45 protein-coding genes and 1 pseudogene (2 of these 46 only partly in view) are annotated in these 57671 nt (G+C 39.6%); 9 read left to right on the top strand and 37 right to left on the bottom strand.

Going from position 1 to position 57671, the window contains the following annotated elements; genetic code table 11:
- From EFY79_RS02850 to EFY79_RS02840, 3 genes are all read right to left on the bottom strand, one after another.
- Nucleotides 1-854 carry the 5' portion of a nucleoside recognition domain-containing protein gene (locus EFY79_RS02850; RefSeq protein WP_123119144.1) on the bottom strand. 556 nt of this gene lie to the left of the window's left edge, so the window shows 854 of its 1410 coding nt (coding positions 1-854); the start codon lies at nucleotides 852-854; its stop codon lies off the left edge, out of view.
- A 138-nt stretch (nucleotides 855-992) separates the two neighbouring features.
- Entirely contained in the window at nucleotides 993-1340 is a 348-nt protein-coding gene (locus tag EFY79_RS02845; protein ID WP_123119143.1) for a HepT-like ribonuclease domain-containing protein, read from the bottom strand.
- A complete protein-coding gene (locus EFY79_RS02840; RefSeq protein WP_123119142.1) occupies nucleotides 1321-1623 on the bottom strand; it encodes a nucleotidyltransferase family protein in 303 nt (100 codons plus the stop codon). Before EFY79_RS02840 ends, EFY79_RS02845 begins: the two co-directional genes overlap by 20 nt.
- A gap of 154 nt (nucleotides 1624-1777) precedes the next feature.
- Between EFY79_RS02840 and EFY79_RS02835 the strand changes: the two genes are divergently transcribed.
- Nucleotides 1778-4306 (top strand): YfhO family protein, encoded by a 2529-nt coding sequence (locus tag EFY79_RS02835; protein WP_123119141.1) that lies wholly within the window; start codon nucleotides 1778-1780, stop codon nucleotides 4304-4306.
- Nucleotides 4307-4368: 62 nt separating this feature from the next.
- Here EFY79_RS02835 and EFY79_RS02830 read toward each other — a convergent pair whose 3' ends face one another.
- The 6 genes from EFY79_RS02830 to EFY79_RS02805 are packed head-to-tail and all read right to left on the bottom strand — an operon-like array spanning nucleotide 4369 to nucleotide 9550.
- Nucleotides 4369-5370: a glycosyltransferase family 2 protein gene (locus EFY79_RS02830; protein WP_123119140.1), complete on the bottom strand. Its 1002-nt coding sequence runs from the start codon at nucleotides 5368-5370 to the stop codon at nucleotides 4369-4371.
- Entirely contained in the window at nucleotides 5367-6272 is a 906-nt protein-coding gene (locus EFY79_RS02825) for a glycosyltransferase family 2 protein (protein ID WP_123119139.1), read from the bottom strand. Before EFY79_RS02825 ends, EFY79_RS02830 begins: the two co-directional genes overlap by 4 nt.
- 17 nt (nucleotides 6273-6289) lie before the next feature.
- Entirely contained in the window at nucleotides 6290-7219 is a 930-nt protein-coding gene (locus EFY79_RS02820; protein WP_148041837.1) for a hypothetical protein, read from the bottom strand.
- On the bottom strand, nucleotides 7191-8012 hold the full coding sequence (locus tag EFY79_RS02815) for a class I SAM-dependent methyltransferase (protein WP_123119137.1): 822 nt from the start codon (nucleotides 8010-8012) through the stop codon (nucleotides 7191-7193). The genes EFY79_RS02820 and EFY79_RS02815 overlap by 29 nt, the downstream gene beginning before the upstream one ends.
- Before the next feature lie 3 nt (nucleotides 8013-8015).
- Nucleotides 8016-8792 carry a TylF/MycF/NovP-related O-methyltransferase gene (locus EFY79_RS02810; RefSeq protein ID WP_123119136.1) on the bottom strand — a complete coding sequence of 259 codons (777 nt, stop codon included), beginning with the start codon at nucleotides 8790-8792 and terminating at the stop codon, nucleotides 8016-8018.
- 17 nt (nucleotides 8793-8809) lie between these two features.
- The gene (locus EFY79_RS02805; protein WP_123119135.1) at nucleotides 8810-9550 is read right to left on the bottom strand and encodes a menaquinone biosynthetic enzyme MqnA/MqnD family protein; all 741 of its coding nucleotides are present in this window, start codon (nucleotides 9548-9550) and stop codon (nucleotides 8810-8812) included.
- Between the two features lie 182 nt (nucleotides 9551-9732).
- Between EFY79_RS02805 and purB the strand changes: the two genes are divergently transcribed.
- Nucleotides 9733-11073, top strand: a complete 1341-nt coding sequence (gene purB, locus EFY79_RS02800; RefSeq protein WP_123119134.1) for an adenylosuccinate lyase — start codon at nucleotides 9733-9735, stop codon at nucleotides 11071-11073.
- Between the two features lie 65 nt (nucleotides 11074-11138).
- On the opposite strand, the gene EFY79_RS02795 is transcribed toward purB, so the two are convergent.
- From EFY79_RS02795 to EFY79_RS02760, 8 genes are all read right to left on the bottom strand, one after another.
- The gene (locus tag EFY79_RS02795) at nucleotides 11139-12674 is read right to left on the bottom strand and encodes a TolB family protein (RefSeq protein WP_123119133.1); all 1536 of its coding nucleotides are present in this window, start codon (nucleotides 12672-12674) and stop codon (nucleotides 11139-11141) included.
- Nucleotides 12675-12691: 17 nt separating this feature from the next.
- A complete protein-coding gene (locus EFY79_RS02790; RefSeq protein ID WP_123119132.1) occupies nucleotides 12692-13474 on the bottom strand; it encodes an NIPSNAP family protein in 783 nt (260 codons plus the stop codon).
- Nucleotides 13475-13575: 101 nt separating this feature from the next.
- Nucleotides 13576-14091 (bottom strand): hemerythrin domain-containing protein, encoded by a 516-nt coding sequence (locus EFY79_RS02785; protein WP_123119131.1) that lies wholly within the window; start codon nucleotides 14089-14091, stop codon nucleotides 13576-13578.
- A 10-nt stretch (nucleotides 14092-14101) separates the two neighbouring features.
- Nucleotides 14102-14983, bottom strand: a complete 882-nt coding sequence (locus EFY79_RS02780; RefSeq protein WP_123119130.1) for a sugar phosphate isomerase/epimerase family protein — start codon at nucleotides 14981-14983, stop codon at nucleotides 14102-14104.
- A gap of 446 nt (nucleotides 14984-15429) precedes the next feature.
- Nucleotides 15430-15846 carry an arsenate reductase ArsC gene (locus tag EFY79_RS02775; protein ID WP_123119129.1) on the bottom strand — a complete coding sequence of 139 codons (417 nt, stop codon included), beginning with the start codon at nucleotides 15844-15846 and terminating at the stop codon, nucleotides 15430-15432.
- 107 nt (nucleotides 15847-15953) lie between these two features.
- A complete protein-coding gene (locus EFY79_RS02770) occupies nucleotides 15954-16790 on the bottom strand; it encodes an arsenite methyltransferase (protein ID WP_123119128.1) in 837 nt (278 codons plus the stop codon).
- Between the two features lie 16 nt (nucleotides 16791-16806).
- Nucleotides 16807-17136: an ArsR/SmtB family transcription factor gene (locus tag EFY79_RS02765; RefSeq protein WP_123119127.1), complete on the bottom strand. Its 330-nt coding sequence runs from the start codon at nucleotides 17134-17136 to the stop codon at nucleotides 16807-16809.
- Nucleotides 17137-17507: 371 nt separating this feature from the next.
- A complete protein-coding gene (locus EFY79_RS02760) occupies nucleotides 17508-18035 on the bottom strand; it encodes a GNAT family N-acetyltransferase (RefSeq protein WP_123119126.1) in 528 nt (175 codons plus the stop codon).
- A 589-nt stretch (nucleotides 18036-18624) separates the two neighbouring features.
- Between EFY79_RS02760 and EFY79_RS02755 the strand changes: the two genes are divergently transcribed.
- Both EFY79_RS02755 and EFY79_RS02750 read left to right on the top strand, forming a co-directional pair.
- Nucleotides 18625-19227 (top strand): NAD(P)H-dependent oxidoreductase, encoded by a 603-nt coding sequence (locus EFY79_RS02755; RefSeq protein ID WP_123119125.1) that lies wholly within the window; start codon nucleotides 18625-18627, stop codon nucleotides 19225-19227.
- Between the two features lie 3 nt (nucleotides 19228-19230).
- On the top strand, nucleotides 19231-21087 hold the full coding sequence (locus tag EFY79_RS02750) for a monovalent cation:proton antiporter-2 (CPA2) family protein (RefSeq protein WP_123119124.1): 1857 nt from the start codon (nucleotides 19231-19233) through the stop codon (nucleotides 21085-21087).
- A gap of 85 nt (nucleotides 21088-21172) precedes the next feature.
- Here EFY79_RS02750 and EFY79_RS02745 read toward each other — a convergent pair whose 3' ends face one another.
- Entirely contained in the window at nucleotides 21173-21541 is a 369-nt protein-coding gene (locus EFY79_RS02745; protein WP_158605130.1) for an alpha/beta fold hydrolase, read from the bottom strand.
- A 154-nt stretch (nucleotides 21542-21695) separates the two neighbouring features.
- On the opposite strand from EFY79_RS02745, the gene EFY79_RS02740 reads away from it, so the two are divergent.
- Entirely contained in the window at nucleotides 21696-22052 is a 357-nt protein-coding gene (locus tag EFY79_RS02740; RefSeq protein ID WP_123119122.1) for a bleomycin resistance protein, read from the top strand.
- A gap of 177 nt (nucleotides 22053-22229) precedes the next feature.
- Here the strand turns inward: EFY79_RS02740 and EFY79_RS02735 are convergent, their stop codons facing one another.
- The 5 genes from EFY79_RS02735 to EFY79_RS02715 all read right to left on the bottom strand — a co-directional run bounded on the left by EFY79_RS02735 (nucleotide 22230) and on the right by EFY79_RS02715 (nucleotide 27818).
- Complete coding sequence (locus tag EFY79_RS02735) at nucleotides 22230-22586, bottom strand: response regulator (RefSeq protein WP_123119121.1); 357 nt, start codon at nucleotides 22584-22586, stop codon at nucleotides 22230-22232.
- Between the two features lie 35 nt (nucleotides 22587-22621).
- Nucleotides 22622-23971 carry an ATP-binding protein gene (locus tag EFY79_RS02730; protein ID WP_158605129.1) on the bottom strand — a complete coding sequence of 450 codons (1350 nt, stop codon included), beginning with the start codon at nucleotides 23969-23971 and terminating at the stop codon, nucleotides 22622-22624.
- Between the two features lie 59 nt (nucleotides 23972-24030).
- The gene (locus tag EFY79_RS02725; protein WP_123119119.1) at nucleotides 24031-24549 is read right to left on the bottom strand and encodes a YfiR family protein; all 519 of its coding nucleotides are present in this window, start codon (nucleotides 24547-24549) and stop codon (nucleotides 24031-24033) included.
- A gap of 67 nt (nucleotides 24550-24616) precedes the next feature.
- Entirely contained in the window at nucleotides 24617-26734 is a 2118-nt protein-coding gene (locus tag EFY79_RS02720) for a TonB-dependent receptor plug domain-containing protein (RefSeq protein ID WP_123119118.1), read from the bottom strand.
- A gap of 196 nt (nucleotides 26735-26930) precedes the next feature.
- Nucleotides 26931-27818 (bottom strand): dienelactone hydrolase family protein, encoded by an 888-nt coding sequence (locus tag EFY79_RS02715; protein ID WP_123119117.1) that lies wholly within the window; start codon nucleotides 27816-27818, stop codon nucleotides 26931-26933.
- A gap of 283 nt (nucleotides 27819-28101) precedes the next feature.
- On the opposite strand from EFY79_RS02715, the gene EFY79_RS02710 reads away from it, so the two are divergent.
- Nucleotides 28102-29001: a DUF542 domain-containing protein gene (locus EFY79_RS02710; protein ID WP_123119116.1), complete on the top strand. Its 900-nt coding sequence runs from the start codon at nucleotides 28102-28104 to the stop codon at nucleotides 28999-29001.
- A 164-nt stretch (nucleotides 29002-29165) separates the two neighbouring features.
- Here the strand turns inward: EFY79_RS02710 and EFY79_RS02705 are convergent, their stop codons facing one another.
- The 12 genes and pseudogenes from EFY79_RS02705 to EFY79_RS02655 form a co-directional block, all read right to left on the bottom strand.
- Entirely contained in the window at nucleotides 29166-30560 is a 1395-nt protein-coding gene (locus EFY79_RS02705) for an FAD-binding oxidoreductase (RefSeq protein ID WP_123119115.1), read from the bottom strand.
- 31 nt (nucleotides 30561-30591) lie between these two features.
- Nucleotides 30592-30825: pseudogene (locus EFY79_RS21535) on the bottom strand (group I truncated hemoglobin); the annotation flags it as partial.
- A gap of 18 nt (nucleotides 30826-30843) precedes the next feature.
- A complete protein-coding gene (locus tag EFY79_RS21855) occupies nucleotides 30844-30966 on the bottom strand; it encodes a globin family protein (protein ID WP_262683456.1) in 123 nt (40 codons plus the stop codon).
- A 200-nt stretch (nucleotides 30967-31166) separates the two neighbouring features.
- The gene (locus EFY79_RS02695; RefSeq protein ID WP_123119236.1) at nucleotides 31167-32276 is read right to left on the bottom strand and encodes a nickel-binding protein; all 1110 of its coding nucleotides are present in this window, start codon (nucleotides 32274-32276) and stop codon (nucleotides 31167-31169) included.
- Nucleotides 32277-32541: 265 nt separating this feature from the next.
- Nucleotides 32542-33978, bottom strand: coding sequence for an L-arabinose isomerase family protein (locus EFY79_RS02690; protein WP_123119114.1), 1437 nt, complete (start codon nucleotides 33976-33978; stop codon nucleotides 32542-32544).
- 46 nt (nucleotides 33979-34024) lie between these two features.
- On the bottom strand, nucleotides 34025-37087 hold the full coding sequence (locus EFY79_RS02685) for a glycosyl hydrolase (RefSeq protein WP_123119113.1): 3063 nt from the start codon (nucleotides 37085-37087) through the stop codon (nucleotides 34025-34027).
- Nucleotides 37088-37153: 66 nt separating this feature from the next.
- A complete protein-coding gene (locus EFY79_RS02680; RefSeq protein WP_123119112.1) occupies nucleotides 37154-40015 on the bottom strand; it encodes a family 78 glycoside hydrolase catalytic domain in 2862 nt (953 codons plus the stop codon).
- Nucleotides 40016-40045: 30 nt separating this feature from the next.
- Nucleotides 40046-43201 (bottom strand): glycosyl hydrolase, encoded by a 3156-nt coding sequence (locus tag EFY79_RS02675; protein WP_123119111.1) that lies wholly within the window; start codon nucleotides 43199-43201, stop codon nucleotides 40046-40048.
- A 100-nt stretch (nucleotides 43202-43301) separates the two neighbouring features.
- Nucleotides 43302-44360: a glycoside hydrolase family protein gene (locus EFY79_RS02670; protein WP_148041836.1), complete on the bottom strand. Its 1059-nt coding sequence runs from the start codon at nucleotides 44358-44360 to the stop codon at nucleotides 43302-43304.
- A 183-nt stretch (nucleotides 44361-44543) separates the two neighbouring features.
- Nucleotides 44544-46028 (bottom strand): glycosyl hydrolase family 39, encoded by a 1485-nt coding sequence (locus EFY79_RS02665; protein ID WP_123119109.1) that lies wholly within the window; start codon nucleotides 46026-46028, stop codon nucleotides 44544-44546.
- Between the two features lie 112 nt (nucleotides 46029-46140).
- Nucleotides 46141-47649: a RagB/SusD family nutrient uptake outer membrane protein gene (locus EFY79_RS02660; protein WP_123119108.1), complete on the bottom strand. Its 1509-nt coding sequence runs from the start codon at nucleotides 47647-47649 to the stop codon at nucleotides 46141-46143.
- An 11-nt stretch (nucleotides 47650-47660) separates the two neighbouring features.
- Nucleotides 47661-50735, bottom strand: a complete 3075-nt coding sequence (locus EFY79_RS02655) for a SusC/RagA family TonB-linked outer membrane protein (RefSeq protein ID WP_123119107.1) — start codon at nucleotides 50733-50735, stop codon at nucleotides 47661-47663.
- Between the two features lie 516 nt (nucleotides 50736-51251).
- Between EFY79_RS02655 and EFY79_RS02650 the strand changes: the two genes are divergently transcribed.
- From EFY79_RS02650 to EFY79_RS02640, 3 genes are all read left to right on the top strand, one after another.
- Entirely contained in the window at nucleotides 51252-52133 is an 882-nt protein-coding gene (locus tag EFY79_RS02650; RefSeq protein ID WP_123119106.1) for an AraC family transcriptional regulator, read from the top strand.
- A gap of 259 nt (nucleotides 52134-52392) precedes the next feature.
- Complete coding sequence (locus EFY79_RS02645) at nucleotides 52393-53292, top strand: DUF1259 domain-containing protein (protein ID WP_123119105.1); 900 nt, start codon at nucleotides 52393-52395, stop codon at nucleotides 53290-53292.
- Complete coding sequence (locus tag EFY79_RS02640; RefSeq protein ID WP_123119104.1) at nucleotides 53292-54293, top strand: YncE family protein; 1002 nt, start codon at nucleotides 53292-53294, stop codon at nucleotides 54291-54293. Before EFY79_RS02645 ends, EFY79_RS02640 begins: the two co-directional genes overlap by 1 nt.
- 297 nt (nucleotides 54294-54590) lie before the next feature.
- Here the strand turns inward: EFY79_RS02640 and EFY79_RS02635 are convergent, their stop codons facing one another.
- The gene (locus EFY79_RS02635; RefSeq protein ID WP_123119103.1) at nucleotides 54591-56537 is read right to left on the bottom strand and encodes an adenylate/guanylate cyclase domain-containing protein; all 1947 of its coding nucleotides are present in this window, start codon (nucleotides 56535-56537) and stop codon (nucleotides 54591-54593) included.
- A 120-nt stretch (nucleotides 56538-56657) separates the two neighbouring features.
- Nucleotides 56658-57671, bottom strand: the final stretch of a protein-coding gene (locus EFY79_RS02630; RefSeq protein WP_123119102.1) for an MBG domain-containing protein. The gene runs 4440 nt beyond the window's last position; the window shows 1014 of its 5454 coding nt (coding positions 4441-5454); its start codon lies off the right edge, out of view; its stop codon occupies nucleotides 56658-56660.

Raw genomic sequence — 57671 nt, 5'->3', positions numbered from 1 at the left:
GTATAGTCAAGCGTTTTTAGATAAATCACCATAATCGAAATCACCGCAGAAATCCCCAGCACCCACAGCAGAATCACAGGCTGAAAAACATTTATCTTTTGCTTAAAAGAAACGATAAGCATGGCCGTGATAGTAGCCACAAATGTGGTAATCATGCACGGAATAAAAATTGAAGTGGGATCTGAAGCATTCAATGATGCCCTGATGGCAATAATGCTTACAGGAATCAGCGTAAGCCCTGCAGCATGCAAACACAAAAACATTATCTGCGAATTGGAAGCCGTATCTTTTTTCGGATTCAATTCCTGAAGGCTTTCCATCGCTTTCAAGCCGAATGGTGTTGCGGCATTATCAAGGCCTAAAAGATTAGCAGAAAAATTCATTACCATGTGCCCCATGGCTGGGTGGTTTCTTGGTATTTCGGGAAACAATTTTGAAAAAAAGGGCCCTACAATTTTTGATAAAAGCCGGATGCCGCCTGCCCTTTCGGCAATGCTCATAAAACCCATAAACAGCGCCATGATACCGACAAGATTCAGCGAGATATCGACCGCAGTTTTTGCAGTGGATATGATTCCATCGGCATTTTGCTGTTTGAATTTAATATAATCACCATTGGCATTTTTGCTGTATTTGGTAGTGCCGTCTGTATAAGCTTTGCCGTTTTGTAACGTGCTTAATATTACCGGCGCTAATAGAGTAGTATCAATTTTCTGCGTGTTGGATGTATCGCCTGATTTGCCCACCACCATCTGGCTGTAAATATTAGCATCTCCTTCTATAAAAATGCATTGAAAAGTAGCTGCGAGAAAAGCAACGATAATAAAAGCCGCCCATATTCTGCTTAAGGCCATAAGTGTTGTAAAAAAACTAAGATAAGGGTTTTGTGGTATTAAGACTTTAGATTTTTGTTTCTATAAGAAGAAAATAAAAAAGGAGGTTTTTTTCTTTGTTTGCTGCCATAATGCCTTTTAAGAAAAACTTTATAAAAATTATAATAACATTTCTAAAGCTCTTTTAAATTTTGCTTTCAATACAGGAAAATCATTTTTGGCAATATCCCATACAATGTGAAGATTGACGCCAAAATATTCATGAATGGAAATATTCCTGAATCCATTTATCTGTGCCCACTCTATTTCTGAGTGTTGTAGTTTCAATTCGCTTGATAAATGATTACAAGCTTCACCTACAATTTCAATTTGTTTTATTGTAGCAAAACGTTTTTCGGAATTAGACAAAAAATCTTCAAAACTTACCGCATTAAGATAGGTCTCCGTTTCAGAAATTGCATCAAGGATATGTTGTATTCTAATTCTATCATTTAGTTGGCCTTTCATATATCAGTATCTTATCCTTATCAATCAAAGGTTTTACATATTTTGAAATTCCATCGCTGGTTACAAGATCCACTTTCGCGTTCAGTAATTGTTCAAGTTCTGCCTGATAGCCAAAAAATTTCATCCCAATCGGTTTTTCATAATCCAATTCTAACAAGATATCAATATCACTATCGCTTTTTGCCTCATTTCTTGCATAAGAGCCAAAAAGATAGGCTTTTTTAACAGGCTTATCTGAAAAGAATTGGTGCAATATATTTTTATATGCCAGTTTTAAACTCATACTTCAAAGTTAACGGTATTCAGTTACAATCGTTAAGTCAGAAACAGTAGAATGAATAACTTACCTGTTATCAGAAATTACATTTGTTTGGTTTGGGCACCATCCACCATTCACCTAAAATCATTTACTTTGCTTCCTAAAGAAAAATTTTTTCATGAAGAATCCACGCTTGCAGAAGTTAATTCCACACATTATAGCGGTTGTAATTTTTTTGATAGTTGCGGTTGTTTATTGTAAGCCTGCTCTGCAGGGAAAAGTGCCCCAGCAATCTGACACGCAGCAATGGCACGCGATGGCGCAGCAGTCTTTTGATTTTAAAGAAAAGCATGGCTATTTTCCTTTATGGACGAACAGCATGTTCAGTGGCATGCCTGCCTACCAGATTGCCTTCGACCCGCGAACAAAAATAACCGTAAGCTACCTGTCAGATGTATTAACGTTAGGAATGCCCATTCCGGTTAGCTTTTTCTTCCTGGCCTGCATTTGTTTTTATTTTTTCTGCATTGTTGCCGGGGCAAATCCGTGGGTAAGTATACTTGGTGCTCTTGCCTATGCCTACTCCACTTTTGACCCCATTATTATTGCCGTAGGACACAATACACAAATGATTTCTATCGCGTATGCACCTGCAGTATTAGGAGGACTGCTTTTGATTTTCAAGAAAAAATATTTAGCCGGTTTTGCCATAACGGCGCTCATTTCTTCGCTGATGATTGCGCATAATCATGTGCAGATTGTGTATTACACATTAATCATCGCATTTATTATGACGGTTGCTTTTTTGGTAAGAAGTTACCAGGAAAAGCAATTGTTACACGCAGTGAAAGCCTCAGCGTTGGGCCTTTTAGCAGGAATAACCGGCCTTGCCTGTTGCGCAGTTTCTATGTTGCCAACTTATCAATATGCTAAAGAAAGTATGCGGGGAGGCAAATCGCAATTAACTCAGGATGTACAAGGCAATAAAACAAAGGGCGGCCTGGATAAGGATTATGCATTCCGCTACAGTCTGGGGCTTAATGAAACTTTCACTTTTATTGTGCCCGGATTGTATGGAGGCAGCAACGGTGGAAATGAATATAACACTGATTCAAAATTTGTCGCGCTCTTTTCCCAACTGGGCGTAGGTGAAGAGCAGGCGCTGCAGATGGAAAATCATTACTCTTATTGGGGAGAGCAGCCCGTTACTTCCGGGCCTGTGTATTTGGGGGCGATAGTATGCCTGCTGTTTATTTTCGGCGTTGTTTATCTTAAAAGCTGGTATAAGTGGTGGTTGATAATCGCGAGCGCAGTCGGGATACTGCTTGCCTGGGGCACAAATTTTCAAAGTTTCAATTATTTTCTTTTTGATTATCTGCCTTTTTACAGCAAGTTTCGCGCTCCTACCATGGCTTTGGTGATACCACAATTATGTTTCCCGCTGATGGGAGTTTTAGCACTTTCAAAATTTATATCAGCAGATGTTGACGTGCCGGAAGCATGGAAAAAATTAAAAACCACCACAATAATTACCGGAATCATCCTGGCGATTCTTGCGATTTTTTATATGACCGCTTCTTTTTCAGGTCCCAATGATAAAGCCATCAGGGAAAACTTTAAGCAAAGCATGTTGCAGGTGCCTCCGGGCCAGCAAGCGCCACCGCAACTGGAACAGCAGACAGAGCAAACAAGCCGAAACATTATAAACGCTTTGCAATCGGACAGAAAAAATCTGATGGGAAAAGACCTTATGCGATCATTTATATTAATCGGGCTCGCCGTTCTTTTGATGGGATTGTATCTGAAAAAGAAACTATCATCCAAAATTCTCGTCGGCGCGTTGATAATATTGACTGCGTATGATTTATTGGGTGTGGCATTGAGATATTTAAACTCTAATAATTATGTTGAGCCAGAAGATTTCGAATCTGCATTCGTTCCTTCTCCCGCGGTGGCGCAAATTCTCAAAGACCCTGACCATGCGAATTTCCGGGTTTTTGATGAAACGGTCGATCCATTCAACGACGCCACAGCAGCGTATCATCTCAATTTAGTAGGCGGATACAACCCTGCCAAATTAGGCTTGTATAATGATATTATTACAAACCAATTGAGCAAAGGCAATATGCGTGTTTTCAACATGCTTAACACAAAATATTTTATAGTAAACGACCCGCAAACAGGAAAGCCTGTAGCGCAATTAAACCCGGGCGCTTTTGGAAACTGCTGGCTGGTAAAAGGAATAAAATACGTTGACAATGCCGACCAGGAAATGGCCGCACTCGACAATACCGATCTTAGGGACACTGCTGTTGTTGAAAATAAATATAAAAGCCTTATCACCGCGCCCCCACAATATGATTCTGTGGCGTATATAAAGCTGGTGGAGAACCGTAATGACACGATAAACTACAGGTTCTCGTCTGCATTTCCTTCCTTTGCAGTTTTCAGTGAAGTCTATTATGCAGAAGGCTGGGATGTGTATATTGATGGCGTAAAATCTAATTATGTAAAAACGGATTACATTTTACGCGGAATGCCGATACCGGCAGGCAATCATGAAATTCAATTCAGGTTTGAGCCAAAGACATTCACCATCGGAAGAACCATCAGCATCATCGCCAATATTTTGGTGGCGCTGCTTATCATAGGCACTATCGTTTTTTACATCAGAAAAAAGAAAGAACCTGATCCGCATTTGTTATAATGTAAGCGGTAAGGTTATTCAGCAGAGGAGTATATTTCTGTGAAACGATTGTAACATTACATCTATAAAACTTTATAAAAATGTGGTCTTCCTTTGATAATAGTCGGAGCTAGCTTTATTAAGCTAAATACATTTCCTGCATATTTGTTTGCTTGCTGGAAGGAATTTGTTTTAATAAAGAAAATTTTGCAAAACAGGACTCCAATGAAAAAGACGGGAATTTCGAAAATGTAAAATGAAAGGATGATCAGAAACCACAACACGCCAAATTCTTTTCTGATTCTTACGAGGTTAGAAAGCATTATCTGAAAACCTCTTTGGTCAAATAAATTCGTGTATCCCTTACCGGTAGAATTAAAAGTTTCGTTAGCCGTTTCTCCCTGCAGGTGAATCACGTTGATGCCTCCGTAGATGCATAACTTTCCAACCTGTTTTAGTCTGCTACACCACTCAGCTTCTTCTGCATACAAAAAAAAATCTTCATCTAATAACCCTGCCTTTTGAATAGCATTTTTCTTTACCATTAAGAAAGCGCCGTTAATCCAATCAACTTCCACAACGCCTGAAGCATCCGGAACGTTTGGCTTTTTTACACCAGCCAGCGCGGCAAAAAATTTTAATATAGATCCTAAAAAGGGCAATGGCAATAAATAATTCAGTCCGCCTTTCATTGCATAATTTCCCGAAATCTGCGGTGTTCTGTCAGGATTCAGCAATTGAACGCCGCAGGCAACATAGGGTGAATCTGTAAATTGGATTATGCACTTTTCGATAGCATTATTTTCAATGATTGTATCGTTGTTTAACAGTAAAACAATATTTCCCTGCGATTTTTTAATTCCTTCATTGTTGGCTCTTGCAAAGCCGGAATTGTAATTCATTTCTATCCAGATTACTTCAGGAAAGAATGAGAGAATTTTTTCTTTGCTGTCATCATTAGAATTATTATCAATAACGATTATCTCAAAATTGATTACAGAGTTTTGTGCATAAATTGATTGTACGCAATCACAGATTAATTGAGCGCTTTTATAATTGACAATTATGATAGAAAGTTGAATCAATGCGTAAGTTTATGGTTGCCTGATAAATAATTAATAAACATAAACAGCTTGGAAAACAGGCCCTTTTTTAGTAACGATTCGGGCAATTTACTTTGAGTGTTTACCATTGATAAAATAACACCTGGTAAAGGATAGTGATATCCAGCATTAATAACATCGCGTTCGCTTCTTAGCTGTGAATTTCGAATAAAGCGCCACCACTCATCGTAGCTTTTTAAATTAAATAATCTGTCGCTTTCGTTTTCTAAAAAGGATAATTTCCTGGGAAGAAGCGAGTTTCTGAAAAACGGGAGATCATAACTGGAACTCAGTCCGCCCTGCCCAAAGCGCGCAATTACTTCAGGCCTATATTTTATCCTTATTTCCTTCTTCTCAAAACAACGAAGATTAAAATCCCAGTCGGCATGCGTTTTAAAATTCACGTTATAATTACCAAGCTGCTGAAAAATGTTTTTTCTGTAAAAGATAGCCTGGTGCGAAATATTTTTTATTAATAATTTTCTATAATCAAATTCACCATCGTAAACTTTTTTAAACCCATCTCTTTTTACGTTGCCATACAAAAAATCAATACCCTCAAAATTGCCACCACCAAACAATGACGCTAATACTTCACGGTTATAAAATTCATCATCCGCCCCGAGAAAATAAATCCACTCTCCGGTAGCCCTTTCTATACCTTTATTCATTGCATCATAAACGCCTTTGTCCGGCTCGCTTTTCCAAAGTATAGAAGGATTATCAAATTGTTTTATTATCGAAACAGTACCATCGGTGGAGCCGCCATCGACAATTACCAACTCCTTGTTATCGTAGTTTTGATTCAGGAAACTTCCGACAGATTTTTCAATAACTTTTGCGCCATTGTACACCGCAATAATTACAGATATTTTTGGATACATGGTTTCTGTTTAAAATTTCAGGTTCGGGTTAGGTAGCGCCTGATTTTTCCCCAGCGTCTTTTTCCGGATTTCAAAATAAGTTGCGCTATTGACAATTTTTTTTCAACAGTATCCGCACCGGCCTTTGTACGATGGTGACTTAATAACTGGTAATAATGAGAATTCCGATACGGCCTGGAAGAATAAAAGTTTACCTGTTTTTGATAAACCTGGTTTACACAATTAAATTCACCGGGTATTCTTAGTTCCGGCAATTTATAATGATTACCATATTGAGTGGGCACACGAAACAATTCAATGTCGTGCTTAATCGCTAATAATGACAGAACGGATTGATCCCACCGATGCTCCTTAAAACCAAAAAAATTTTTTTTGCCACAGACATTAGGATTGCCCGATATCACTCTTTCATCGCGACAATAATTCAACCATTCGTTCAAAAAAGATTCGGCTTGCGGCGACTTTCTGAATAAAGAAAATGAGGCATCACTTTGCAGTCCGTCCCAATATTTTTTTTCGTCGCAGTGCATGATTACAAAACAATCTCTTTTAGTCCAGAACTTATTTTTAAGATTCTCATTAGCAAACAGCAAAACGGGATTATTTTTCCTGCATATAGAAATTAGCGGATCCAGGCTGTCAATTATTTCTATTCCACAGTCTGCATAAATAACGATATCTCCCTCCGAAATTTTTTTCATGGCTTGAAGAATAATGAAAGGCTTCCATAGCCAATATCCGATTCCTTTGGCCGCCTGTAAAATCTTTTTATTTTCTTCATAAAAAGCAAAGGCTTTCAAGTCTTCAAAATCCAAAGAATTAATTTCTTTAATCCCATGCTTTAATGCAGAATAATTTAGCCTGAAGCGGCTTTGTTCGTATAGTTTGTTTGACAAATTGGTGAGTACCACTCTCATGCTATAGGGGAAAGTTTGAGATGATTCCAACAGAATGAGGTTTTTCATTTTGCCCCACCCAACCATTAATGCTTAACAAATAAACATCCTTTATCTTGAAATTGTTATTGTATTTTTTAATGATTTTAAAAAAAGAATTTCTCATTTTTCCTACAAGGTCATCCCATACAATTACAAATTTTTCGTCTAACAAATTATATTTTACAAGCATTTCAAATTCAAAAAGAATCGCTTTATGTGAATGCAACGCATCTGAAAAAACAAGATTGAATCTATTTCCTTCAAGCCTGGCCCAACTATTTTCATCCCAAACATCCGCGCATAAATAGTTTACTCTGTTCTGCTCAAATTCAAAACCAGTGAGCGACGAATTTGTTTTTTTTATTGAGTCCGCCGGTGTAGGCCATTCAGTTTTTTCTTTCAAAACAAAGCGATTGGCCAGCACAGGATTAATTTCCTCAATATCAAATGCTGTAAATTGGGATTCATTCAAAGCATTCAGCAATTGAAAAAAATTTTTCCCTACAGACACGCCAATCTCGAGATAATTGATTTTTTTAAAATATTCTTTGGCGATATAAACCATCACATCGGTATAAGTCATCGAATCGCCAATTGGCTTGTTAATTTCCTTTCTTATAAAATCTGGAACGCCATATTGAAAAAAAGAATTTTGAAACGCCTCATCATCAATCCAATCATCAATTGCTGACAGTGAATTCCTGTTTTGCTTCATAATTTTTTCCATTTCCGGTTTCCGGAATGAAAATTCAGATTTTACATTAATCTCTGGACTAAAAAGTTTATTGAACCATGGTGACATAAACTAAAATTTTATAGAGAGTCTTCCTGTATAATCAATCCGGTTTAAAAAAATAGTTAGCTTTCTTTTTTCAATAAATTCATCCACCGCTTTTTTTGATCCTGTCCAATGTCCGTAATCATCAATAATTAAAACGCCGCCGGGAACCAACAGATCATAAAGAATTTCCAGTTCATGTTTTGTGGATTCATAAAAATCAGTATCCAGGCGAAGCAAAGCAATTTTACCAACCGATGGTTCCGGCAAAGTATCTTCTACTTTTCCTTTAAAATAAAATATTTTATCAGCAGGATAATTTGTCTTATTCAAATTTGCTTTCACTTCATCCAAAGAGGAATAGCACCAAACGTTGTCCCCTTCTAATTTGTTTTCTTTTTGTAAAAGTTCAGATGCGGTTGAATTATTTATTGCACTTACATCCTTCTCATTGGGTTCTGACATTCCTTCAAATGTATCAAAGAGAAATAATTTTCTCCTGGTATCATTTAATTGGAGAAGCCTTCTGGCGATCAACATCATGCTTCCTCCTTTCCAAACGCCACATTCTACAATATCACCTTCGATTTTGTTTTGAACCAAATAATCAATAGCTCTTAATAAAACCACCTGCCGTTCATGACTGGTCATTGTAAAACCTTTAACTGCGGAAACATTTTCAATTTCAGATGCGGTGAAGTCAGAAGGGAAATTCTCCTTTATATTTCCACGGCCTGTTATCACCGAATTTTTGATATCCGGATCAATCAGATTTTTCTTTAAAAGTTTGTTTACTAATGACATTTTAAAATTTGTTTTTTCTATTTCGCAATCTTTTTCAAAAACAATTCCAATCCTTTCTTTTTATTTTCGTCCAGTTCAAAGTTAATGCACTCCGTGTAATACGTATGCAGATCGAACGGTTTGAACGGATTTTTCTCAACTACTTTTTCTAAATTGCTTAACCCCAATTTATTTGCTTCGTTAAATTCTTTTATGAAATCTGCATCCAGTTTTTTATTGCTTACCCACGCCGCAAACACAAATGGTAAATCAGTAAAATTTTTCCATTCCTCACCAAGATCAAAAATAAAAGGTGATTTCGCTCTTTGTATTAAGGCGCGGTCTCCAATTATAAGACCAGCAGTTGTTCCTGATATTTCTGATTGATATCCATTTTCAGTATTTTGGAAAGCCACATTGATTTTCCAATACTCTTTTATTAGAAGTTTCAACAACGCTACTGAAGTGCGGCTTTGATAGTCCAACAAAATTGTTTTGATATCATACAAAGAAACTTCACTGAAAAGGCATACGCTCGCCACTGCACCATCACTCCCAATGCAATAATCAGAGATAGTATGATATTCTTTCATTTCCGGAATTACTGCTACCGGCACTAAACCTACATCTATTTCGTCGTTTAACAACATCGCCGCGATCTTCGAAGGATAACCTATCAACAAATCGACTTCATTTTTCATCAACCCGTTTTCAAATCCATATACCAGAGGTTTCGTATTCAAATAACTTACCGCTCCAACCCTTACTTTTTTCTGCACTGTTTACTTTAATTTTGCCGCAAATTTAATTCAAAAGCTGAAAGCAGAAATGCCAGGGCTAAAAGCATAAAACAAAAGAGAGATGTCCTTTTATTTGCAGCAAACAAACAAATAATTCAGTATTTTCTTTTATCCATGCCTTTAGCCTTAAGCCTTTAGCTATAAGCCTTAAGCCTCCTTCTATGCAACTTCAACCTCTCACTGCCATTTCCCCGATTGACGGACGTTATCGCAATCAGCTTCAACATCTTGATGAATATTTTTCAGAATTTGCTTTGATAAAATATCGCGTAAAGGTGGAAGTGGAATATTTTCTTTTTCTTTCTCAAAAAAGATTCTTTAAAGTATCTCCGAAAGTAAAAAAACAATTACTGGAGGTTGAAAAAAACTTCTCAATTGCTGATGCAGAGAAAATAAAAGCAACTGAAAAAATTACGAATCATGATGTAAAAGCAGTTGAATATTTTCTGAAAGAAAAGCTACAATCCTTTGGTGGTGAAGATTTGCTGGAATGGATTCATTTTGGATTAACGTCGCAAGATATAAACAATACCGCTGTTCCCATGATGTGGAAAGACGCGATTGAACATGAATATTTGCCGGCGGTTATTAATCTTCAACATACACTTCAGGATTTGGCTAATGATTGGAAAGATGTGCCCATGCTGGCCAAAACGCACGGCCAGCCTGCTTCTCCCACGATACTCGGAAAAGAAATAATGGTTTTTGTAGAAAGAATTGAAAACCAGGTTCAGCAGTTTAGCTACATTCCATTCACCGGAAAATTCGGCGGCGCAACAGGAAATTTCAACGCGCATCATGTGGCCTTTCCGAAAACAAACTGGATTAATTTTGCCAATCAGTTTCTGGAACAAAACTTGGGATTGCAAAGACAACAATACACTACACAAATTGAACATTATGATTTACTGGCTGCACATTTTGATGCGATAAAAAGAATCAATACCATATTAATTGATCTATGTCGCGATGTGTGGACTTACATCAGCATGGATTATTTTAAACAAAAAACCAAAGCCGGTGAAATTGGAAGTAGTGCTATGCCCCATAAAGTAAACCCGATTGATTTTGAAAATGCAGAAGGCAATCTTGGCATCGCAAACGCTTTGCTGGAGCATCTTTCAGCTAAATTACCTGTTTCCCGGTTACAAAGAGATCTTACAGATTCTACCGTTATCAGAAATATCGGAGTTCCAATTGCTCATACTTTTCTCTCAATTCTTTCTCTTCAAAAAGGAATCAGCAAATTAATTTTAAATGAAGAAAAATTGCATGCCGATCTTGATAATAATTGGGCAGTAGTTGCCGAAGCAATCCAAACAATTTTAAGAAGAGAAAACTATCCGAAACCTTATGAAGCATTGAAAGAACTGACAAGAGGAAAAAATTCTATCGATAAAAAAGCGATACATGATTTTATTGATACGCTGAAAATCTCTGCTGCACTTAAGAAAGAATTAAAGGCAATTACTCCTTTTAATTATACCGGAAAATCATTTTAGATCTTTCAGTGTTCTATTAGCATATTAGCATATTAGCACATCAGCAAATTAGCACATTAACCCATTTATTCCGACATATCCGTATTGCTGACAAATGCAATCTTTTTACTGTCTGGCGACCACGACGGCGTATTGATGGTTCCCTGGCCGCCATACAAATACGCAATTACTTTTAATGGGCCGCCCGATGCCGGCATCATTCTTAAGTACACATGTTTATAAAATGGATGATCGTCTGGCTTTACCTCATCTTTTAAAAAAGTGATACAAACAATCCATTTACCATCAGGCGAAATATGTGCGAACCAATTATTATAATCATCATTTGTCAACTGTTCCTGATCGCTTCCATCCGGCTTCATGCGCCACAATTGCATTAGTCCGCTTCTTACCGAATTAAAATAAATATATTTCCCATCCGGGCTGTATTCAGGCCCGTCATCAAGTCCCTTTACATTCGTGAGCTGGATTTCTTTACCTCCTTTAGAAGGAATTTTATAAATATCAAATCCTGCAGGCGTTGGATCGCTATTTCGTTTAGCCGTGTACGTTAGCCACTTGCCGTCAGGCGACCATCCGTGCAAATAGGAGAATCCCAAAAGCGGGGTAATCAACTTTGGTTCCCCACCAGTCATAGGCACCGTATACACGGTTGAACCTATTTTTCCATCCGGGCTGCGCGCACTGATGCCAAGCATTTTTCCATCAAAAGAAATAACATGATCATTGTTGATATCTTTTACTTTTCCGGTTGGAAACAAGGCTGGCCGGCGCGACTTAAGATCAAAAAGATAAAGTGATCCGTTTGAATTATAAAGAAGGCTTTTACCATCCGTTGTCCAGTTAGGCGCCTGCAAGGAAGCATTTTCTGAATAAACAATTTTTCTTTTGCCTGTAATTACATCCATCGTTTCAATATGGCTGCCTAAATATTTCTTATAGGGAACCAAATCTTTTCCTGCCGGAATTACAATCCTTACATTTTCAAAATCAGCTTTTTCAACAGCATTTTTATTATGGGCACACACAAACAAACCCACATACACATCGCCATCAAAATTGACATCAGAAAGTTCTTTGGATACAAAGGTGTCTCCAAAGTGAGCAACGGACATGATAAATTGGTTTCCCTTTCGTTCCAGTTGAACTACATCAGGGCCGCTAATATCAAACTTGTTTTCTTCTACATTTGTATGTGCTGCTTTCCTATATTGAAGCGAAGTTAGCCCATCACCGTGAATCGTAGCCGCTACCATTGCCGAACTGGTGTCAAGCCCTTGCCTAACCATCCAGCCAAACTTCCGATGCGCTTCTCCACTTTTTCCCTGGAATTTTCCGCGGGCACGTAAAATAAAATCGCCTCTCATTTTTTTCCATACAAAATGAAATTCGTCATTGGTAAACCAGATATTGGCTCCGGATCCGGTAATAGCGTATTCATCATTAGCTGAATTATAAATGGCATTACCGGAATGAAGCACTTTGCCCACATCAGTTTGCCCTTCAAAGATTCCCGTTTTCTGAGAAAAGCTATTTACTGATAACATCATACAACTACTGATAATTGAAAGTTTTATGACACTGGAAGTTTTGAACCGCATGAATGCTACTTTATTTTTTAATAATCAGAATAATCTGTGGAATGCATAAGAATACTGTCAATGTGAGAAACAGAAACCTTATTTTCGTATTTGGGATCAGCCGATATTTCCTTCCACTTCGGATCACTTCCAAAAACTTTCCATTGCGCATTCCTGTCGTCTACACTCTTAAATATGGGCATATACATCAGGTTGGGCATGCGACCTCCGGAAATTACTTCGCCATAAAAAACCGGATTAAAACCAAGACGCATAAATATTTCCATTTCATCATTATTAAACATGGCTCTTTTGGTGTCGGCCAAATGAACAGTCGGGCTTTCATAGCTTCTCAGCTCAAATACTCTGTCAGCGTCCTTATGCTTCGGCAGATCCATTGCCGGCTGGCCATCAAACGCATTCATCAAAATTGATTCCATCCTTTGAAAAGGAGGTGCAGCCGCATCTGCATGCAAAAAACTTTCTCCATCTTTCTTAAAAAAAAGATCTGAATGCAAGCGCTCATCGATTTTCATCCACTGGTCCACCGAAGCAAAAGGGATTAAAACATAAATCTTTTTGTCCACGGCGGTATCATTGTCCAGCGGCTTAAAAACGCCAATATTTTTTATTCCGAACCGGTGTAAGGCAGGAATAAAGGCGTGTTGGAGAAAACTATCGGTAATGCTTACCTGTTTTTCATCTTTTAAATGATAAATTCTAAATTGAAAAATCATCTTATTTATTGCTTTACTATAAGAATTATTGGAAAGAAACATAAAAGAAAAAATAATTGCGGTTAATCTGAAAATTTTATTCATAATTGATAAATTAAAAATTGTTTTGTTAGTAAAATGTAGAAAGACTTATCCATCGCGGGTTTTAACAGTCTCTCCAAGTTAAATTAATGAGCGTTCCTGATTTAAACAGAGCTTGCAACAATGGAATCAAAATCAAAACCAGCGCGCAAAAGAGTTCGCTTGGCAACATCCACTGCATACCCTGCTGTATTGTATGGATGAACAGGCACTTCGGTCGCCTCTTCCAATTGCTGCAAAAGTCCGGCTGTTTCGCCTTCCGTTAGTTTTTCGCAAACATCGTACATCCCACCGGCTTCCTCTTCCAATAAATCATGCTTTTCCAATACATAATACAAAACCTTAATTACATCCGGCGTTGGCGGCACCACCATCAGTGCGGTTAAAGCGCCATGATCCAGCCGGAGCTTCGCTGCCAAAGGCAACGCAACATTGCCATTTGCCTTTTGCGCAGCAGGAAAAAGAATTTTTTCTTCCATTTTAATGTGCTTCAAAAGGCCTGTTCTAAACCGGTGATAGTACTCTTCTTTCACAGACTTCATATCTGCCGTAGCGTTATCTAAAAGTTCGTCAATACGACGATGGTCATTCGCAAAAAACTGATAAAGTGGTTTATTCATACCCTGTTCTCTATATCAAATTCTTCTTTATGTAATCAATGCTTTCTTTGATGCTCACAAATGGATCGCCGGGAGTTTTATCCTGTTCTACATAAAAATATTTCATACCTGCTTCGTTTTTATGCTTGAAAATTTCTTTAAAATTGATTACGCCATTTCCCACTTCTGTAAAATCTTTTGCAGGAGTTTTATCCATATCTTTTACGTGCCATAGAGGGAATCTTCCCGGATGTTTTTTGAAAAGCGCAATGGGATCCTGGCCGGCTTTGGTGACCCAATAAATATCCATTTCCATTTTTACGAGATCAGGATCTGTTGACAATAAAACATCATAAGGATATTTGCCATCCTGCTTTTCAAATTCAAAATTATGATTGTGGTAACACAATTGAATGCCGGATTTTTTACATCTTTCCCCTGCGGTATTAAGATAGTCAGCCACCTTCTTATAATGATCCAAATCGCCTCGTTCTGAATCCATCAAATAGGCGCACACCATATATTTCAATCCTACTTCAGCCGCATCATCCACGGCCTTGTCCCAATCGTTGAGAATGGTTCCTTGCATTGAATTCCCGTTAAATTTTGCTTCACCCAGCATGTAATGACTGCTATACATTACCTGGCCATTTTGTTTTAAAACATCTTTAAATTCTTTCGGCGACATGCCATAAAACTTTTCAGTTCCCGTGTAGGTAGCGCCTTCAAGAGAATTATAGCCGATCGCCGCGACCTTTGCCAGCGTCGCTTTGGGGTCTTTACCCATCGCATCGCGAACGGTATATAATTGCAAACCGATCAATGGACTTTTTGCCTTAAATGAAGAAGGAGCGATCATTAATCCTGCTGAAAGAACCGAAGTGGTTTTTAGAAAGGAGCGTCTTGTTGTCATTATTTTATGTTTAAATTTTACTTATTATCCTGGATTTTTTAATACCTGTTCATAATAGCGGTTCTAAAGCTATTCAAAAAAAAAGCAGCGAAAAAATTTCACTGCCTTTTTTCTAAAATTATTTCTGAATTATGATTACACGACCTTGTAATAACGCTGGTTGTTTCTTCCAAACTTCATATAATTTTTCAGAGAACCAGGGCGAAAAGCCCACGTAGCATAAACCTTCTTTTTAAGTCGGAAATAGCCTGGATATTTATTCTGCTGTTTGAGCGTTAATAAACGCTTTAATCTTACGTCAGTTGCCAGCAATTAATTGTAAAATGAAGTCCAATTCTCAAAGATAAAAGTTGGCTTGCTAACCCACAAATGTCATATGCTTCCATCCGGCAACCTGCTGCCATACCAATTATTTGCAGCATATCCTTCATCTAAGTAGTTGTGGATTATAAATTGTCGGCAACAAATTTTTTACAGTAGTTTTTTATTTGTCGCCGCACTTTACGAAACTGTTCTTTAATTTCTTCTTCTGTTCCTGTTGCCTTTGCAGGGTCATAAAAATTCTGATGAAACATTTTTGCTTTTGTCGGAAAGAACGGGCAACGTTCTCTGGCATTGTCGCAAACGGTGATTACAAAATCAAAATCAATGTCGCGGTATTCGTCAATGTTGTTTGAAGTGTTGTTTGAAATATCAACTCCGTCTTCTTTCATTGTTTCAACCGCTCTTGGGTTTACGCCCTGTGTTTCAATACCCGCACTGTAAACTTCTGCCTTGTCGCCTGCAAACAATCGCAGGTACCCTTCTGCAATCTGGCTTCGGCAACTGTTGCCTGTGCAAAGCACTAAAATTTTTTTCTTCATAACTTATACCAATATCAAATGTTGATGATGCACAACCTGGCGTCAAAGCCAATGGCGAGCGCTAAGCAATTAAGGAAATCATCATGAGAATTGCTTTGCAATATTTTTTAATTGCAACAATCCGCACCGCAGCAGGACTTTGATTTGTCTGCATACACCGTAATGCTAAAAATGCCTGTGGTTCCGGTTTTAAAATCGTTGAGTTCTTTTTCGCTCAAATAGTTTTTCAAAATATCACCGGGAATATTAATTGGTTTTTCTTTTTGAATGGTGACGTTGCTGAAACCATTTATTTCGATTAATTCCAGGTAGGTTTTTTTTTGTATTGCGCCTGACACGCAACCAGCATACATTTCAGCGTCTTTGCGCAAACCTTCAGGAAGCTCACCGATTAACACAACATCTGAAATACTAAAGTGCCCGCCAACTTTTAAAACGCGAAAAATTTCTTTGAATACTTTGTCTTTGTCAGGCACAAGATTTAGAACGCAGTTGCTTACAATTACATCAGCAACGTTTGAAGAAACAGGAATGTTTTCAATATCGCCTTGCCTGAATTCAACATTTGCGAAACCTAATTTTTGTGCGTTAGCCCTTGCTCTTTCAATCATTGCAGGCGTAAAGTCAATACCTATTACCCTCCCGTCTTCGCCTGTTTCATTTCGTGCAACAAAACAGTCGTTGCCGGCGCCACTACCTAAATCAATTACTGTGTCGCCCTTTTTTATTTGTGCAAATTGCGTTGGTAAGCCGCAGCCTAATCCCAGGTCAGCGTCCGGATTGTAGCCTTCCATGTTGCTATAGTCATCAGTCATGATATTATACACTTCGGTTGAGCAACAACCTGAGCCGCAGCAGGCAGACTGATTGGTTTCTTTGTCCTGTAAAGCGATTTCGCTGTATTTCCGCTTTACGATTTCTTTTAGCTGTTCTGAATTTTGCATTTATTCTTTTTTTTTATTAACAACAATTGTTTTTCTTTTCCAGTTTTATTGATACATTGTCAAAGTAATTTTTAAGTTTAGCTATTGCCTTTTCATCAATGCAATAACAAACGCTGTTGCCTTCAACGTTGCCTTTAATCAGCCCGGCGCTTTTAAGTTCTTTCAGGTGTTGCGAAATTGTTGGCTGTGCAAGTGGGAGCTCGTTTACGATATCGCCACAAATACAAGTGCCAACTTTGATGAGATATTCAAAGATTGCAATGCGTGCCGGATGCCCTAATGCTTTGGCCATTGTCGCAATGGCGTTTTGTTTGCTGGTAAAATGTTCCGTCTTGGTTGCACCCATAGTTTCAATTTAATATTGCAATATTACGATAAACATTTTAAAAACAAAATAATTTACAACTTGTACAACTAAGAAGAGCTGCGTCAGCGATGCGCTGATAAATATAAAAAGATGATATTTATTCGTCTGCTCTGCAAAAGAAGTTATACTGTCAAACCCAACCACAAAGCAAGTGTATGAAACCGGATAATGAAGGCTCAGAAATGTTAAGCGTTTTCAATTCGCACTTGTCTCAGGTATTGATGAGGCGTTTTATCATAGATTGATTTGAAAAGCCTTATAAGATACAATTTTGGGTAAATGCTGCCGGTTTGTTTCAATTTTAAAAATTTTATTTGGGTGCTGATATTTGCTTTCTTTTGTCAATTTTACTATGTCAACATGAAAACATCTAAGTCAGGATTTTCTTTATCGCGTTCTTCCGACTTTATAAAATTAAATTTCGTCAGTAGTTTAGTTGACTTTCGATTATTGCGATGCGTAAACGCCACTATATTTTGAAATTGCAATGTCTGAAAAACGTAATCAATGACTAACTCAATCGCTTCCGTCATTATCCCCTGCCCTTGAAACTTTGTCATAAGTTCATAACCAATTTCGCAACTGTTTTCATTTTCATTTGAAAAGTTAAACAGGCAAATGGTCCCAACAAACGTTGCTGTCTTTGTTAAGGTAATTACCCAGTAAATTGAGTTGTTATTTTTAATGTTATCTCTAATCTTATTGATAAAGTTTATTACGTCTTCAATCGTCTTACTTGGCTGTCTGCCAAGATACTTGTTTATCTCCGGGTCAGAACGCAAAGCAAAAATAGCCTGCTGGTCATTAATTGATAATTGTCTAAGGGTTAGTCTTTCAGTCGTCAAATTTGGGAAAGGTGTAAAATTTATGTTTGGCATCGTTACGAAATTGAACAGGCGAATTTGTTCCCATAAGTGGGATAAAGTAAATTATGAATTTCTGTCGGCGATAGTCCCAAAAAGTCGTCAACCGGATAGTTGTTCTGAAGCAAAATATTTGTTTCTAATTCACCAGGAATTTCATTGTTTGAATGTCGTAATATTATTGCTGCTTACCGGTAGCCAAATAATTATTTTCTTACTTGTACGCTCTACTAACATTGTTCAAATAATATTTGTCCGAAGTTATGATTTTTCTGTTGCGGTTCTAACTGTGAACATTACTCGAAAATGGTGGCCAACAAAATATTATACGAAGCCCTTATCTTCCTTAAAAATAAATCTCTTTTCCACCTCTACCCTGGCGTACATCCGCACAACAAGAAATAAAAATCCTTCTTATTTATTCGTTTACTAACAACAGTATAATTCGTGGCTATTTCCAACTCTATCTACAGCCTATCCTGGTTCCGAAATCAAAACATTATTGTAATTTCATCAGTTTTCACTCAGAAAAAAAACAGTGGAGAATATGCGGCTATATCTTCTTTAGTAGATAAAAATTGATAACACCCCTATCACTAAGTAAATGAACAAGATCCTTGTACTTTTTGCCCACCCCGCGTTTGAACGATCAACCATGCACCGGTCATTGCTTGAGCATATAAAGCAACTGGACGATGTAACTGTAAATGATTTGTATGAAAATTACCCCGACTTTGAAATTGATGTGGAAAGAGAAAAAAAACTCCTTTCAGCACACCAGGTAATTATTTGGCAACATCCGCTTTTTTGGTACAGCGGCCCTGCGTTATTAAAACAATGGCAGGACCTTGTATTTGAGCACGGCTGGGCTTATGGAAAAGACACTTATGCCCTTGAGGGGAAAATCATTTTCAATGCAATCAGTTCGGGCGGGGAGCTGGAAGCTTTCCAAAAAAGGTGTTTTCATAATTCAACCATCAGGGATTTTTTATTACCTTTTGAAAGAACAGCAGAAATTTGCCGGATGATTTATTTGTCTCCTTTCTGGGTTCCGGAAACAGAAAAGCTGGGCCACGCAAGGATACAGGAATTTGGCCGGCAATATAAAGAGCTTTTGATGCTGTTGCGCGACAATGACCTGAATGATCCTAAATTTCTATCTGTCCCATTATTAAACAAGCTTGTTTCAACAGGCAAACCCATTTAAAATATGGACCAACATCAATTCCTTTTACAGGCCATCATATTTTTGACAGTAGCCGTAATTTTCGTACCGGTCGCAAAAAAACTGGGGCTTGGTTCCGTGCTTGGATATCTTTTGGCTGGCGTAGTAATCGGTCCTTTTATATTGGGTTTTGTGGGCAATGAAGGAGAAAGCATTCTTCATTTCGCAGAGTTTGGCGTAGTGCTGATGCTTTTTTTAATTGGACTCGAGCTCCAACCTGAGCTGTTATGGAAGCTCCGCAAATCCATTCTCGGGTTAGGCGTAATGCAGCTTATTCTTACAACGGCTTGCATCGCTGCTTTGGCAATGGCTTTCGGATTTGGTTGGCAACATTCTTTGGTCTTGGGAATGATACTTTCCATGTCATCTACTGCCATTGTTTTACAAATCCTGACTGAAAAAGGATTGATGAAAACCGCTGCGGGGCAAAGCGCTTTTTCCGTTTTATTATTCCAGGATGTTGCCGTCATTCCTATCCTTGCCATTCTCCCTCTTTTTGGTAAAATAGCTTCAGGCAGTACCGCAGTAATTGAACATAGTGAAACGTGGGTAGATGGAAAACCTGGTTGGCTTCAGGGCCTGATAGTGTTCGGTTCTATTGCCGCCATAATTGTGGTTGGAAGGCTTTTGATTCGCCCTTTACTTCGCATCGTTGCCAAAACCGAAATGCGTGAAATATTTACGGCCCTTGCGCTGCTGATAGTAATTGCCATAGCAGAACTCATGACACAGATCGGTCTCAGTCCCGCTTTAGGAGCCTTTCTTGCCGGCGTGGTATTGGCCAACAGCGAGTATCGACATGAACTGGAAAGCGACATTGAGCCTTTTAAAGGTTTGCTATTGGGTATCTTTTTTATGGCGGTAGGCGCTTCCATCAATTTTCATTTACTGGCCGATCAGAAATGGGCCGTAATCTCCTGGGTGCTTCTTCTAATTTTCATCAAAAGCGCGGTGCTTTTGCTGTTAGGCAAATTTCTTAAAATGGGCGCCAAACAGAATTTTATTTTTTCATTCAGTCTTAGCCAGGTGGGTGAATTTGCTTTTGTTTTATTGTCTTTCTCAATGCAGCAGGGAATATTGCCGCCGGATACCGTAAGCCTTATGATTGCCGTAGTAGCCATCAGCATGGGTTTAACGCCCATAGTAATGTTGCTGAATGAAAAAATAATTTTACCACGGGTTGGCATTGGCATAAAACCTGAAAGAGAAGCTGATGTAATTGATGAGAGAAACAAAGTAATTATTGCAGGCTTTGGCCATTTCGGAAGCACCGTTGGAAGATTTTTGAAATCCAATAAAATAGAAGCTACTTACCTGGACATGAATTCAGACAGGGTGGATATTTTAAGAAAAATGGGATTTAAAGTATTTTATGGAGATGCTTCCAGGCATGAGCTGCTGGATTTTGCGGGAGCAAAAGATGCCAGCATTATTATTATAGCGATAGGTTCGGCGGAGAAAAGGCTTGAAGTTGTAGAAACGGTAAAAAAACATTTTCCTCATCTTCACATGCTGGTAAGATCAACAAATCGCTACGACGCCTATGAACAAATGAACGCAGGGCTGCTTCACATTTACCGGGAAACACTGGACACAAGTTTGCGCGTAGGCGTGGATGCGATGTCTCTTTTAGGCTACAGAAAATATACTGCCAGGCATCTGGCCAATACTTTCTTTAAATATGACGAAGAGGCTTTAAAAAGACTATCTTCCATCCGCGACCAGGAAGTATATATAAATGAAATTAGAAAATCAACCGGGGAACTGGAATTGCTGATGGCAAGTGATAATCAATTTGCAATCCAGGCAGATATAGTGATGGAAGAAGAAGATCCTTCCTGAGAAAAAAAGCGTTGAGAAATTGTTGCACTTACGACTTAAACTTACAGAACAAGAATTCGTGTTATTTATACTTTCACTGCAAATCTTAATTCAGAAAACTTTCAATAAACGAAAATAGTTTAGACGGTTCTTCTATCTGCGGATTATGGCCAGATTTTTCAAACATCACAAATTTTGCCTGCGGACAATATTCTTTATATTTTTCCATCATAACCGGCACGGCCACACGATCATATCTTCCGCCGTAAATTAATACCGGCATTTTCAGATTTTTTAATTCCCGGCGATAATCAAAAGTCCCGATGTCGCTCCCTACCAAAAAATCACCATCCCTGCCCACCATTTGATAATATAATTTTGAATTGAAAGAGTTGGGATAAGGTTTTCGCCCACGCGATAAAAAATTATTGGGATTATAAACATATAAAAATCCATAAGGAACTTTGCTGCACAATCGCTGATGTTCCGGATCGCTTGATACAGCGCCTTCATGCTTATACTTTCCAAAAGTTATATCACCCTAAACACGATTTTACAAATCATCCATTAACCTGCAACGAAAATCAACAGTTCAGAAAACAAGTTTAGATTTGAACCAAATAAATAATATGCTGACAAACATTAACCCAAAATTGCCAATGCGGGATAAAGCCGCTACGAAGGATTTTTACATCAATAAATTAGGTTTCCAGGAGTTTGGAAATGCAGACTATAGCGGGTACCTGATGGTTGAAAAGGATAGTATACAAATTCATTTCTTTGAATTCATGGAGCTTGATCCAAAAGAAAATTATGGACAGGTGTATATCCGGACCGACAACATTGATAAATTGTACCAGTTGATGTTAGACAAAAAATTAAGCATACATCCAGAGGGAGATTTACAATTAAAACCATGGGGACAAAAGGAATTTTCTATGCTTGACCCTGACAATAATTTGCTCACATTTGGACAAAGGATATAAGTCATAGCGGCAAAACCCTGGCGCGGGCTTCCGGGCGCATGATAAGTTGTTACTTAAATTTTCTGTTTAATTTGAACCTGCGAAAAAATAGTTGTCTGAACTTTTGAAAAGTCATTTCAGATTCCCCAATTGTGGAAGGTATTCCCAAATTTGTCAAAGGTTTTGATGCCCCAGCCTTTAATTCAAATAAGTTTTAATCGTATTGATGAGATGGGAGAGTTCGAAAGGTTTGGGAATAAAGGCCTGTGCGCGGCAATCATTAATAAATTTCCCCATTTCTGCATTTGCGGAAAAAAGGATAACTGGAACATCCGCAGTTTCCTCTGCCCTTCGCATCTGTTTGCAAATATCTCGTCCATCTGCATCCCCAAGAGACACATCCAGCAAAACAAGGTCTGGCTTAAAGTGGTGCATGCAAGTATCGATCTCCTCCCACCTTGAAATGGCTTCTACGTTAAACTGATTCATCGTTAACATGATTTTCACCAGCGACAGGATATCAAGGTCATCATCTACTACAAGAATTTTATTCATAAAAATGTATTAAGGTTATATCTACCAAAAACAAGCTAAGCCTCCGTTTGCTGTATTTCCAATGAATGTTTTAATGGTAAAGAAAAAATAAAAATGGAACCGCGGTCTGTTGTTTCTACCCAAATCTTACCATAATGCCTTGTAATGATATCCCTGCAAATATATAGCCCCAATCCAAACCCTGAGATATGAACAGACGAGTGTTTGGAGCGATAAAACCGTTCAAAAATATTCGTTTGCTCTTCTTTTGCAATGCCAATACCAAAGTCCCTTATTTTTATCAGCAATTCTTTGTCCGTTTTTTCAGAATCAATGATTACCTTATTTTCTCCTGGCGAATATTTAATCGCATTGGATAACAGGTTCAGTAAAACCTGCTCTATCCTCTGCCTGTCACCATAAATAATTTCATTTTGAAGTTTATCCTCCAGGATGATCCGGTGGGTCGAAACCATCTGAACGGCATTGACCGTTTCTTTTAAAAGATCCTTCATATTAAATTCATTCATTTCCAGTTGCAGTTGCCCGCTTTGAATTTTAGAAACATCCAGTAAATCCCTGATCAGCAGTTCCAGTTTGTTTACATTCATCATCGCCTTTTCTACAAACTGCTTTTTTGTAGGCTCATTTTCCATCATATTTAATATTTCAATATAGCCTTTTATAGTAGTCAGCGGAGTTTTTAATTCGTGGCTCGCAATACCAATAAATTCATCTTTCTTTTGTACGTTCTCTTTGATTTGCTGCATTAATTTATTAAAAACCTGTATTAATGTCGCTATTTCATCTTTTCCCTCGTCTGCCAGTGGCTCCGGATAATCGCCGGTCTTGCTTACTTTTTTCATCGTGCTTACGAGTTTCAGCAACCGTTTTGAAATATAAGTTTGAACACCTACTGCAACAAGGAATGAGAACAATAATGCAATAATTAATAAGATGGCAGCCAGTTCCAGTTTATATTCCTTTGTTTGCTGTAATTCTGATAATTCCACATCCAGGTAAACTTTACCGATTACCTCGTTATTGTTCGTTATCGCGCTGCTTACAAAAAGCTCATGACCGCTGAAAAGAAATTTTCTTTGCTCTAAAATATCTTTAATCCTAAAGCTATCAAGGCCAGGCTTGGAATAGTGGGCAAAAATTTCACCTTTATTGTTAAAGATGGTTGCATGAATAATTTCCGGCGATACATTATGCAAATCCTGCAGCATTTGCGTGGCTGCATCAGGGTCGTCAAATTGAAGTGTTGAGATACTATTCGTTCCAATAACTTGTGCCAGGCTCATCATGCTTTCCATTTTTCTCTGTTTGTAGGAGTTGATATCCGTAAAAATGAAAGCGCCAAATACAATACTAAGAACCAGCAGGCTGGTAAAAACCTGCATGAGTATCAATTTGTTCTTAATAGATATATCCCGAAGGTTGAACATATTGAATGGAACGTTTATTCTACAATCTTAGCCAGTTTCAGCAGTTGGGAGCCTGCTTTTAAACCGGCTGAGGAAATAGCTTTTAAGTTTGCTTCAAATTTTAGTTTGTTATTTACGATAATGAAATTAAATGCGGTTCCCTGTTCGGCGTAGCCAGGCTGCTCACTAATAGTCAGCACGCCTTTGCCTACCATTGGCAATATCTTATCTAAAGTAAAACGACAGTTCTCCGAAATAAAAAGAATATCACATTCGGTAACTTCCGAAGGATTGTCCAACACATGAACCACTATTGGTTTGTTATTTATTGTTTTCTCTTTTGCTATTTGTTCCAAAGAATTGGCGATGGCCGCATCACCTAAAATGTCAATCACAAACTCACTTCTGTCATTATAATTTCCCCAATCAATGTATTTGGTAAAGTTATAAATAAAAGCAGCTTTCAGATTGGCTTCCTTTTCCGATGCCTGTGCCATTACAGTTCCGTAAACAAAACTGGTACAAAGCAGCAAAATAATTCGTTTCAGACTCATACTTTAGTGATATGGGTGCAATGTTTCAGGCATTCGTTCAAAAGCATTACCATTTATGAAAAGCATTTTACAGCTTTATTCCAATTTTAAACAATCCGTTAATTCCGGGTTGTTCCAATACGGTTGAAAATAAAAATCCGTCAGCAGTACGAAATCCGGGATCAAGCCACTTTGTATTAAACACATTCCGGATATTTAAACTTGCGGTGATTCCTTTATTAAATAATTCTTTTGTGGTTAACACACAGTTGGTAATAAAATATCCTGCAACGGGGCCGTAAGGATCTGTCCTCGGAACCCGTCTTTTTCCTACCCAGTTTTCAATCAGATTTATGGTAAATAAATTTTCTACGTTGAACGTAAGACCTGCATTCCCCTTAAATTTTGGAACATCAGGAATTTGACCAGAAGCATGTGTAGTAGCAATTTCACCTTTTGCGTCCTGGAAGGTAAAGTTGGCAAAACCAGTGATGTTTTTTCCCAAAATCAAATCGAGACTTGCTTCAATTCCATTTGCGGTTTGACTTCCGGGATTTTTATTGGCATTTAATCCGGCAAGTTCATTAATCACGATCACATCGCTCAATTCGTTTCTGAAAAAATTGATTTGCGCGCGCACCTTTTTTGAAAATGAATAAATAGTGTTGAACTCGTAGGTTTTTATTTTTTCAGTTTTCAAATCAAAAGTATCCGGAGTTTGGTGGATCTCATTTTCGCTCGGCGCCCTGAAAGCTGTTCCAAATTGCAGTTTAAAGGTCAGGTTTTTACCTGGCTGATTTACTATAACGGCTCTTGGGTTAAACGAGCCACCGAAATAGCTATTATAGTCATACCGGCTGCCCAGTGTGAAATTTGTTTTTCCTAAAATATTCGTTTTCAAAACATATTGAAGATAAGCGCCGAAATTATCCCTTGTATCATAAAGCCGGGGCAGAAAAGTTGCATTCAGATTATAAACCGTGTCTCTTCCGTTGATGATATATTTTTTAGTAAGATCAATCGTTTCCCTGCGCTGCCCCTTTTCTACATTGTCGCCATAATATTGCACCCCGGCCGAAAAGTTTTGATTTTCACCAGGAGAATAATTAGCCCTGGCTTCGCCGGAAATCCTGTTTGAATAACTGGTGAAAATAGCACGGATAAAATCTTTCCCATTCAAACTCAGGTAAGCATAAGAATCGTCATCGGTGCCCGTTTCTCGATAAACAACAGATGTTTGAAGATTAAATTTTTCAGTCGGTTTCCATTCGTTTTGCAGGTACCATGTTTTTAAATAATAGCTTGCGCGTCCGCCTTTTTCCCCGTTGAAATCACTGGAAATAATACCAATCAGTCCGCGGTTACGATTTTCAGGCGTAGGAAGCCCGAGAGGAACGGTAGGACTATTAAAAAAAGTTCCGTATCCCATTGGCGTATCATAATACCTGAATCCAAAAGTTGTTTTAGAATTCCTGGCATAATAACTCACCGTCATGTTCAGTGACTTTGCATTATCAACATAAGAATTAGAATAGTTCGGATCTCTTCCGCTGAACTTTGGCCCATCAGTATTGTAAAGTGTTCCGGCAACTGCAAATTCGAGATTTGCTTTTCTTAAGCCCATACTTAGTTTTTGAAAACGGGTATTAAAGCTTCCATATCCCGCTTCGGCCGCCACACCATTGATGTCGCCGCCTTTTTTAGTGATGATATTGATTACGCCGCCGAAAGCGTTGGCTCCATACAAAGCAGACGCCGGCCCCCAGATGATTTCAATCCGCTCTACATTATGAAGGCTATAAGCCGGGCCGGCTAAATCATTGGTTCCGAGAATATTATTTTCCACTATTCCATCAATCATTAATAAAGCCCGCAGGTTTTCAGCGCCATACATTCCACGGAAATAAATCAGCGTAGGCGCATAACCATTGATATGGATCAGGTCAATTCCCGGCACATCGCGCAAAGCATCATCCAGTTGCTCGTAGCCGCGATCATTAATTTGCTGGGCGGTGATAACGGTAATCGTCGAGGGCGCCTCAGCAGTAGTTTGCGCATAACCGGAAGCGGTGACTACTTTAATATCCATTAGTTGTTCGAGTGAAAGCTGAAGAAGGCTGTCTACTGTAGGAACGGAATCAGTTTGTGCGACCGAAAAGAAAGGAACCGATAAAAAAAACACCATGGCCAGGGCCTTATTTTTCATAAAGATTCTTGATTAATGTAAATTGAAAGAAAAAAAGTGAAGATAAGTAAAAGATGAATAAAATTTTAGAAACAAGCCGAAACATGACGTTGAAAGCAAAAAGAAGAATTGGTGAGCAATTTCTTATCCGGGCACTACCCCAAAGAGCCACAGTAAACCAACAAATTCCATGGATTCGTAAATGCTTTTTCTCTTCTTACTGCAATTTATCTTTAAAAAAATCAATCGTCCGATGCCATGCAAGTTCCGCTGCGTCTTTATCGTAACGCGGTGTGGTATCATTATGAAAGCCATGATTCACATTTGGATAAATATAAGCCGTGTATTGTTTGTGATTGGCTTTTAAGGCGGCTTCGTAAACTGGCCACCCCTCAGTAATCCGTGTGTCAAGCCCTGCATATTGCAGAAGTAGTGGCGCTTGTATTTTCGGTACGTCTTCAGCCGCAGGCTGGCTGCCATAAAACGGAACGGCTGCTGCAAGATCAGGAAGCTCCACAGCCATCATATTCGCAATCCATCCGCCAAAGCAAAAGCCTACCACGCCCACTTTTCCATTGCAATCTTTATGGTTTTTAAGATAGTTAAAAGCAGAGATAAAATCTTCCAGCATTTTGTTTCTGTCCAGTTTACTTTGCATTTCACGCCCTTTGTCATCATCACCCGGATAGCCTCCCAGCGGAGTTAGTGCATCCGGGGCAATAGTTATAAAACCCGCAATAGCAGCTCTTTTGGCCACATCTTCGATATACGGATTCAACCCGCGGTTTTCATGAACCACCACAATGCCGCCGAGCTTCTTTTGCGAATCAACAGGTTTCGACAGCAAAGCCTTGATTCTGCCACCGCCTTTGGGAGAATCATAATAAATGTATTCAGAAGTGATGCGCGGATCATCTTTCTTTACCTGTAAAGTGTTCTTATAATCGGGCATCAGGAAACTCATGAGAGAAGGAACCGTAAGTCCGCCGACAGCATATAAGGATAGCTTTTGCATAAAATCACGCCTGTTAACGCGGTTGTGCGCGTAATCATCATACAGATCAAACACTTCCTGTTTGATGTCTTCTTTTTTTATTTGGTTCATAATAATTGAATTAATGTTTTATGATTCATTTAAAAATCAATGATATAACCTTCGCAATTCAATGTCCTGGAATGATCTGCCTGTAAATTCTTGCTATAAAACTTCTCTGTTTCCGGAAAAACAACCTAAAAATAGAATAATCTTCACAAATGCCCGCGCTTGTTTCCACCTGCAAAACGAAACTAATTTTCTCCTTTTTAAAAATTCAAATTCTCTGCTGTAGAGTCATACGATAGAAGTGACATCTTTTTCGGATAGGTGTCACTTCACAACTTCGCTACTGTTGGCACACTTTGTAGCAGTGGCTGAAGCGCCAACTACGACAGGAAATCCCTTTTTCCCGAAATACAAATCCCTGGTATTTGTTGCTCTGCTGATGTGGGCGTATTTAAATTTTTCCCAAAAGAGTAAACGGGCAGGAAGGCCGGATAAGCGGTTGTCGCGTAATTTTACCCTTATGGAAAATATAACGAAAAAGCCCGTCGGGCAAATTGTGGCTGAGGATTTTAGCACTTATTCTGTTTTTGAAAGCCATAAGATCGACTACTACAATAAAGGCAAACGAACCCTTGAAGGGGTGGCCGCTGAAAACGCTATAGATTTAACAGCACTCATCAGCGAAATTGAAAAAAAGAAGCGCTCTTCATCCCCGAAAGATGAGGATTTTAATTCGTGGCCATTGGATGCACTTTGTGAACACATTATAAAAACATACCACCTGTCTGCAGAGCAACAAATAAAGGAGATTAAGCCAGTTCTGGAAAAGGCAACCGGCGTATATGGCGCGCAATATCCTGTAATACCGGAAATTAAAAAGCTTTTTGATGAAGCCGCCGGAATAATAGCGGTGCACCAGAAAAAAGAAGAACTGATTCTATTTCCTTTCATAAGAAAAATGGCGGATGCTAAAAAGAACGATAAAGAGTTTGTTACTCCACGCGCCACCAAATCGGTTGAAAGCCCTGTAGATATGCTAACACACGAGCACCACCAGCAAAGCCATTTGCTGCAAAAGATTGCTGAGTTAAGTCATGACTATACTTCGCAAGGAGTGGATAGCACCTTCCAGGATAGCCTGCGCCTTTTAAAGAAATTTGAGCTTAAGCTGCACCAGCACCTTCATTTGGAGAATAATATTTTATTTCCCAAAGCGCTGAAGCTGGAAAAAGAACTGACCGCATAAGTGTCAGTGGGCTTGTCGCTTCGCAATGGGATGGAGCCTAATTCCTACGCTGGCGCAGACCTCCGCGTCTGTAATAGGCTGTACTTAAATTTCTGTTTTTAATTTGGCAGGGGACTCCATATTAGAATATTTTTATTCCCTTTTTTTTTAACTACCCAGCAATGTTATTCCTTAGGCTTAATATTTTGATTCACCCTGAAGAAATTATCCGGATCATATTTCTTCTTAATAGCGCTCAGGCGTTCATAATTTTTACCATAGCTTTTTTTAACCCTGTCATCGCCGTCTTCATTCATTTCAAAATTAAGATAAGCGCCACCTGAAGAATACGGATGGACGGCATTCCAATGGTCTTTGCACCATTTAATAATTTTTTGATCGTTGGCAGCATCAGGATCCACTCCAATAATAACCTCTGCATACTTTGCGTCGCGATGAGCCCATGGAGTTTCAGAACTATCTATCCTGTTCACGGCGCCGCTAATGGGATATAAATGCATCTGCGAAAGAGGTGTAGGAATTTCAGAGCCATATTTTAAATATTGTGCGGCCACATCAGGTCCTAATTCTTTAAAAAAATCTGCTTTCCAGTACCAATGTAACCCGGCAGGAAAAAGTCCGTCGAACAATGATTGAATAACAGGATAAGGCATTGGCCCCACGTGTTCAAATACAGGATTCATATCCCTGACAGGGGCAAAAATCTTCTCAGCATTTTTTAAATCCCCTGAATAACACCATACAATTCCACAGAATTTCCGGTGGTGCAAGGCTTCAGGAAATGGTGGCCCCGGAATGATTAATGTAGCGATAAAACCATTCAATTCATCCGGCGCTTTTTCTAAAAAATTATGATACCACAACATGATTTCTTCTGTCTTTTCTATGGGCCATAAAGTGGGCCCGCCATATACCATATCCACCTCATGCGCACGGAATAAAAAAGAAGTGACAATGCCAAAATTTCCTCCACCTCCACGGATGGCCCAAAAAAGATCCGGATGATGTTCTGAATTTACGGTAACAAAGCTGCCATCTGCCAATATCATATCTGCCTCCAGCAAATTATCAATGGTAAGCCCGTATTTACGCGCCAGGTAACCTATGCCCCCGCCCAGTGTTAATCCACCCACACCCGTTGTGGAAACAATTCCGGCGGGTACGGCAAGACCAAAAGCGTGCGTAGCATGGTCTACTTCACCCCATGTATTTCCGCCTCCTATCCTTACAGTTTTATTTTCAGGATCTACTTTTACGTATTTGATTCCGGAAAGGTCAATCACCATACCGTCGTCACAGATTCCAAGACCGCCACCATTATGCCCGCCACCTCTTACGGCAACAAGCAGATTATTTTCCTTTCCAAATTTCACCGCATACATTACATCGGCTGCGTCAACACATTTTGCAATTAATGCCGGACGCTTATCTATCATACCATTATACACTTTACGCGACTCATCGTAATCAGCGTCTTTCGGAAGAATAATTTTTCCTCTTATCTGAGAGGATAATTTTTTAACAGCAGATTCGTCTAAACCTTTTATTTGAGTTGACATGGCAGTATAATTTAAAATTGAAAAATGTTATTTACCGGTAAATGATCATTTCTTTTAATGACCAGAGAACAAACAATACATCCTTTTTAGAATCTTCGTCAATTTTGTGTTTGTCCAATACGCTCATAATATCATCCATCGCACACAGGTACTCGGCCGAACTAATATTCATTCCTTTATGTGTCGTGGGCATATCCCGGCCACTATAGGTGACTGGCCCACCGCTTCCTGCACTGAAAAAATCAATTGTATGTTTTTTGATAACCGCTAATCTTTCAGGCTGTTATTTATAAGGCAGAAATCTTGAACTGATGGAGACGTTGTTCATGTGTGCATCAACAACATCATCAACTATTGATGAAATACCTTCAGTGCCTCCAAGCCTTTCAAAAAGAGTTTTTGCCATAATGTTTGATTTTAGAAACAGTTCATAAAAGATAGGGTTATTGCGAAAAACCGCTCATTAAATTACCGGTAAATGAACCTGGTAATTTCAGCGTTTTGCATGGTACAAATCTAATCTCCGATAAAAGAGAAGGCTATAATTTTTAGTTCAAATGAATGTAATTTTGGTTCAAATAATTTAAAAATTGAACACTGCTTTTTTTAAACTACGTTGGCGGGGCAATAATCAGAAGGCATAACGCCGAATCTTTTTTGAAAACATTTGGAAAAGTAAGAAGGGCTGCTGAATCCTGTTTCAAACGAAACATCAGAAATATTCCCCGCCTTTTTGTCTAACAATAACAGAGCCTCATTCAGACGGTATTCTCTTATAAAACTATTGGGCGATTTACCCATAAGGCTTATTATTTTTCGATAAAGTTGGGATTTACTGCACATCACCGGCTTACTAAAATCATCCACTCTCAAATTTGAATTCCTCCATACAGATTCCGTATAATCCATTAAAAGAGTCAGAAAATTTTCATCGGATTGAGAAAGAGAAATTATATTTTCTTCCTCGCTCAAAGCAACCGAGTTTTCGCTGTCGTATAATTCTTTAACCTCTAATGACACTATAATTTCTCCTTTAATAAATTCACTCATTCTTTCAGCCAGTTTAATTGGGTCTTCAAAAAATGATTTCTTATCCGTAACCGGGGCTCCTGCACTCAATCCAATTTTTAAAGTAAGCATGCTGTCCTTAATGTCTTTTTTTAAATCCTTAAACAACAATTGAATTTTACGGGCGGCGCTCACAGCATTTGAAACCAATTTAAAAGAAACCAACCAATAGTTTTTAGCCTGTTTCACAGAAGTGCCCTCATGATTTTTCAACAGCTTAACAACCTTGTCGTTGAAGTTCTGCAAGAATGCTTTTAGGCCGGAAGAACTGTTTGGTAACAAGGCCGGCTGTTTTAGTCTTATCACCATTATGGTTCTGAATGCTGGATCATTTATGATATTTAAAACCGTATCATTGGTTTTTTCAGGATCTTGAATTCTACCTAAAAATGATTCAACTATTCCGGTACTCACTTCAATTATGCTGTTAGCAACCTGCCCATGAGCATGGTTGTGCATTTTTTGAATAGCCATTTTGTTGGGCGCCTCAATCAGGCAGAAAGCAGTTTTCCGTTTTTCATCAAACCAATACGTTAACCCTGTGCACCCAAACTGTTTTTGTATTTTCAGATCAGCCTGGTGCAATTCAGCTACGTTTTCTGCTGTAACAGTTTCAGAAACATCATGGCGGTCCATGTAAATTGGCATATTTGAATATTTGGCAGATAAAAGGTACGTAAAAAAATAATTTGACATACCTCCTCCCAGAAAAAGGTTTTGAAAAGGTTGTCAGAAATAAAATTTGTGGTTGCTATTAAAATCTGGCAGCAGAATTTTTTGTTTTTAGTTTATATGATCAGAAAATTGATTCGCATGAAGTTGATTTAAACGGAACTGCAATAGCTTCTCACATACAGATGGTAACTTTCGTACTAAAAAATCAAAAATATTCTACTTGATACAAATTGTCCTCTCAACCAACCTCCACTACTTCTATATCAAGCAATGCGGCCAACTTTTCCAGTTTAGAAGCAATATGTCCAACACCTACCGCGCAATGATGCGCCGGCCCATAACTGTTCCAATCATTCACGAATTTTCTTGCGCCAATACTAAATTTATATCGGCTATTTGTGTTTCCTATTTCCAGGATAGGGCCTGGTATTGATTCACCTTCTGCAACCAGTAAGATTATTTTACTTTCCCCGGTTTCTACGACCGACAGAAGAGTTACCGGCCCATGCTTTACCGCCATCTCAACCGATAAACCCTCTCCTACTTTTCCATGATATACTTTCAGCGCCCGGACTTTAATTTTGCCTTCTGCTATCTTTATATGGCCGGGGCCATCGTGCCCCATCAATACTACATCATCTGCATAATCCATTGCATAGTATTCCGTAAAAGATCCTCCAGCGCCAAAACTGTCCATTATTTTCATTGCCTGGGCATTCTTAATCTCGTACTCGCCCGCAACAGGAACTCCATTGGCTGTAAGTAAGGAATTTCCAAGAATAACCGAACTCATCGTATCCTCATTTTCAAAATTGCCTGTTCCTTTATAGTAATAAGCCATTGATCCTAAATTGTATTTCTGCACCAACTGATCAAGCGCTACGGAGGTCCTGGCCGCGCGTTCCAATTCTTCTAAAGAGCAATCGTTATTGATGGCAAAAATTTCATTAAAATCTTTAACCCTTTTGTCAATTTGCTCCTGAGAAATTTGTTTACGGATTGCGGACAGTTCATCTACTTCAATAATTTCGATATGTCCTCCGAAGGTGGCCAGTTGGAGCGTTAGATCAGTATAGATGTCGAGCATACCTGAGTAATAATGCCCCATAGCGCCGAGATTATTATGGGCCATAGTATTGGCCACTTTAGCCGCTTCAATCCATTCCCCTATTTCGCTCCAGCATTCTTTATCATCATGAAGCATACCGGTTACCTGGTGAAACTTTATACCGCACCTTTTAAACACATTTGCAACCTCAGGCACCGGGCAGGCAGAGCAATAACCCAACCACTCCCCGGTCATCTTTGTACGATCATTTATTTTATTGAACTGCTCATAATTTATGGATGCCTCAGGCGAAAGATTTAAAATAATGACAGGAACTTTTGCCCTTTGAACAACAGGCAGTACAGTCGAAGACAATGCATACGTGGTTACATAAAGAAATATAAGATCCACATCTGCCTGCCGGAAGCGATGCCCTGCCTCCATAGCTTTTTCTGCCGTATCTATCAATCCAAGGTTAACTATTTCAACATCGTGCCCTTTAATTCTATCAGCTACGATTAACAGATAGGATTCCAATCTTTGCCTTAAACCTTCAAACTGCTCCCAGTAAGCATCCAGGCCAATTCCAAAGAGACCAATTTTTAATCGAAATTCATTTTTTGTCATTAACTTATTTTTTACATTGAACTTAAACGTTCGTTTTGCAACAGTTCTAAAATTCAGTTTGCTCAATAGTTACCGGCCCCAACAGTCCTGAACTCAACAACGGTGAATCTTTTTTATAAGGATTATAGGTAGTAAACGAATATCTGGCACTGTTTTTTTTTCCATTTTTTATCAACCATTCCGGCCATTTTCCATCTTTGACGCCATCATCCGGGTACTGCTGATCGCCGATCAGTCTGTTTGGCCATAAATTCGCTACTTCTATTTCCAATTGATTTCCTTTTTCCCTTAGGATGCCTGTAATATCTACCTGCCATGGAGCAGTCCACACTACTCCCAGATCATGTCCATTCAATCGAACGCGGGCCATGTTCTTCACTTCTCCCAAATCAAGATACAGGCGGTTTTTACTATAGCCGGAGAAATTTAGAAAATCAAATGTTTTACTATAAACGGCAATACCCGAATAATATTTAATTCCTTGTTCTGGCCGCTCAGTCCAATCTGTTAAATTATTAAAAGTAATTTTTCCGGGACCGCCCCATTTGGAGTCAAATGATACGGCCCATTCACCGCTTAATGTGGCTAGTTTTTGCTCTGTGGGATAATTTTTCTTCTTTGCCGGAGTTTGAGAGTTGTCTTTTGAAAAAACAATAAAAAAACTTTGGTAAGAATCAAACTGCAGCGGAATGGTTGTGCGTTCGCCATTAGATGTAAATTCGGACAACATCCTCGTTTTGCCCGTCAGTGGATTCCAGAGTTCCGGAATTCCTTTTACAGTTCGAAATATACAATCGGTTTTTATGGATTTATTTGTCCGGTTAGAAACAAAATAGATATCCATATTCTCTAAACTGCGATGCGTATAGCGTACGGGCCCTGTTGATTCAAAGTCCACAGGAACGTGCATTTGGCCTAACAGTTTAGCAGTGAGTTCGTATTCCGGATAGAGGGATTCCTTCTGTCCGGCAGTCAAAGCGCCACCAAAGATCACCGTACCTCTTCCATAAGTATGCGTGGATTGTTTTACCGGAGATGCTTTTGTGCCCCATACTTCTTCTGCGATAGATTGAACTTTTTGATCACATTCGGGAAAATCTGACAGACCAGGCGACTTTATTGGGGGAGCGCCTACTACTGTGGCGCCATCTTTCACAAGTGCCTGAATCTTTTGCAGCAAGCCTGGTGTCATTGTCTTAAAATCAGGCAATACAAGAAGCCGATATGAGGCACCCCCTGGGAAAACGATTCTGTTATTTTTTACAGAAGCCTGATACAGTTGGCGCGGCGAACATCCATCAAAATTATATCCTTTTCTGTCGGGCATGGTGTCATTACCAGTTAGGGCAGAAGGTGGCGGTAAAAACACCTGCGGAGCACCTTCTGGCGTCAGGTAAAGAATATCAGCTACCGTTTTTCCCTGCTGCAGCATAAACTGGCATCTTGAAATATAGCGGTGATAAGCAGCTACCATTGGCCACCAGGTTTGCTTTCTGTCCCAGTGTACACCATAAGGCCCCATGGTCATGCCCGGCATTAATGAATCGGCTAATGGTTTATGTTGAAACGTATGATAAAAGAACCGGTTGATTCCTGTTGCAAAAGCCCAGTCGCCCTGGTTTTTCATTGACCCCGGGTATTGCTTCCATGCTTCTTCCGGACCGCCGGTAAAGGCTTCTGCCTGAACAACAGGCACGCCTTTGACGTGAGCTATGGAGGTAGCTTCTATACAACTGAAGGACGTATTAAAACCAAAACCTTTACTCCAAAACTCGCACATTGGAATATCAGCGACAGCGCCAAGTTCAAGGTCTGCCGTTGGATTCATGTCGTAAGGTTCAGTGGACAATCCTAATCCGCGGCGATGGGCATATTTTTTTACCTGTCCCGCGTGATAATCCAAAACTAATTCCTGGCTGGTTTGACGCAAATCCCATAAAAACCGTTCACTGATTTCTTTACTCTCTACAATTTTACCCGCATATACAGGGTAAAAGGGCAATGGATCATAGCCTCTTCTTTTAATAAATTCTTCTCTGAAATTGCCGGTCCAGTTTTGTGCCCCCATTTCCCAGCTATCCATGTGTAAAAATTTAAGGCCCCCGGAGGATGTACTATAAGGCTTCCCAATTTTATCGAGCATTTTTCCCACGTAAGCTTCCAGATGGCTATTCAATGCAACCGTATCAAATTTATCTGACTCAAAGCCCAAACCCTGAACCGGCGCAGGCCTAGTGATAGCCCCGTTGTTACGAACGCCAAAACGCATAATGGTCCATTTACCTTCTGGCACTTTCCAGTCTAATGTACCATCCGGATTGAGCTTATCGGTGAGATCAAGAATCTGTTTTTTGGAAACGATATCCTTCGCAGGCAAACTTTTGTATTGCACTAAAGAAGGCAGATAAGATTTAACCCCCGCAACAGAGGAATAGGGCGCCCGGTAATAAAGCGCTTTTTCATAAATACCTGATATCTTTTCAGAAGTATCCGGAGTGGGGAATGCCAACACAGCCACATCTTCATAAAAATTCTGCCATTCCTTTTTTAATTCGGGTGTTAAAACGCCTTCTCCAAAATAAGGTTTCATAGGTTGAGGTTTAGGAAGCTGGATGTGCTTATTCCCTGAACCCGATACATTGATACAAGATGAAACCAGGTGCTGCATGGATTGGGCAGGCGATACCCATGGGCCTCCGCTTCCTGCCCATCCCGGACCGATACCTAATGTCATGTTGATGCCTAATCTCTTGCATTCATCAACCGCGTGTTTAAATAACACAAACCATTGTTCACCTAAAAAATCAACCGGCCCACGAGGTACGCCTACATTTACCTCAAGGAATATCACATTTCCTATCCCTGCCTGCTTCATTGACTCCAAATCAGCAGTCATACCTTCCTTGGATAAGTTGCCATCCATAAAATACCAGTAAACTCCCGGGCGTGCCGAAGCCGGAGGGTTCAGAAATCCTGCTTTGAGCTGCTCAATTGTCGAATGGCCAACATTATCAGCGTTACGGGATCTTTTACTATAACCGGCAAGGAATAATGCGGCAGCCAGTAAAAGAACTTTTAAAGAGAATTTGTTTTTTTTAAATGATTTCATTTTATGCTTTTAACGTTGGGGCATCCATTGCGGTTGACTTTAAAGGATATAGAATGAACCATACCTTTAAGGGGCTGCGGTAAGCGCTGCCCCTACATGAAATTGATATTCTCCCGATCCAACTGCTATCAATACTCTTCCTTTTTCATATTTTAAAATCTTTACATCGTTTCTATTGGCGATAGATTTACCACTTTCTGTAATCTCAGATTTTTGAGAAGCAGGAAGATAAATTACCGCCGTTGTATTAACCGGTATCCCGGTATGTAATTCAAAAGCCTCATCCTCTTTTTTCCATTTAGTGTAGATGTTGCCATAAGGAGATACATAATCGGTTTCGGCGCTTCTAACATCGCCTACGGGTTCCGGGTAAATATTGATTTTTTGAAAGCCAACTGAATTTTTTGCCTGCCTTATACCTCCTAATCCACTATAAAACCATTCCATCAGATGACCGAGCATAAAATGATTGTTAGACACAAAGCGGTAGGCTTGCCATGATTCAGTAAGCGAGGTTGCCCCATGCGCCAATTGAAAGCCATAACCAGGCACATCCGAACGGCTGTTCATATCAAAAATCACATCTGAACGGCCATTGTCTTCCAACACACGAAGCACGTAACGATAACCAATATCCCCGGCAGTAAGGCTATTTTTTCTCGCGCGGATATCTTTTACGATATTTTCAACCACAGCATTCTTATATTGTGGTTCTACCAACTCCATATATACAGCCATTGCATTGGCGGTCTGACTGCCCGTTGCATACTGTTTGGTTTCTTTATTGAAGAAAGTTTTATTAAACGCTGCTTTAACTTTAGCAGCGGTCGCCTCATAATTTTTTGCATCCCGTTCCCTGCCCAGCATTTTTGCCACTTTATTTAAAATAGTAAGGTCATAATAAAAAATAGCTGTGGCGGTTACACCTTTGGGGGTTAACTGCGATTCCCCCGGATTATTTGGGCCAATATCAAACCAGTCGCCCAATCCGTAAGACAATATATAATCAGTTGATTTTTTCAAAAGATAATTTGCATAACGTTGCATCATTGGATAGGATTCGGTCAGCACTTGTTTATCACCATACCACTCATACAAATACCATGGAAGAATGATGCCGTTGCTTCCCCATTCAGGAGAATCTCTGAAACCGCCCTGGAAGTGAACATATTCAGGTGCGATATCAGGTATGAGCCCGTCTGCTGTTTGCGCATTGATCATATCCTTCACCACTTTTCTGCCCAGGCTGGCAATATCATAATTGTATTTTACAGACGATCCCATTAAATGATCTTCTTCCAGCCATCCCAATTTTTCCCGATGTGGACAATCGGTAAGAACGCTGGCCATGTTGCTTTTGATGGCCCATTTTATAAGTGTATCCGTGCGGTTAAAGAGATCATTGGAACAGGAAAAGCTGCCCACCTCTGACGCGGCGTTGCGTGTATGCAAACTTTCTATTCCGATAATAACCGGTAAACCTTCAGGGTTAGGCTCGCCCATTGGCACCGCACCTTCTACCTGTATGTACCTGAAACCATAATACATAAACTGCGGCTGCCATGATTCCACTCCTTCTCCTTTCAGGGTATAATTAAAATAAACGGGCGCCCCCACCGCATCCTGGGTGATCAACCCATCATCCTTAATAAGCTCTGCAGGCCTGAATATAATTTGAGCGGCTCTGTTACCTTTTACTTTTATCTTAAATATTCCCGAAGCATTTTGCCCGAAATCATATACCCAAATACCGGGCGTGGGTTGTAATATTTTTTTTACCGAAAAAGAATCTAATATTTTCAGAGGCATGGCAGTTTGGGAAATCAGTAAAGGTGGGCCGGTAACAACAAGCGCTTTTTTCCACGATTTATCATCAAATGAAGGTAAGTCCCAACCGGCTTGTTCGAGGGTGGCATTATAATCCTCACCTCCATAAATGCTCGAAAAAGTTACTGGACCGCGATCAGCTTCCCAGGAATTGTCGCTTACAATATTTTCCAAAGAGCCATCGCTGTACTCCACAGCCACTCTGCATATCATTTTCGGGTAACCATAAGCGATAGTTATCTTGCGATAGCGTTCCCTTGGTGTGTAATAAAAACCATTGCCAAGCATAACACCAATGGCATTTCTGCCCTTTCTAAGCTGACCGGTAACATCAAACGTTACGTAAAGGGCATTTTTGCTGTATTGGGTCCAACCTGCATCAAGGAAATGATCACCAACTTTTTCTCCATTAAGCCTCAAATCAAAATGACCGAGGCCTGCTATAAAGACGGTTGCTCTTTTAATTGTTTTCTTTACTACGAATTCTTTCCGAAGCAGCGGCAATATATCTTTTCCCAGACCTAAATCAGGATTGCCCGTGCCATGTATGCCCGGCACTATACGCAGTGAATCGGGCATTTCAGCATAAGCAATCCATTGAGCTCCTTTCCAATCTTTTCTGCCCCGCAAACCCATTTGCCATGCAGATGGTTCACTCCATTCAGAAGCAGCATTTTGATTATCCCACACCATCACTTTCCAATAGTATTCCTTTCCGGGCTGAAGTTTTTTTCCTTTATACACTACCTGGATTGATTGATTGGAAATTACTTTCTTTGAATCCCAAATATTGCCGATATCCTGGCGAAGGAGCGCTTTATCGTCTGCCACTAAAATGCGGTAAGCCGATTGCATCACATTCCTGCGCGAAGATTTGATTTGCCAACCCAGACGTGGAGAAGCGTCTTCAACACCTAACGGATATACCTGGTATTGGCACTGGATGTTGGATACCATGGGTTGCTGTGCCAGTACCTGGCAACAAGAAAAAATAGAAAATAGAAAAATGGAAAATTTGCTCGTTTGCTGAATTAGCGCCCATCCAACCCTTTCCCGGGGGAAACGGACACACTTCAAAACCAACTTTATAACTTCAGCCATCTTAATTTAGTTATCGTTTATTTTTTACTATTAATTATCGTACTTAATTAATTCAAAATCTGTCATTAATCCGTAATCATACGTATCATAATCTTTTCCGGGGGGATATGATTTTATATTGGACCAATGCCCCGGTCCCACCATACCAGGTTGCGGCGAATTATGATGCGGGCCTAATAAATTTTTAAGGCTGCCAATCACTTCAACTTCTATTTCATTAATTCCTTTTTTAACATGCCGGCTTATATTTAAAGTATTTGGTTCTGAAAATATAATGCCTGCAGGAACACCATTCACCTTTACGGCAGCTACCGTACCCTTCCATTGATCTAAATGTATTTCAAATTGCTGATCCGGATTTTTTATGTCAACCTTTTTAATATACCTGATACCCGACCCATACAAAGGAAGCCCCTGTTCTTTCCAACTTCCCAATTGCAATGGCTGGGGTGATACAATTTTCCATCCTTTATCTGCTGATGCCAGGTTAAAGTCCCCAAGAATATATACAGGTTCAACTTCTGCATATACACTCATAGGATCTATAGAGAGAGAAAATGTGTTTTCGCCAGGATTTAAATATTCACCTATTTGCAAGACTGCAAAAGACCTGTCTAACCACCACTTGCCGGCTACAGGTTTTACAGGCTTACCATTTATCGTGATTTGGTTCCATAGATTACCCTGTTCTATAACGGCTCTGAATTGTTTATAGTTAGTGTGTTCGTCAATTACAAAATGATACATAGCAGTATATCCGCTTCCTTTAGAAAAAGTATCGCGCGCAACAATGTGGTCATTAAACTGCACCTGGTGATTCCAGGGGTTGCGATTGAACCCATTGTGCACAAACACGGCTCTGGAAGCCACGCCAACATGTGTATCTTTTAGCAACGTATCGTTTAACTGTACATCGCAAAAGTCAATCATCAGGGTATTCTCCGCTGGACGCACTACTTTGATGTCAGAACCTTTAATAATTGACTTGTTTTTTGAAGAAGAATGCATTTTTACTCCTTGGTGTTTCTCATTGGCAACAAAAAGCATCAAACTACCGGCAGGTGGAATATCAAAGTTCACAACTATTTTATCACCATGTAACTGTTCGGGATAATTTTCTATAGCGCCCGTGGCGAGATTCATGAATAAGGCATCTTTGCCTTTTATTGTTACGCTGCCTTTTGAAGAATACACCATGCCTGCATTGGAAAGAAAAAGTATTTGCCCATCATTAATCCATCTGCGGTGATGATATAAGTCTCCACCAATCGAATCTGTACCATTAGCCATAATCTGAAAATCATCCGAACCAAATTGCTGATTGATAACAGCGCTATCAAGATCAGCAAACCGAAGGATGTTTTTTTCAGACGCATTAAAATAATGTAGATCATCTTTAAGCGAACCGTCAATCCGTTGCAGTTTTTCAAATAATAATACTTTGCCCCCGGCTTCTGCATAAGCTTTCAACAATTCATAGGTAGCCTTGTCTATATTTTCCATGCCCGGCGGAATGACCACAGTATGGTATGCCCGATCACCAACTACAAAATTGCGTCCTTGCACGCTGCCATGATCTTTGATAATATTTTCAGAACCTAAATCGTACTCGACCTGCGACTTCTCAAGCGTGGTTACAAATTGCTGGAAACGATTTCCGATAGAAGTTAATCCTTCATTTTGCTTTCCCGGGCCGGAATACATCCATGCCGAACTGGTAGGCTCAATAATTAAAATGTCATTCATCTGCTTGCCCTGCGACATTGCAAACGACAATCGTTTAAAATATTCATTAAGTGATTTGTAATAAGGCCACCAGGGAGTGTGATAGGAAAAACTCTGCGGATAATCATATTTTCTTGCTCCCGTGAGGGTCATCATAGAAAGATGCTGGTTTAAAAAATTAACACCCAGTACATATTCCCAATCGGCCAAACGCTTCATATCCTTAAAAGTAAGCTCCCAACCGCCCCCACCATAAGTCTCGCTTAATGTTCTCTTTTTATTCAATTGATTGGCTACACTAGCCAACTCTTTCACAGACCGTATGTTTCCAAACTGTGCATTCGGGCTTGTTTCATTAAATTGATTGAACAACATATCAATACCGGGTTGCTGATGCCAGGCATACATGGCCATATTATCGGGGCCTTCCCCGGGATTGGGCCAGCCATGCTCCCAGTAATGGCCTGTCCATTTCAGATTGTTTTTTTCAGTATAAGCATGCATGGGTTTTGACCATCGGTCAATGAATAATTGCAAAAGAGTTTGCTGGTAATTGTGCCTTATTTTTTTCCAGTCGCCTACCTCTTCAAAAAGAGAAGGAAGGTGCGATTGAAGATCATATCCCCATTTTTCTTTAAAACTGCTGAAGAGGTCCGGAGTCCAGCGTACGTTCCCGGCGCCTTGTGTAGGAATACTTGGTTCATCAGAAAATACACCCGGTATTGTTTTTCCAAATTCATTACCGATAATTTTTCCATATCCTTCCAAGGTGATTTCAATAAACTTTTCTGTTACTCCCTTCACCATAAGATCAACATACGGAAATTCCGGGGGGCCAACCGTACTTACCTGTTTCTGGTAAAACGCTTTTTGAAATAAGTAAAAACTTCCCGGTTTATTTTTTTCCTGCGCCAAACGGGAAGTGATGTCTGTGAAGTTTCCATTGACTTCTTTTAACGCAATAAAAATATCTTTTGGATCAGCAGGCAATACATCCGCTTTTATTAAATGCAGCATCTGGCCCTGGTTGTAAGATTCAGGCATCTGATCAGGCACATTTCCTCCGGCAAATCCGGATGGGTATGAATTTTCATCATATATCCAGACATCGAGGCCAAGCTCTTTTCCTTTGTTAACCGTGTATTGATAAAGCCTGAACCATTCGGGCGACAAGTACTGGGTAATAAGCCCGGGACGCGGATGAATCATTACACCTCCGAATTCATTTTCTTTGAACTCTTCCATCATCGAATCTATAATTTCTTTTGTAACCTTCGTATGCCACACCCAAAGAGGCGCACTTCCATATTCCTTACCCGGTGACAAAAATCCTTCCTTCAAAGATTTAAAGTTGACAGCTTCGGCATTTTTTTCCAACGGCTGACAAGCAACGTTCAAAGGAATCAATGTGCCAAATAAAAAGATTATAAATAAGATTGAGACATACTTTGCTTTCTTCATATTTCAGTTTAATTTTTTAAATTCTCAATATTCAATAAACCGCATAAGCGCAATACATTGATTTTTTAAAGGAGCTCATTCTAACAAATAGAAGAATGCTTTAATCAACTTTAGGAATGGAGAGATCGGTTATATCTATCCAGGCGAATCCAATGTTCCGCTTCATATGATAAGTGCTGTAGCCTTCATAAGCATCATATAAAACTGCTAATTTGTTGCCCACCTTAATCACTGATGGCATACCAATAGCGCCTTTGGACCACGTACAATTCGTGCTATCTAAAACAATGGCTTTATCATTTACATTCCAATGGAAAATATCTTTTGACCAATATACCCATATCGCATCTGTATATTCTGTTTTGTTTTTGTCAATCCCAATATGATTGGTAAACACATACCATGTCTTATTACCCGGTTCATAATATACAGAAGAATTCTCGACCTGCTCGGTAATTGGGAAAATAGGTTTATCGTTTACTATCCAGGCGCCGTCTAAATTTTTCGTAGTGGCAATACCAAGCGTTCTCTTTGTACCTGAGCTATCCTGCGAAGCGCCGCTAAAAAACTGAACATACTTCCCTTTATACTTCACTATGAATCCGGGGCTTGCCGTTACTGAATAAAAAGATCCTTCCTTTACAGAGAATGGAGTTACATCGTATTGCTTAATCCACGGGCCTTCCAGGGAAGTAGATTTTGCTTTCATGGTAAGGTAGGGAAAGGCCGGAATACGATCCGGGGGCGGTGATGTATGTGGTGTTCCCAGGTAAAACATGTGCCAGGTTTTTCCTTCTTTAATTACCCACGGCGCCGAGGCGCTTTTAGCATCGTTAGTGCCTGGTTTTCCCAATTGTAAAATGTCCCCTTTTTTTTGCCAATGTTTTAAATCTTTACTTTCTGCAAGACACGATTTCCATCCGTCTTTTCCTGCGCCGTCATAAAATAAATAATACATTCCATTTTCTCTATTGACATTGGCTTCCCTTGCACCATACGCATCGCAGCTATCAGGCCCGTCTCCATATCTTAATACAATACCATCGTCTTTACACACAATTCTTTTATTTGTCCAGGGCCTTCCATCAATGTAGGGAGATTGCCCGATTAACAAATCAGGCAAGTACATACAAAGAAAAAAGCAACAGCATTTTAACATCGGATTTCTTTTTAGCATCATTTAAAACTTACAATTTTTACAATTCATTACCGGGCAACATTATCGTACGTTCTATAATGTTACGCCGGCTACGAAAATATATCAGGGTGGTCGTAATGCGGTATCTTAATCTATTATCACCTGAAAAGTAAACGGTTTAGAAAGCCATTGGGTACAGACAGCCTATTTGTCAAAATCAACTACCGCAACAGCGAACCCGGTGAGCTTAATACGATTTCCGGTTAACCTTTTTGTTACAGGCGCGTTTTCGCCTGTTGTGACGTCAACATACGTAACAGAGACCGCTTTAGAATTTTTTGGCAACTGAACCTGGACATCCTTTAGCTCTTTATTAATTAACAGCAGTTTGTTTCCATTTTTCGTTATGAACCCTTGCGAAACCAACCCCGGAATATTAAAATGGGTAGCCACTAGTTGATCCCCACTTCCAAAATTATCCCTGAGCAATTTCAACACCCAATAACGCGAATTAGGTTTTCCATTTTTCCAGTCCATCATACTCACCGAAGGAAACTGGGTGGGATAGCCAACCAACTGAGATTCGCCTGCAACGTCAACACCCATCTTTGTCAGCTCCAGGTAAATATATGCATACATCGCCCCGGATAAGTTCCAGTATGTAGCAGGTATCTGCTCATTAGTTCCGTCGCGCGACAAAATATTACCGATTTCATTAACCGTAGTAAAAACCTGTGGCGAAAGGCGTTTCCGAATACTTTCTATATACCTGACTTTATCCAGAAAGCCGTTTGCCTGGTTAAAAAATGAATATTGATAGGTGCTTATGGGTTGTTTGTTGTTATCAGGTGAGCCATAAAAATGGTAAGAAATGCCTTCCAATGTAATACCGGGCTTATGATTTGCCGGATTCAAAAAATATTCAAACCATTCAGGATCCGTTTCATGGGCCAGCGACATTCCTATAAATTTGGTTTCAGGTGCTACTTCCTTTAAGGCAAGTACAATCGCATCATAAATTTTAGTGTAATATTCCGGTGAGATATTGTGCTCAAGATCCGGCTCGTTCAATACTTCCCAGTAAGAGAAATTATAGTGATGACCAGATTGATGAAACTTTCCTAATTCGTCGGTGAAACCACCCTTGGTGTACCAGCTTACCAACCTTACGTAATAATCCGTCAATTCCTTAAAAGAAGAATCCCTCAGTTCTTTTCCTTCATTGTACGCCCAGAAAACCTGGTTGGGGTCGTCGGGAACAACGACTGGCTTTTGCGTTTTAAACATCCATACCGGAATTGTGCTAAAATTCATTACCACGCTATGCCCGTTTGTGGCATTCATAAAATCTTTTACAATCGGATCAACATGGCTAAAATCCCAAAAGGTTTCCGTCTTAGTGGGTGGCTTCAATTCAGCTACCGCCATGTGTGGATAAGGAAACCAGGGTACAAAGCGAACATAATCCGCTTTAAGGTTTTTTAGTGCATTGAAAGTGCCTTGGTGGATAGGAGAATTGCGCAGTAACATAGGATTCACCACCACTTGCAAAGTAGGAGTAGTCTTCGATTCGCTGATAGTTTTGTCCCAATCAACCGTGTTTTGAGCAGTGAGATACTGGCATGATAAAAGCAGCAAAAGCAGTGCACAAGTTTGTAGTAAACAAGCAAAAAAGTGTTTTTTTTTCATGATATTTAAATTTTAATAGCTTCCCAGATCCCTTTCTAAGTGGACCCGGGAGTCATTGCTTCAAACGTTATCTTAATCTCTGTTTAACCTTTCATTTTTCCATTCTTTGTTCCTATTGATACCCGGCATTTTGTGTCAATTTAGAATTAACCAAAATTTCATTGTTTGGAATGGGATATAAAGCTTCATAGGATTCAAATACATAGTCTCCGCTGGAATAAGGAGTACCCTGGCGGGATACAGTCGGATGCGCTTTTTCAACAGCACCATACGCATTTAGAAACTGCGCAAGCTGATCAGGCGTTTTAGTTCGCTTAAGATCAAACAAGCGCCAGTTTTCAAAAGCAAGCTCTACCCTTCTTTCGTGGAGTACTTTGTCACGGAAAGCTTCCTTATCAAGTCCGCTTACCTCGGGAAGGTCAGCCCTTTTACGTACCTGGTTCAGGTATTCGAAAGCTTCCGAACTGGGGCCTGTTGCTTCATTGATCGCTTCAGCAAGCATTAATAATACATCGGAATAGCGTAACACAGGCCAGTCGTCGTCTGTGCGCCCATAAATAGCATGAGGATGATCGTATTTTTTTATGTAGGGAACCACGTCTCCTGTAATAGGGCTTTTAAAATCAAGCCCGATAGAGGCGGCTTTTCTTGAATCATTGGGTTCATAAGAAGCAATCATATCGTTGGTGGGAATATTCCACCCTCCCGGATTGCTTTGCGGCCACCCGGTAACTGCATCTTTAGAAAGGCGGGGGGCAAATGTATAAATGAAACTGCTCCACTCGCCCAGGTCGTTTCCGCCCTGGTACTGAACTTCAAATATAGATTCAGGCCCATTCTTTTTTTGAGGATCAAAAACATCTGCATAATTGGGTACTAAAGAATACCCAAGCGGAAGAACCTGTTGAAGTGTAGCGACGGCATCGGGATATTTTTTTTCAGTGAGATATACCTTTCCCAGCAAGGACAGCGCTGCGCCCTTGGTAATACGGCCAACATCTGCACCTGTATATTTTACCGGCAGCATCGAAGCCGCATCTTTAAGATCGGTCTCAATTTGCGTATATACCTGTGCCTGTGGTACTCTTTGGTAATCCCATGCCTGTGAAGGAAGCTCTAATGGCTCTGTTATCAGTATCACATCCCCAAAATACTGAGTTAATTCAAAATAGTAGTATCCGCGTAAAAATTTAAGCTGCCCTTCAAATTTTGAGCTTACAGAATCAGCAATGGTAGTGGTATTTTTTAATTTAGCCAGCGCATTGTTTATATTATACAGCGCATTATAATAGCTGACATACATACTATTAATATTGCCTGTCCCCGAATTTACTGTCCAGAATTCGAACGCTTCAATTGATGGCGCCTGCCCGCGATCTCCCGGGTTGAAATCAATAGTTGTATTATCAGAGGGCAGCTCATTATACAGCCATTGACTGTTAATGATACCCTGCAATTGGCCATAAACTCCATTCACAGCTTGCTGAAACTCTTTTTCATCTTTGTAAAACGCGTCTGCTCCTACTCTCGTTGGATCTGTTTTCGAAAGAAAATCCTTATTACAGGAAACTTCTCCGAAACAAATAATTGCGCTCAGTATATATAATATATTCTTTTTCATTTTTCGATTTTTTAAAATGTTAAGTTGGCGCCAATAGAAAAAGTTCTGCCAACCGGATAAGCTTCATCATCGAACCCCGGATTAATGCCTCCGTTATTGTCGATGTCAGGATTATTACCGGGATAATTGGTAATCAAAAAGAGATTGTCTGCGCTGAGGTATATTCGTAAACTATTTACAGGCAATGCTGATTTGGGAAGCGTATAACCAAGGCTTATATTTTTCACCCAGGTATGGGTAGCATCATATACGTACCTCGAATTACTTTCGCGCTCCCACTTCCAGGTGTTGGTAGTAGCTACCCATCCATTGCCGGGTTGTGTCTCTGACCTGAATCGGTCTTTACTTACCTGCAGTACATTGAATACTCCATCCATGTTCAGTGTAGATGCCTCTATATTTCTGAAATTATCATAATGTGCTGCTCCGGTGAGGATCACACTAAAGTCAAAATTCTTATAATCAACCCCGGCTGTAAATCCCCATGTGTATTTTGGCCACGGGTTCCCTATTTCTACCATGTCTTTGGTATCATAAGAAATCACACCATTACCATCGGCGTCCCAATATTTATACACTCCGGGAATAGCGCCATCCTGCGTTGGCCATTTATCAATCTCCGCCTGGTTCTGAAAAATACCCATCATTTTGAATCCGTAAATCATACCTATAGGATGGCCCACCTTGGAAACATTATAATCTGAATAGAAGCTTCCATTCCATATCTCGTCATTAACGCCCCGTATAGCCAACACTTTATTCCGGTTAAATGAAATGTTTCCATTGCCCCATACAGTAAAGGAATTTATCGTTGTTCTGTAGCCAGCCGAAAATTCTAATCCCCTGTTTTGCACTTTACCTACGTTGCCCAAAGTGCTTGTAAAACCTGAGATGGCCGGCAGTTGAACAGACAAGAGCATATCGCTCGTGATCCGGTCATAATATTCAGCAGAAAAAGTCAGGCGATTCTGAAATGCAGACAAGTCTATGCCAATGTCTGTTTGTGTAGATTTTTCCCATCCTAATTCAGCGTTGGCAAAAGAGCTTATTACGCGTCCACTCACATAATTATTATTAAATACATAATTCGATGAATTCATAAACGATAAGCTGGAATAGTTCCCGATATTATTATTCCCTGTTTTTCCCCAACTACCCCTGATTTTAAGATCGTTTAGCCATGAAATTTTAGGCATGAAAGACTCATCTGATATTCTCCATCCTGCTGACAAGGCAGGGAAATTTCCCCATTTATTCTTTGAGCCGAATCTTGAGCTTCCTTCTCTTCTAAAGGTGCCTGAAAATAAATACCGTCCTTTATAAGAATAGTTAACCCTGCCAAAGAATGCTTCCATACTCCATCCGTATTCGTCAGAACCGGAAGACTTAATGATGGCTGAATTTAGGAAGGGAACCAGGTCGTCCGGAAATTGATTGCCACTTCCGGAGAGATCTTTTACAGTTTCCTCCTGGGCAGTATAACCAGCCAATACATCCAGGTGATGCTCTCCGAAATCTTTATTAAAAGTAAGCAATTGGTCAGTGGAGATATTTATTCTGTTAGAATATGAATCGTTTTCTCTGGCATCCCTTGGCGCAGGGGCATTCTCACCGGAAATAGTGGAAGGAACGAATTGTTTATATGACCCATTATAAATGCCTGCATTTACTGTTGGTTTGAATTTAAAGTTTTTTAAAAAAGTAAATTCTAAAAATGCATTGGCAATCACATTGGTGTTGGTATAACGCCTGGGGGCTTCTTTTAACAGCTGCACGGGATTATAAAAGCCAAAAACACCGTCATGTCCGCCGATATAATTATTGTAGGTACCATCCTCGTTATACACGGGTTCCCTTGGATCCATAATCAGGGATGCCCCTACAATCTGGTCTCTTCCCTCTGTTGCGTTGGCCTGCTTTTGCGTAGAATAGGAACCATCCAGGTTAAGGCCCATGGTAATAAATTTATTAACCTGTCCGCCGATATTAGCCCTTGCCGAATATAACTTATAGCCCGTATTAATCAGGGGGCCTTCCTGGTTCAGAAATCCTGCAGAAACTAGGGAGTGAATGGCACCTTTTCCGTTGGCCAATGTTATATTATAATTCTGAAAGGCAGCATTTTGATTGAGGATCTCATCAAACCAGTTAGTAGAATATTTGGTTTGCTCAGGAAACCTATAATCTAAAGGCACTTCATCGATCGTGGGCTCCCGGTTATCATAATACCTGATCTTATCCATAAAAGCATCTTTTTTAAACTGGGCGAACTGCACACCATTCAATACTTTTGTCTTTCTTGAACCAGGTATGTTTTGAATGCCATAATCTGCTGTAGCTGTTAATGAAACTTCACCCGCTTTGGCACTTTTCGTAGTTATCAGTACTACACCATTCGACCCCCTGGCTCCATAAATAGCCGTGGATACTGCATCCTTCAGGATGGTTATACTTTTAATATCGTTAGGATCCAGGTTTTGACCGACAGATGTACCTACCGGAAATCCGTCAACAACATATAGCGGCGCACTTCCTGCTCCTAAAGAACCCGTACCCCTGATAGTTACCTGGAATTCACGCCCGGGAGAGCCGGTAGTTTGTTTTACTGTTACACCCGGCGCTTGTCCTACAAGCAGTTTTGTAACGTTGGCGGAAGAAATATCTTTTAATTTTGACACATCCACAGTAGAGATAGCGCCCGTCACGTTTCTCCTGCTCTGGGTGCCATATCCAACCACCACCACTTCCCCTAACGCTGAGGCTTTAGCGGTCATTGAAATATTAGTCACGTCCTTTTCACTATTTACCAATACTTCTTTTTGCTCGTAGCCAACAAATGACAAATCGAGCGTAGCCCCTTTATTCACCGAAATAGTGAAGTTGCCCTTTGCATCTGTAGTTGTACCGGTTGTAGTGCCTTTTACATTCACCGATACACCAGCTAAAGGAGCGTTATTCTCACTAACCACATTTCCATTTACAGTTATCTTTTGTTGCGCAAATGAAAATGAAACCAGGAAGATCGAGAGCATAAACAGGAATGCTTTCTGTTTATGTTGTAAAAAACGTAATGGGATTTTTGACATTGGAATCATTTTTAGTTTGAGAAAATAAGAGTCAATCATAATTTTTAATTATAGGATCACGAAAGGCGATAAGCCATTTTTGTATTTATCATGAACAGTCTCTGGCGCCTAACCGCTGTCGAGCCAAATAATAAAATAGGCAGCTCTATAGAAGACAGATAAATTTTACCCTCATGATGCAAAAATTTGAAAAGATGCAACGTCACCGCAATCCGCATCCCTACCAGTTTAAATCTTATTCTTCTTACCCTTTGACGTAATTTTAAATTTTGATAAGTGAACCAGGCGCAATACTTAACACTAATTCAGAAACGAATCTATTTGATAATTTTTACCCAGGAAATATGCAAACTGATATTTCACATGTAGATTTTGGACGTATCCCGGTACATAGGATTATTCGCCTATTTTTACCCAAAAAACTGCAATTATACAAGAGCCTTCTTCACCATCTTAATACCATATAAAACGGGTAACTTTATTTTGGCTTTACGGTATATTAATCCATTTAAGTTTATGACTAATTACTATAAATACCTGCCCACGAGTGCGGAAGATGAAAAATGGGGCCTGTATGTGCTGAGTGCAGGCTGTAACAGGATAGATGCGCATGTTGATTATCCTGCGCCAGAGCACCCTGTTCACCATTATTTCAATTGGAGTAAGGGCCGTATTTTGGATGAGTATCAAATCATTTATATCGCTGCGGGGAATGGCTTGTTTGAATCCGCCAATTGTAAGCAACAACCAATAAGGGAGGGCAGCATTATATTTTTATTCCCTGGCGAATGGCATCGTTTCAAACCGAATCCGCGAACAGGATGGGATGAGTTCTGGGTAGGATTTAAAGGACTAATTATAGAAAATATAATACAACAACATTTTTTATCAAAAAAAAACGCTGTCCAGGAAATCGGTTTATCCGAGGAAGTAATCCAATTATTTACCAATATTATTGGGATTACCAAAGAAGAAAAAACAGGGTATCAGCCTTTGGTATCCGGCATTGTCATGCACCTGCTCGGTGAAGTCCATTCGTTGGGTAAACAAAAGCTTTATACAGGAGAAGAAATAACCGAATCTATTATCAAAAGAGCCAGGATTATTTTCAGAACTAATATTGAGCAGGATATTAATATAGAGAAAGTAGCCAACGAATTATGTGTCAGTTATGCATGGTTTCGCAAGACTTTTAAAACCTATACAGGTATTGCTCCCCATCAATACCTGATTCAATTAAAAATTGAAAAAGCAAAGATGCTTCTTGCTAACCGTTCCAGGTCAATAAAAGAAATAGCCTTTAGCCTGAACTTCGAATCAGCTTTTTACTTTTCAAAACTATTTAAAGAAAAGGTGGGCGTATCGCCAAAAGAATATAGAAAAAACCTGGAAAGGTAAATTGGGTTGACACTAATATTAATCTACCAATAATCTTATATTTCTTTCTACGGATATACAACCCGATAACATGAATTGTTTCCCATTTTTTATAAATAAGTCGTGCGGTGGTAAGCTGATTCCGAGCGTGGAGCAGTTAACTTTTTAAACCTAACAATAAATAACAAAAAAACTTTTTAAACCAGATTATCTTTATCTATGAATACATAAGTTCTCTACAAAATATACTTTATCCATTCATTTATTAATACCAACAGTTATGAAAAAAGCAGCCATTCTTATTATGGGTTTCTTAACAGTTTTCTATTGCTCCGCCCAACGAAATGATTGGGCCGCTGTTGAAAAAGTATTCGGCAAAAAAGGGACGGTACAGGGCGATGTTTTTAAGATTAGCTATCCACGCACAGACATTACCGTTAAGGTGAATAGTTTTACGGTAGCGCCGGGATTGGCTCTCGGGTCATGGGTTGGTTTGATGAGTATGAACAAAAATATGGGGACCGGTAAAATCATGCAAAACGACCAGGCAACTATGATGGGTGACCTGGTTCTTTTAGATACTGAGGTACCGTCTGCGCTAAAAAAGCTTGTTGAAGCTGGCCTTACAATTACAGCAATACATAATCACCTCATCAATGAAACTCCCAATGTAAAGTATGTCCATTTTGCGGGTAGCGGCGATAAAGTAAAACTTGCAGAAGCAATTAAATCTGTGCTGGAAGTAACGGCAACTCCATTAACAGCACCGCAATCTGCACCCCAGGCTGCCGTTGACTGGTCAGGTGTAGAAGAAATCCTTGGGCCGGGTAAATACAGCGGCATGTTGTTGCAGTATAGTTTTCCACGAAAAGAAAAGTTAACTGAAAGCGGAATGACAATGCCATCTTCAATGGGTATGGGAACAGGAATTAATTTTCAAAAGAATGGTGACAGCGCTGCCATTACCGGTGATTTTGTTTTGCTTGCGGATGAAGTAAATCCGGTAATAAAAATTCTAATCGACAATGGCATTACCCCTACAGCATTGCACAATCACATGTTACATGATCAGCCGCGGTTGTACATGATGCATTTTTGGGCTGTTGGTAACCCTGAAAACCTGGCAAAGGGCCTATCGGAAGCATTAGCCGCTACAAACCATCAGTCAATAAAGAAATAATGATGAAATATAATCTTCACCTTTTTATTTTCTTCAGTTTTTGTTCATTTACTGGCTGTAATGGACAGGCGACGTTTGGAGAGAATTATCTGCCGGTTTATAAGACGATCCCGTTGCCCGGAGTGAAAGGACGCATAGATCATATGGATGTTAATGTAAAAGACCAGGTGGTTTATATAGCTGCTTTAGGGAATAATACTTTGGAAGCGGTAAGTCTTCCGAATGGTAAAGTGCTCCATAGTATAGCGGGTTTGGATGAGCCACAGGGCGTTTGTTATATTCCTCAAACGAAAGAGATTTTTGTTGCCAACGGCGGAAGTGGCGATTGTTATTTTTATAATGCCGGTAATTATAAAAAGATGGCCACCGTTCATTTAAGTTCTGATGCAGATGATGTTCGTTATGATTCAACAGGTCAAAAAGTATATGTCGGCTATGGCTCCGGCGGCATCGCAATCATTGATGCAAAAAGTCATAATGAAGTGGGCAATATAAAACTGCCTTCTCATCCTGAAGGATTTCAAATTGATAGAAGAAACGGTTTGCTTTATGTAAATCTGCCAAATACCGGTATTATTGGTGTGGCCGATATCAGCAAATCAAAACTCGTAAATGAATGGAATAAAGATTACCGCCAGGCAAATTTTCCCATGGCTTTCGATTCTGAAGGAAATAAACTTTTTATTGGTTACCGCCATCCTGCAACGCTGGTGGTAATGGATACAAAAACAGGAAAACGAATCTCAGAAGAAAAACTTACCAATGACACAGATGATTTGTTTTATGATAAACAAAATAACCGCATATATGCCAGTTGTGGCGGCGGCTACATAAATATTTTTCAATTGCAGGGTGCTGGTCATTATCAACAAATCGCTAACGTTCCCACGGCGAGTGGCGCAAGAACCTCTTTATTGATTCCTCAATTAAACTTGTTTGTTGTTTGTGAACCCGCACATTCCAGGCAGGCAGCATTGGCGGTGTACAGAACCGGTAGATGAAATTTATGACCGCTGACACCGTAGGTAAGTGCAAAAGAAAAGGAGTAACCGCGCGGATTATTCCCTTTTGTTTTGCAAACACAAAAATTGCATTTGCAAGTTCATAAAATAAGTTATAACTGTAGGAACCATATCTACGGCGTTGCCATCAATGGCTATCTGTTGCCCCTTATAAGTGCTGTTAGTGAAATGAATATTATTTCCAACAGCGTAGTCAAGGCGCGAGTAAAAACGCCGGCAAACGGAACTTTGCTTCCTTCTGTCTTCAGGTGAGGAGACTTTCTTTTGCTTATACCATCAAGAATGAATTTCATCTTCCACAAAATACATATCTACTTCTCCTATGTTTTTAGCAAATATTTTGCCGCGGTGCGTACAGGAATATTTGTCCTTTATCAATTCGTAAGTGGCCGACGAAATGTTTACACGGCCTGGCTCCCCATTGCTTTCCATCCTGCTGGCTACATTTACCGTAGAACCCCAGATATCGTAAGCGTATTTCTTTTTACCCACCACGCCGGCAACCAGTTGCCCGGTATTTATGCCTATTCTTATATTCCATTCAGGCAAGTTCATTTTGGCTCTTTCAGCATTTCGCTTCAATATAAATTCCTGCATTTCAAGTCCCGCTTTTACGATATTTAACGGGTGAGAATTGTCTTCTGTGGGTATGCCACCCGCACACATGTACGAATCTCCGATCGTTTTAATCTTTTCAAGCCCATACTTATCAACAATATCGTCAAAGGCCATAAAAAAGATATCCAGTTCGGAAATCACTTCCTGGGGAGTAAGTTTTTCTGAAAGCTTTGTAAATCCTTTAAAGTCAGTAAAGAGAACCGAGGCCATTTTATAAAAACGGGGGGTAGCAGTTCCGTTTTTTTGTAATTCCTCTGCCACTTCAGCAGGTAGTATATTCAATAACAGGTTTTCAATTTTTACTTTCTGCGCATCCAACAATTTATTGGTTTTTATTTTATTGCGGTAGTTCCTGTAGAGTATAACTGCTATTAATGACAAAAGCGCCAACCCAATCATGAGCGCATTTTTTGTAAGCTTCTGCTTTTTGAGATCCAGTTCTTGTAAAACCTGGTCTTTCTTTAACAGGTCTATCTGGCTTTGTTTCTTTTGAATATCAAAATTGAACTGAAGGCTTGATAATTTTTTGGCTATATCCAGGTTGTACAAAGAATCTTTTACACTGGTAAATAAAGTCTCATATTTAAAGGCGTTTTTAAAATCCGATTTACTCGCATAAGCCGCGGCAAGACCTTTGTAGGCGTTTTCCAGGTCGTAAGTTGCGTCACTGATCTCTTTTAAAATTACCTCTGACCGTTTATAATAACCAATTGCAGTGGAGGCGTCGCCCTTTCCCATATAGGTATCTCCCAGGCCAAGCAGTGACTGCCCCATATCCACTTTTGCGTTCAGTTTTTCAGAGATATCAAAAGCCTGCTGGTGATAGCTAATAGCAGTTTGATAATCTTTTCTTTTCTGATACACTTTACCAATATCATTTAAAGTGTAGGGAATATTTTCAGAACCTTTATAAGCTACCAGCGATTTTTTAAAATAGATCAGCGCCGAATCATAGTTCCCTTTTAATAAATAGAGTTCGCCTATGTTTACCGTGATAGTTCCGATGGCATCATTATTTTTCAATAATTCACTCATGGGCAGCGCCCTTAAAAAATATTCAATGGCCTGGTTGCGCGTTGAAGGCTTATTATAATATACTGCTCCAATGTTTTGTAAGGCAGTTAATATTCTAAGTGTATCACCAATCTCTTCAGAAACACGCAGGGCTTTTAAATTTAATTCCAAAGCTTTTTCGTCATCGCCTTTATTAAAGAATACAGAACCTTCATTGCTTAAAATATTGGCCACGCCGGCTTTATCATTCAGGGAGTCGAAAAGTGCCAGTGATCGTTCATAATTTTCAATAGATACCACATAATTTCCAAGCATGTAATAAGCGATGCCTAAATTTTTGTAAGCATAAGCGAGGCCATTTTTATATTGTGCTTTTTGGGCCAAGTCCCTGGCTGTAGTAGCATAATTAATAGCTTCCTCAGGGGAAATGCTGTAGAATTCCCTGCTGAGAGAAAGCAAAGAGTTCACTTTTTCAGTAACAATACTTTGCCCGGATATTACTTTTTTAATGCTGTCAATTTTTGAACTCTGCGCAATAGATTGCGTTGAAAGAAGGAGCAAAATAAAATAGTAAGGAATCTTTCTAAGCATAATTGCAGTCTATCGGGGTACAATTTAAATATTTCTCTTTAATCAGGGTATATAAAAAAGGAAGGAAGAAGTTTTTAAGTTCCTCCTTCTTTTATTTTTATTTAAGTAAGCACAACAAATCTACCGTTTAACAATCTTGAAGATTTTAAATGAATCGTCCACTTTTATTTTAATGAAATAAATACCGCTTCTGAAACCAGACAAATCAACCTGTACACTATTTGAATAAACCTTCACAGATTTAGAAGAATAGGTCCTGCCCATATCGTCCGTGATAATGAGTCCATCAGGTGAAATGGTACCCTCGCTGACCTGCAAAATAACCTTTCCAATCGTTGGATTAGGATATGCTTTAGTTGCGATGGCGTCGCCATTTACCCTTTCGGTTAACATGGCAATCATTTCTGCCTTATGGGGATTTTGATAAGATAGGACTGGCTGTCCTGTAGTCAACTGGTTGGTACCGGTAATATCAGCAAGGCTTAATGCCGCAATAGATTTTTCATCTTCTGTGCCTGTTAAACCAATCCTCGAATGGGCTTTTCCCGGCCATACTACATGCAGAATTCCCGGCTTATAAACGATGGAATAATTTTCGGGGTTTGGAAGCACTAAGCGTGAAGGAGTAATGATATAATTTCCCACTAAGAAATTACATAAGGTAGTGCTTAATGTATAAGCCGGCCCGGAAATGATCGTAGCGGAATCATTATTTTTAAATCCTGTAATGGTAGAGGTGAAATGGGGCAAATTGTCGAACAGCTTGATAGTTTTATCATCTGCAGTTACTGTAAGCGGTGCAGGTGTGATTGTCAGCGTTCCTGGGTTGCTTACAATGTTGTAATTGCCGGAAGCACCACCTGCTAATGTAATTGGATAATTGCCCACGCCGCTTGTAACTGAAGCAGTGGACGATGGTGCCTTGGGAGTAATGTTACCAATGCCATCGCCATTTAAAAAACCACTGTAGACTACCCTGAATACAGGATTACTATCTCCGTAAACTTTGAAAGTGTCAACTACCGTTGCTGTCAATACTGCCGGATTCACTGTAAGCAATCCATTTACATATTGAATAGTATAGTTCGACGGCTGAATAACACTTCCTGTTGGTACAATATCAAATTTACCGGC

This window comes from Hanamia caeni (genome assembly GCF_003721595.1).
GTDB lineage: Bacteria > Bacteroidota > Bacteroidia > Chitinophagales > Chitinophagaceae > Ginsengibacter > Ginsengibacter caeni.
Note: the sequence above shows the minus strand (reverse complement) of the source record. Positions and strands in the feature narration are given on the sequence as shown.

What these genes read in the sequence shown, in the direction of transcription:
- EFY79_RS02845 (WP_123119143.1), bottom strand. Translation starts at nt 1,340, where the DNA reads ATGAAAGGCCAACTAAATGATAGAATTAGAATACAACATATCCTTGAT.
- EFY79_RS02840 (WP_123119142.1), bottom strand. Translation starts at nt 1,623, where the DNA reads ATGAGTTTAAAACTGGCATATAAAAATATATTGCACCAATTCTTTTCA.
- EFY79_RS02835 (WP_123119141.1), top strand. Translation starts at nt 1,778, where the DNA reads ATGAAGAATCCACGCTTGCAGAAGTTAATTCCACACATTATAGCGGTT.
- EFY79_RS02825 (WP_123119139.1), bottom strand. Translation starts at nt 6,272, where the DNA reads ATGTATCCAAAAATATCTGTAATTATTGCGGTGTACAATGGCGCAAAA.
- EFY79_RS02815 (WP_123119137.1), bottom strand. Translation starts at nt 8,012, where the DNA reads ATGTCACCATGGTTCAATAAACTTTTTAGTCCAGAGATTAATGTAAAA.
- EFY79_RS02810 (WP_123119136.1), bottom strand. Translation starts at nt 8,792, where the DNA reads ATGTCATTAGTAAACAAACTTTTAAAGAAAAATCTGATTGATCCGGAT.
- purB (WP_123119134.1), top strand. Translation starts at nt 9,733, where the DNA reads ATGCAACTTCAACCTCTCACTGCCATTTCCCCGATTGACGGACGTTAT.
- EFY79_RS02795 (WP_123119133.1), bottom strand. Translation starts at nt 12,674, where the DNA reads ATGCGGTTCAAAACTTCCAGTGTCATAAAACTTTCAATTATCAGTAGT.
- EFY79_RS02790 (WP_123119132.1), bottom strand. Translation starts at nt 13,474, where the DNA reads ATGAATAAAATTTTCAGATTAACCGCAATTATTTTTTCTTTTATGTTT.
- EFY79_RS02785 (WP_123119131.1), bottom strand. Translation starts at nt 14,091, where the DNA reads ATGAATAAACCACTTTATCAGTTTTTTGCGAATGACCATCGTCGTATT.
- EFY79_RS02780 (WP_123119130.1), bottom strand. Translation starts at nt 14,983, where the DNA reads ATGACAACAAGACGCTCCTTTCTAAAAACCACTTCGGTTCTTTCAGCA.
- EFY79_RS02775 (WP_123119129.1), bottom strand. Translation starts at nt 15,846, where the DNA reads ATGAAGAAAAAAATTTTAGTGCTTTGCACAGGCAACAGTTGCCGAAGC.
- EFY79_RS02770 (WP_123119128.1), bottom strand. Translation starts at nt 16,790, where the DNA reads ATGCAAAATTCAGAACAGCTAAAAGAAATCGTAAAGCGGAAATACAGC.
- EFY79_RS02765 (WP_123119127.1), bottom strand. Translation starts at nt 17,136, where the DNA reads ATGGGTGCAACCAAGACGGAACATTTTACCAGCAAACAAAACGCCATT.
- EFY79_RS02760 (WP_123119126.1), bottom strand. Translation starts at nt 18,035, where the DNA reads ATGCCAAACATAAATTTTACACCTTTCCCAAATTTGACGACTGAAAGA.
- EFY79_RS02755 (WP_123119125.1), top strand. Translation starts at nt 18,625, where the DNA reads ATGAACAAGATCCTTGTACTTTTTGCCCACCCCGCGTTTGAACGATCA.
- EFY79_RS02750 (WP_123119124.1), top strand. Translation starts at nt 19,231, where the DNA reads ATGGACCAACATCAATTCCTTTTACAGGCCATCATATTTTTGACAGTA.
- EFY79_RS02740 (WP_123119122.1), top strand. Translation starts at nt 21,696, where the DNA reads ATGCTGACAAACATTAACCCAAAATTGCCAATGCGGGATAAAGCCGCT.
- EFY79_RS02735 (WP_123119121.1), bottom strand. Translation starts at nt 22,586, where the DNA reads ATGAATAAAATTCTTGTAGTAGATGATGACCTTGATATCCTGTCGCTG.
- EFY79_RS02730 (WP_158605129.1), bottom strand. Translation starts at nt 23,971, where the DNA reads ATGCAGGTTTTTACCAGCCTGCTGGTTCTTAGTATTGTATTTGGCGCT.
- EFY79_RS02725 (WP_123119119.1), bottom strand. Translation starts at nt 24,549, where the DNA reads ATGAGTCTGAAACGAATTATTTTGCTGCTTTGTACCAGTTTTGTTTAC.
- EFY79_RS02720 (WP_123119118.1), bottom strand. Translation starts at nt 26,734, where the DNA reads ATGAAAAATAAGGCCCTGGCCATGGTGTTTTTTTTATCGGTTCCTTTC.
- EFY79_RS02715 (WP_123119117.1), bottom strand. Translation starts at nt 27,818, where the DNA reads ATGAACCAAATAAAAAAAGAAGACATCAAACAGGAAGTGTTTGATCTG.
- EFY79_RS02705 (WP_123119115.1), bottom strand. Translation starts at nt 30,560, where the DNA reads ATGTCAACTCAAATAAAAGGTTTAGACGAATCTGCTGTTAAAAAATTA.
- EFY79_RS21855 (WP_262683456.1), bottom strand. Translation starts at nt 30,966, where the DNA reads ATGGCAAAAACTCTTTTTGAAAGGCTTGGAGGCACTGAAGGTATTTCA.
- EFY79_RS02695 (WP_123119236.1), bottom strand. Translation starts at nt 32,276, where the DNA reads ATGCCAATTTACATGGACCGCCATGATGTTTCTGAAACTGTTACAGCA.
- EFY79_RS02690 (WP_123119114.1), bottom strand. Translation starts at nt 33,978, where the DNA reads ATGACAAAAAATGAATTTCGATTAAAAATTGGTCTCTTTGGAATTGGC.
- EFY79_RS02685 (WP_123119113.1), bottom strand. Translation starts at nt 37,087, where the DNA reads ATGAAATCATTTAAAAAAAACAAATTCTCTTTAAAAGTTCTTTTACTG.
- EFY79_RS02680 (WP_123119112.1), bottom strand. Translation starts at nt 40,015, where the DNA reads ATGGCTGAAGTTATAAAGTTGGTTTTGAAGTGTGTCCGTTTCCCCCGG.
- EFY79_RS02675 (WP_123119111.1), bottom strand. Translation starts at nt 43,201, where the DNA reads ATGAAGAAAGCAAAGTATGTCTCAATCTTATTTATAATCTTTTTATTT.
- EFY79_RS02670 (WP_148041836.1), bottom strand. Translation starts at nt 44,360, where the DNA reads ATGTTAAAATGCTGTTGCTTTTTTCTTTGTATGTACTTGCCTGATTTG.
- EFY79_RS02665 (WP_123119109.1), bottom strand. Translation starts at nt 46,028, where the DNA reads ATGAAAAAAAAACACTTTTTTGCTTGTTTACTACAAACTTGTGCACTG.
- EFY79_RS02660 (WP_123119108.1), bottom strand. Translation starts at nt 47,649, where the DNA reads ATGAAAAAGAATATATTATATATACTGAGCGCAATTATTTGTTTCGGA.
- EFY79_RS02655 (WP_123119107.1), bottom strand. Translation starts at nt 50,735, where the DNA reads ATGTCAAAAATCCCATTACGTTTTTTACAACATAAACAGAAAGCATTC.
- EFY79_RS02650 (WP_123119106.1), top strand. Translation starts at nt 51,252, where the DNA reads ATGACTAATTACTATAAATACCTGCCCACGAGTGCGGAAGATGAAAAA.
- EFY79_RS02645 (WP_123119105.1), top strand. Translation starts at nt 52,393, where the DNA reads ATGAAAAAAGCAGCCATTCTTATTATGGGTTTCTTAACAGTTTTCTAT.
- EFY79_RS02640 (WP_123119104.1), top strand. Translation starts at nt 53,292, where the DNA reads ATGATGAAATATAATCTTCACCTTTTTATTTTCTTCAGTTTTTGTTCA.
- EFY79_RS02635 (WP_123119103.1), bottom strand. Translation starts at nt 56,537, where the DNA reads ATGCTTAGAAAGATTCCTTACTATTTTATTTTGCTCCTTCTTTCAACG.